At 73.0% G+C, this 57,671-nt stretch carries 51 protein-coding genes and 1 tRNA gene (1 of these 52 running past the window's edge); 41 read left to right on the top strand and 11 right to left on the bottom strand.

Features of this window, described 5'->3' with window-relative positions:
• Positions 1–287, bottom strand: partial view of a DUF6314 family protein gene (locus ACIG47_RS08245; RefSeq protein WP_397430390.1) — the 5' portion only. The gene continues 187 nt to the left of window position 1, outside the view; 287 of the gene's 474 nt are visible here — the first part of the coding sequence; its start codon is at positions 285–287; its stop codon lies beyond the left edge, outside the window.
• A 75-nt stretch (positions 288–362) separates the two neighbouring features.
• Between ACIG47_RS08245 and ACIG47_RS08240 the strand changes: the two genes are divergently transcribed.
• Both ACIG47_RS08240 and ACIG47_RS08235 read left to right on the top strand, forming a co-directional pair.
• The gene (locus ACIG47_RS08240) at positions 363–2,459 is read left to right on the top strand and encodes a M3 family metallopeptidase (protein ID WP_397430388.1); all 2,097 of its coding nucleotides are present in this window, start codon (positions 363–365) and stop codon (positions 2,457–2,459) included.
• A gap of 96 nt (positions 2,460–2,555) precedes the next feature.
• A complete protein-coding gene (locus ACIG47_RS08235; protein ID WP_397417241.1) occupies positions 2,556–3,893 on the top strand; it encodes a M20/M25/M40 family metallo-hydrolase in 1,338 nt (445 codons plus the stop codon).
• A gap of 18 nt (positions 3,894–3,911) precedes the next feature.
• On the opposite strand, the gene ACIG47_RS08230 is transcribed toward ACIG47_RS08235, so the two are convergent.
• Positions 3,912–4,127, bottom strand: coding sequence for a DUF5703 family protein (locus tag ACIG47_RS08230; RefSeq protein WP_397417243.1), 216 nt, complete (start codon positions 4,125–4,127; stop codon positions 3,912–3,914).
• A 117-nt stretch (positions 4,128–4,244) separates the two neighbouring features.
• On the opposite strand from ACIG47_RS08230, the gene ACIG47_RS08225 reads away from it, so the two are divergent.
• Positions 4,245–4,568, top strand: coding sequence for a primosomal protein (locus ACIG47_RS08225; protein ID WP_397417245.1), 324 nt, complete (start codon positions 4,245–4,247; stop codon positions 4,566–4,568).
• Between the two features lie 22 nt (positions 4,569–4,590).
• On the opposite strand, the gene ACIG47_RS08220 is transcribed toward ACIG47_RS08225, so the two are convergent.
• The gene (locus tag ACIG47_RS08220) at positions 4,591–5,562 is read right to left on the bottom strand and encodes an aldo/keto reductase (RefSeq protein ID WP_397430387.1); all 972 of its coding nucleotides are present in this window, start codon (positions 5,560–5,562) and stop codon (positions 4,591–4,593) included.
• Between the two features lie 68 nt (positions 5,563–5,630).
• On the opposite strand from ACIG47_RS08220, the gene ACIG47_RS08215 reads away from it, so the two are divergent.
• From ACIG47_RS08215 to ACIG47_RS08205, 3 genes are all read left to right on the top strand, one after another.
• Positions 5,631–6,551, top strand: a complete 921-nt coding sequence (locus ACIG47_RS08215; protein WP_397430386.1) for an undecaprenyl-diphosphate phosphatase — start codon at positions 5,631–5,633, stop codon at positions 6,549–6,551.
• Between the two features lie 63 nt (positions 6,552–6,614).
• Complete coding sequence (gene mshC, locus ACIG47_RS08210) at positions 6,615–7,934, top strand: cysteine--1-D-myo-inosityl 2-amino-2-deoxy-alpha-D-glucopyranoside ligase (RefSeq protein WP_397430385.1); 1,320 nt, start codon at positions 6,615–6,617, stop codon at positions 7,932–7,934.
• A 111-nt stretch (positions 7,935–8,045) separates the two neighbouring features.
• Positions 8,046–8,261: a hypothetical protein gene (locus tag ACIG47_RS08205; RefSeq protein ID WP_119144627.1), complete on the top strand. Its 216-nt coding sequence runs from the start codon at positions 8,046–8,048 to the stop codon at positions 8,259–8,261.
• A gap of 66 nt (positions 8,262–8,327) precedes the next feature.
• Here the strand turns inward: ACIG47_RS08205 and ACIG47_RS08200 are convergent, their stop codons facing one another.
• Positions 8,328–9,218, bottom strand: coding sequence for a PAC2 family protein (locus ACIG47_RS08200; protein WP_397417253.1), 891 nt, complete (start codon positions 9,216–9,218; stop codon positions 8,328–8,330).
• A 218-nt stretch (positions 9,219–9,436) separates the two neighbouring features.
• Positions 9,437–9,724, bottom strand: a complete 288-nt coding sequence (locus ACIG47_RS08195; RefSeq protein WP_397417255.1) for a hypothetical protein — start codon at positions 9,722–9,724, stop codon at positions 9,437–9,439.
• 139 nt (positions 9,725–9,863) lie between these two features.
• On the opposite strand from ACIG47_RS08195, the gene ACIG47_RS08190 reads away from it, so the two are divergent.
• Positions 9,864–10,625: a helix-turn-helix domain-containing protein gene (locus ACIG47_RS08190; RefSeq protein ID WP_397417257.1), complete on the top strand. Its 762-nt coding sequence runs from the start codon at positions 9,864–9,866 to the stop codon at positions 10,623–10,625.
• A complete protein-coding gene (locus tag ACIG47_RS08185; protein ID WP_397430384.1) occupies positions 10,625–11,098 on the top strand; it encodes an NUDIX domain-containing protein in 474 nt (157 codons plus the stop codon). The genes ACIG47_RS08190 and ACIG47_RS08185 overlap by 1 nt, the downstream gene beginning before the upstream one ends.
• Before the next feature lie 39 nt (positions 11,099–11,137).
• Here the strand turns inward: ACIG47_RS08185 and ACIG47_RS08180 are convergent, their stop codons facing one another.
• Both ACIG47_RS08180 and ACIG47_RS08175 read right to left on the bottom strand, forming a co-directional pair.
• The gene (locus tag ACIG47_RS08180) at positions 11,138–11,758 is read right to left on the bottom strand and encodes an HDIG domain-containing metalloprotein (RefSeq protein ID WP_397430382.1); all 621 of its coding nucleotides are present in this window, start codon (positions 11,756–11,758) and stop codon (positions 11,138–11,140) included.
• A 43-nt stretch (positions 11,759–11,801) separates the two neighbouring features.
• Complete coding sequence (locus ACIG47_RS08175; protein WP_397417263.1) at positions 11,802–12,206, bottom strand: hypothetical protein; 405 nt, start codon at positions 12,204–12,206, stop codon at positions 11,802–11,804.
• Positions 12,207–12,434: 228 nt separating this feature from the next.
• Here ACIG47_RS08175 and ACIG47_RS08170 point away from each other — a divergent pair, with 228 nt between their 5' ends.
• The 3 genes from ACIG47_RS08170 (at position 12,435) to ACIG47_RS08160 (ending at position 16,155) form a co-directional block, all read left to right on the top strand.
• Positions 12,435–14,693, top strand: a complete 2,259-nt coding sequence (locus ACIG47_RS08170) for a hypothetical protein (RefSeq protein ID WP_397430381.1) — start codon at positions 12,435–12,437, stop codon at positions 14,691–14,693.
• Positions 14,694–14,767: 74 nt separating this feature from the next.
• On the top strand, positions 14,768–15,310 hold the full coding sequence (locus ACIG47_RS08165) for a hypothetical protein (RefSeq protein ID WP_397417267.1): 543 nt from the start codon (positions 14,768–14,770) through the stop codon (positions 15,308–15,310).
• Positions 15,311–15,333: 23 nt separating this feature from the next.
• Complete coding sequence (locus tag ACIG47_RS08160; protein WP_397430380.1) at positions 15,334–16,155, top strand: HAD family hydrolase; 822 nt, start codon at positions 15,334–15,336, stop codon at positions 16,153–16,155.
• 52 nt (positions 16,156–16,207) lie between these two features.
• On the opposite strand, the gene ACIG47_RS08155 is transcribed toward ACIG47_RS08160, so the two are convergent.
• Positions 16,208–17,116: a RecB family exonuclease gene (locus ACIG47_RS08155; RefSeq protein WP_397430379.1), complete on the bottom strand. Its 909-nt coding sequence runs from the start codon at positions 17,114–17,116 to the stop codon at positions 16,208–16,210.
• 92 nt (positions 17,117–17,208) lie between these two features.
• Between ACIG47_RS08155 and ACIG47_RS08150 the strand changes: the two genes are divergently transcribed.
• From ACIG47_RS08150 to ACIG47_RS08025, 26 genes are all read left to right on the top strand, one after another.
• On the top strand, positions 17,209–18,378 hold the full coding sequence (locus tag ACIG47_RS08150) for a site-2 protease family protein (RefSeq protein WP_397430378.1): 1,170 nt from the start codon (positions 17,209–17,211) through the stop codon (positions 18,376–18,378).
• Between the two features lie 91 nt (positions 18,379–18,469).
• Positions 18,470–19,483 carry a tRNA (adenine-N1)-methyltransferase gene (locus ACIG47_RS08145; protein ID WP_397430377.1) on the top strand — a complete coding sequence of 338 codons (1,014 nt, stop codon included), beginning with the start codon at positions 18,470–18,472 and terminating at the stop codon, positions 19,481–19,483.
• 141 nt (positions 19,484–19,624) lie between these two features.
• Positions 19,625–21,286, top strand: coding sequence for a proteasome ATPase (gene arc, locus ACIG47_RS08140; RefSeq protein WP_397417277.1), 1,662 nt, complete (start codon positions 19,625–19,627; stop codon positions 21,284–21,286).
• Positions 21,287–21,392: 106 nt separating this feature from the next.
• The gene (gene dop / locus ACIG47_RS08135) at positions 21,393–23,054 is read left to right on the top strand and encodes a depupylase/deamidase Dop (RefSeq protein ID WP_397430663.1); all 1,662 of its coding nucleotides are present in this window, start codon (positions 21,393–21,395) and stop codon (positions 23,052–23,054) included.
• 109 nt (positions 23,055–23,163) lie between these two features.
• Positions 23,164–23,361, top strand: coding sequence for a ubiquitin-like protein Pup (locus ACIG47_RS08130; protein ID WP_397417279.1), 198 nt, complete (start codon positions 23,164–23,166; stop codon positions 23,359–23,361).
• Positions 23,358–24,197, top strand: a complete 840-nt coding sequence (gene prcB, locus ACIG47_RS08125; protein WP_397430376.1) for a proteasome subunit beta — start codon at positions 23,358–23,360, stop codon at positions 24,195–24,197. Before ACIG47_RS08130 ends, prcB begins: the two co-directional genes overlap by 4 nt.
• The gene (gene prcA / locus ACIG47_RS08120; protein ID WP_397430375.1) at positions 24,194–25,090 is read left to right on the top strand and encodes a proteasome subunit alpha; all 897 of its coding nucleotides are present in this window, start codon (positions 24,194–24,196) and stop codon (positions 25,088–25,090) included. Before prcB ends, prcA begins: the two co-directional genes overlap by 4 nt.
• A 32-nt stretch (positions 25,091–25,122) precedes the next feature.
• A complete protein-coding gene (gene pafA / locus ACIG47_RS08115; protein WP_397417285.1) occupies positions 25,123–26,484 on the top strand; it encodes a Pup--protein ligase in 1,362 nt (453 codons plus the stop codon).
• Positions 26,485–26,557: 73 nt separating this feature from the next.
• Positions 26,558–27,517, top strand: coding sequence for an FKBP-type peptidyl-prolyl cis-trans isomerase (locus tag ACIG47_RS08110; protein ID WP_397430374.1), 960 nt, complete (start codon positions 26,558–26,560; stop codon positions 27,515–27,517).
• Positions 27,517–28,287 (top strand): imidazole glycerol phosphate synthase subunit HisF, encoded by a 771-nt coding sequence (gene hisF, locus ACIG47_RS08105; protein WP_397417289.1) that lies wholly within the window; start codon positions 27,517–27,519, stop codon positions 28,285–28,287. Before ACIG47_RS08110 ends, hisF begins: the two co-directional genes overlap by 1 nt.
• Before the next feature lie 175 nt (positions 28,288–28,462).
• Positions 28,463–30,403 carry an ABC transporter ATP-binding protein gene (locus tag ACIG47_RS08100; protein WP_397430662.1) on the top strand — a complete coding sequence of 647 codons (1,941 nt, stop codon included), beginning with the start codon at positions 28,463–28,465 and terminating at the stop codon, positions 30,401–30,403.
• Positions 30,400–32,250 (top strand): ABC transporter ATP-binding protein, encoded by a 1,851-nt coding sequence (locus ACIG47_RS08095; RefSeq protein WP_397417291.1) that lies wholly within the window; start codon positions 30,400–30,402, stop codon positions 32,248–32,250. Before ACIG47_RS08100 ends, ACIG47_RS08095 begins: the two co-directional genes overlap by 4 nt.
• Positions 32,251–32,303: 53 nt before the next feature.
• Positions 32,304–32,690, top strand: a complete 387-nt coding sequence (hisI, locus tag ACIG47_RS08090; RefSeq protein WP_397417293.1) for a phosphoribosyl-AMP cyclohydrolase — start codon at positions 32,304–32,306, stop codon at positions 32,688–32,690.
• Entirely contained in the window at positions 32,687–34,288 is a 1,602-nt protein-coding gene (locus ACIG47_RS08085) for an anthranilate synthase component I (RefSeq protein ID WP_397430373.1), read from the top strand. Before hisI ends, ACIG47_RS08085 begins: the two co-directional genes overlap by 4 nt.
• A complete protein-coding gene (locus ACIG47_RS08080) occupies positions 34,285–34,938 on the top strand; it encodes a Trp biosynthesis-associated membrane protein (protein WP_397430372.1) in 654 nt (217 codons plus the stop codon). Before ACIG47_RS08085 ends, ACIG47_RS08080 begins: the two co-directional genes overlap by 4 nt.
• A 75-nt stretch (positions 34,939–35,013) precedes the next feature.
• On the top strand, positions 35,014–35,274 hold the full coding sequence (locus ACIG47_RS08075; protein ID WP_397417299.1) for an HGxxPAAW family protein: 261 nt from the start codon (positions 35,014–35,016) through the stop codon (positions 35,272–35,274).
• A gap of 7 nt (positions 35,275–35,281) precedes the next feature.
• The gene (locus ACIG47_RS08070; RefSeq protein WP_397430371.1) at positions 35,282–35,572 is read left to right on the top strand and encodes a DUF4190 domain-containing protein; all 291 of its coding nucleotides are present in this window, start codon (positions 35,282–35,284) and stop codon (positions 35,570–35,572) included.
• Entirely contained in the window at positions 35,556–36,029 is a 474-nt protein-coding gene (locus ACIG47_RS08065) for a DUF2752 domain-containing protein (protein ID WP_397430370.1), read from the top strand. The genes ACIG47_RS08070 and ACIG47_RS08065 overlap by 17 nt, the downstream gene beginning before the upstream one ends.
• 229 nt (positions 36,030–36,258) lie before the next feature.
• Positions 36,259–37,074 carry an indole-3-glycerol phosphate synthase TrpC gene (gene trpC, locus ACIG47_RS08060; RefSeq protein ID WP_397417305.1) on the top strand — a complete coding sequence of 272 codons (816 nt, stop codon included), beginning with the start codon at positions 36,259–36,261 and terminating at the stop codon, positions 37,072–37,074.
• 22 nt (positions 37,075–37,096) lie between these two features.
• Positions 37,097–38,371 carry a tryptophan synthase subunit beta gene (gene trpB, locus ACIG47_RS08055; RefSeq protein WP_397430369.1) on the top strand — a complete coding sequence of 425 codons (1,275 nt, stop codon included), beginning with the start codon at positions 37,097–37,099 and terminating at the stop codon, positions 38,369–38,371.
• Positions 38,368–39,276, top strand: coding sequence for a tryptophan synthase subunit alpha (trpA, locus tag ACIG47_RS08050; RefSeq protein WP_397430368.1), 909 nt, complete (start codon positions 38,368–38,370; stop codon positions 39,274–39,276). Before trpB ends, trpA begins: the two co-directional genes overlap by 4 nt.
• On the top strand, positions 39,273–40,355 hold the full coding sequence (lgt, locus tag ACIG47_RS08045; protein ID WP_397430367.1) for a prolipoprotein diacylglyceryl transferase: 1,083 nt from the start codon (positions 39,273–39,275) through the stop codon (positions 40,353–40,355). The genes trpA and lgt overlap by 4 nt, the downstream gene beginning before the upstream one ends.
• Before the next feature lie 111 nt (positions 40,356–40,466).
• Positions 40,467–45,050 carry a glutamate synthase large subunit gene (gene gltB / locus ACIG47_RS08040; protein ID WP_397430366.1) on the top strand — a complete coding sequence of 1,528 codons (4,584 nt, stop codon included), beginning with the start codon at positions 40,467–40,469 and terminating at the stop codon, positions 45,048–45,050.
• Entirely contained in the window at positions 45,043–46,521 is a 1,479-nt protein-coding gene (locus tag ACIG47_RS08035) for a glutamate synthase subunit beta (RefSeq protein WP_397430365.1), read from the top strand. The genes gltB and ACIG47_RS08035 overlap by 8 nt, the downstream gene beginning before the upstream one ends.
• Before the next feature lie 71 nt (positions 46,522–46,592).
• Positions 46,593–48,029, top strand: coding sequence for a pyruvate kinase (gene pyk, locus ACIG47_RS08030; RefSeq protein WP_397417317.1), 1,437 nt, complete (start codon positions 46,593–46,595; stop codon positions 48,027–48,029).
• Between the two features lie 113 nt (positions 48,030–48,142).
• Positions 48,143–49,819 (top strand): RyR domain-containing protein, encoded by a 1,677-nt coding sequence (locus tag ACIG47_RS08025; RefSeq protein ID WP_397430364.1) that lies wholly within the window; start codon positions 48,143–48,145, stop codon positions 49,817–49,819.
• A 70-nt stretch (positions 49,820–49,889) separates the two neighbouring features.
• Here ACIG47_RS08025 and ACIG47_RS08020 read toward each other — a convergent pair.
• Positions 49,890–49,973, bottom strand: a tRNA-Leu gene (locus tag ACIG47_RS08020).
• Positions 49,974–50,041: 68 nt separating this feature from the next.
• Here ACIG47_RS08020 and ACIG47_RS08015 point away from each other — a divergent pair.
• Positions 50,042–50,695 (top strand): ANTAR domain-containing response regulator, encoded by a 654-nt coding sequence (locus ACIG47_RS08015; RefSeq protein ID WP_253838962.1) that lies wholly within the window; start codon positions 50,042–50,044, stop codon positions 50,693–50,695.
• A 147-nt stretch (positions 50,696–50,842) separates the two neighbouring features.
• Positions 50,843–51,493 carry a GNAT family N-acetyltransferase gene (locus tag ACIG47_RS08010; protein ID WP_397417322.1) on the top strand — a complete coding sequence of 217 codons (651 nt, stop codon included), beginning with the start codon at positions 50,843–50,845 and terminating at the stop codon, positions 51,491–51,493.
• A 34-nt stretch (positions 51,494–51,527) separates the two neighbouring features.
• On the opposite strand, the gene ACIG47_RS08005 is transcribed toward ACIG47_RS08010, so the two are convergent.
• Complete coding sequence (locus ACIG47_RS08005; RefSeq protein WP_397417336.1) at positions 51,528–51,908, bottom strand: PaaI family thioesterase; 381 nt, start codon at positions 51,906–51,908, stop codon at positions 51,528–51,530.
• A gap of 67 nt (positions 51,909–51,975) precedes the next feature.
• Here ACIG47_RS08005 and polA point away from each other — a divergent pair, with 67 nt between their 5' ends.
• Positions 51,976–54,714: a DNA polymerase I gene (polA, locus tag ACIG47_RS08000; RefSeq protein WP_397430363.1), complete on the top strand. Its 2,739-nt coding sequence runs from the start codon at positions 51,976–51,978 to the stop codon at positions 54,712–54,714.
• 78 nt (positions 54,715–54,792) lie between these two features.
• On the opposite strand, the gene ACIG47_RS07995 is transcribed toward polA, so the two are convergent.
• Complete coding sequence (locus tag ACIG47_RS07995) at positions 54,793–55,596, bottom strand: class I SAM-dependent methyltransferase (RefSeq protein WP_397430362.1); 804 nt, start codon at positions 55,594–55,596, stop codon at positions 54,793–54,795.
• Positions 55,597–55,813: 217 nt separating this feature from the next.
• Here ACIG47_RS07995 and ACIG47_RS07990 point away from each other — a divergent pair, with 217 nt between their 5' ends.
• Positions 55,814–57,466, top strand: a complete 1,653-nt coding sequence (locus ACIG47_RS07990) for an ABC transporter substrate-binding protein (protein WP_397417328.1) — start codon at positions 55,814–55,816, stop codon at positions 57,464–57,466.
• The last annotated feature ends 205 nt before the right edge of the window (positions 57,467–57,671 follow it).

Raw genomic sequence — 57,671 nt, 5'->3', positions numbered from 1 at the left:
GTCACGCGCCACGGCGGCTCGCGGTCGCCGGCCGGGTCCCCGGACGGCGCGTCGTCGTCCGACCTGCCCGACGGCGCCTGCCCGCGCCGGTCACGCACGATGAACAGCGTCCGCGTCACCGGCGTGCTGCCTGCCGCCCAGCGCAGCGTGCCGTGCTCGGCCCAGCACACCCGGCCGTCGTCCTGGAGCGAGAACCGGGCCTCGCCGTCGGCGGTGTACTCCGCGCCGTCCGCGTGCCGGATCTCCCGCCGGAAGTCCCAGGTGCCGACGAGCTGCAGAGGATCCACGCCCCGACCCTAACCGCTCCCGCCCGCCCGGAAAGCGTGCGCCCACGGCCCCGCCGATGGGTGAGGATGTTCCCCATGACCTCGACGCATGAGACCACCACGCCCACGGAGCTGGACCCGGCCAACCCGTTCGCCGCGCCGTCCACCCTCCCGTACGGGCTGCCCGACTTCTCCGCGATCCGCGAGGAGCACTACGAGCCGGCGATCCTGGCCGGCATGGCGGCCCAGCGCGCCGAGGTCGAGGCGATCGCCACCAACCCCGAGCCCGCCACCGTCGAGAACACGCTGGAGGCGCTGGAGCGGTCCGGCCAGCTCCTGGGACGGGCCGCTCGTGCGTACTTCAACCAGCTCCCGTCCGACTCCACGCCCGGCCTGGAGGACATCCAGGAGCGGCTCGCGCCGCTGTTCGCCGCCCACCAGGACGCGATCACCATGGACGCCCGCCTCCATGCGCGGGCCAAGGCCCTGGCCGACGCCGCCGCGGCCGGCGACCTGGAGCTCGAGCCCGACACCGCGTACCTGCTCGAGAAGCTGATGACCCAGTTCAAGCGCTCCGGCATCGAGCTGTCCGAGGCCGACCAGGACACGCTGCGCGATCTCAACGCGCGGATCACGACGCTGGAGGCGAGCTTCGGGCGCAAGCTCCTGGCCGGCGCCAACGAGGCGAGCGTGCTCGTGACCGACGAGGCCGACCTCGCCGGGCTCTCCGCCGACGCCAAGGCCGGCGCGCGCGCCGCCGCCGAGGCGCGGGGCCAGGACGGCTGGCTCCTGGAGATGCAGCTCTTCACGCACCAGAACGTGCTCGCCTCGCTCGAGGTCGCGGCCACGCGCGAGCGCGTGCAGAGCGCCTCCATGGCGCGCGGTGCCACCGGCGGCGAGAACGACACCCGCGAGGTGCTCCTGGAGCTCGCGCTGCTGCGCGCCCGCCGCGCGCAGCTGCTCGGCTACGAGCACCACGCCGCGTACATCGCCGCCGACGCCACGGCCGGCACCACCGCCGCGGTCAACGAGATGCTCGGGCGCCTCGCGCCCGCCGCCGTCGCCAACGCCCGGCGTGAGGCCGCGGAGCTCGCGAAGGTCGGCGGCTCGGCCGACGGCGTGGCCGCCGCCGACTGGTCCTACCTCAACGAGGCCGTGCGCAAGGAGCGCTTCGACCTGGACGACGCCGCCCTGCGCCCCTACCTCGAGCTCGAGCGCGTGCTGCACGACGGCGTCTTCACGGCCGCCGGCCTGCTGTTCGGCCTCTCCTTCGTCGAGCGCCCCGACCTGCCGGGCTACCACCCGGACGTCCGCGTCTTCGAGGTGTTCGACAGCGTCGAGCCGGGGGAGCCGAACACCGGGCTGGGCCTGTTCCTCGGCGACTTCTACACCCGCGAGTCGAAGCGTGGCGGCGCCTGGATGGACAGCCTCGTGGTGCAGAGCGCCCTGCTGGACGAGAAGCCCGTCGTGGTCAACAACCTCAACATCGTCAAGCCGCCGGCCGGCGAGCCCACGCTGCTGGTGTGGGACGAGGTGACCACCCTCTTCCACGAGTTCGGTCACGCGCTGCACGGCCTGCTGAGCGACGTGCGCTACCCGTCGCAGTCCGGTACCTCCGTGCCGCGCGACTTCGTCGAGTACCCCTCCCAGGTCAACGAGATGTGGTCCTGGGAGCCGGAGATCCTGAAGTCCTTCGCGGTGCACCACGCCACCGGCGAGCCCATGCCCGCCCAGTGGGTGGACACCATGCTGGCCTCCCGCGTCTGGGGCGAGGGCTTCTCGACCACGGAGTACCTCGCCGCCGCGCTGCTCGACCAGGCGTGGCACCAGCTCACCCCCGAGCAGGTGCCGACGTCGGTCGACGACGTGCTGCCGTTCGAGGCGGCGGCGCTCGCGGCCGCGGGCGTGGACTTCGCCTCCGTGCCGCCCCGGTACCGCAGCACGTACTTCAACCACATCTTCGGCGGCGGCTACTCGGCGGGGTACTACTCGTACATCTGGTCCGAGGTGCTCGACGCCGACACCGTGCAGTGGTACGCGGAGAACGGCGGGCTCACGCGCGAGAACGGGGAGGCGTTCCGGCGCAAGCTGCTCGCCCGCGGCGGGTCGCAGGACCCGCTGGCCTCGTTCGAGGACCTGCGGGGCCGTGCGGCCGACATCACGCCGCTGCTGGAGCGGCGCGGACTGGCCTGACCTCGCGGAGCGGGCCGCTGACTCGCCGCGCCGTGCAGCGAGTCAGCGGGCCGGTCGGGATTCCGGCAGGTTGCCCGGCCGGTTACCGTGGCCCCTGTGACTGAGACTGTGCCGACTTCCGCGCCCGTGCCCACCGCCGCCGACGAGGTGGTCCGGATCTGTCAGGAGCTGATCCGGTTCGACACCTCGAACTACGGCACCGACGACGGGCCGGGGGAGCGGGCCGCGGCCGAGTACGTCATGGAGCTGCTGCACGAGGTCGGCCTGGAGCCCGAGCTGTTCGAGTCCCGGCCGGGGCGGGCGTCCGTCGTCGTGCGCCTGGAGGGGCAGGACCGGGCGCGGCCCGCGCTGGTGCTGCACGGGCACCTGGACGTGGTGCCGGCCGCGAAGGACGACTGGAGCGTGGACCCGTTCGGCGGCGAGGAGACCGACGGGCTGCTCTGGGGCCGTGGTGCCGTGGACATGAAGGACATGGACGCCATGATCCTGGCGGTCGTCCGGCAGATGGCGCGTGAGGGCCGCAAGCCCGCCCGCGACGTGGTGGTGGCGTTCTTCGCCGACGAGGAGGCCGGCGGGGTGCACGGCGCCCGGTGGGCCGTGGACCACCGGCCCGACCTGTTCGAGGGCGCCACGGAGGCGATCTCGGAGGTCGGCGGCTTCTCCGTGGAGGTGGGCGGCAAGCGCGCCTACCTGCTCCAGACGGCGGAGAAGGGCATCGCCTGGCTGCGGCTGATCGCCGAGGGCCGCGCCGGGCACGGCTCCCAGATCAACGAGGACAACGCGGTGGCCGAGCTCGCCGCGGCCGTGGCCCGGATCGGGCAGCACGCCTGGCCGTACACCATCACGCCCACGGTGGACGCGCTGCTGCGCGGTGTCGGCGACCTCACCGGCCTGCGGGTCGACCTGTCCGACCCGGCCTCCGTGGACGAGCTGGTCGCGGCGCTCGGGCCGGCGGCGAAGTTCGTGGGCGCCACGGTGCGCAACACGTCCAACCCGACGCAGCTCGCGTCCGGGTACAAGGCCAACGTGATCCCCGGCCGGGCCGAGGCGACCGTGGACGTGCGGCTCCTGCCGGGCCAGGAGGAGTCCGGCATGGCGACGCTGCGCGAGCTCGCCGGGCCCCGGGTGCGGATCGAGCCGATCCACCTGGACACGGCCCTGGAGGTGCCGTTCAGCGGGTCCCTGGTCGACGCCATGGTGGCGGCCATCGACGCCGAGGACCCGGGGGCCACGGTGCTCCCGTACACGCTCTCGGGCGGCACGGACAACAAGTCGCTGGACCGGCTGGGCATCACGGGCTACGGGTTCGCGCCGCTGCGGCTGGAGGGCGACCTCGACTTCGCCGGGATGTTCCACGGCGTGGACGAGCGGGTGCCGACCGACGCGCTGCGGTTCGGCACCCGCGTGCTGGACCGGCTGCTGGCGACCTGCTGACGCGGGTGCGCCGCAGGGTCAGAGGGTCGAGCGGACCCGGATGATCTTGCGGCGCAGCCAGACCTTGCGTCTGCCGCCGATGTAGAGAAGAGTCCTCGCCAGCTCCCAGCGGCCGTACTCGGCCTCCTCGGTGAGCACCTTGCGGGCGTCCGGCACGGTGGTGCCCGGTTCGAACGTCACGACGCGGTACTCGTACTGACTGTGCTTGTGCAACAAGGATCCTTCTCTCGCCATCTGATGCACCGTCCTCGGGTCGCGGGTGAGGTCAGTTTATGCCGGTTTCGTTGCAGTGCGATGACAGCCACGGATTTCGTCTGCCCATTGTGGCCCACGGGGCGCTACCTTCAAGGCATGACCGTTGAACCGCGTGCCGCGCTCGATCGCCTCATTGCCGCACTCGAGGCCCACCATCACGCGGTCGCCACTCGCCGGAGTGACGACGACCCCGCCGTCGACGACGCCTACGACGTGCTCGCCGACGCCTACGAGGTGTACGAGGAGTCCCTGGCGACGGTGTTCGGCGAGGTGACGCCCTTCTACCTGGCCGACGAGGTCGACGACGACGAGGACGAGGACGACGACGAGGACCTCGACGACCTCGACTTCGACGACGACCTCGACGACGCGGACGAGAGCGCCCAGGAGGACGAGCCCCAGCCCGCACGGCAGGGCTGAGCCGGGTCCGGCACGGGTACGGTCACCAGCGCTCCGGGTAGCCGAGGTCGGGGGCGGACACGTCGTCGAGCGCGGCGTGCACCTCGTACGGCAGCTCCAGGGTCGCGGCCTGGAGCGACGAGCGCAGCTGGGCCGGCGTGCGCGCGCCCAGGATCGCCGACGCGAGGCCGTCGCGCTCCAGCAGCCACGCCACGGCGACCTCCCCGGGCGTGCGGCCCAGGCCCTCGGCGGCCGTCGCCACGGCCTCGACGACGGCGGACGCCGAACCCTCCAGGTACGGCTGGACGAACCCCGCGAGCGCCCCGGCGGCCCGGGAGTCCGCCGGGATGGCGCGCCGGTACTTGCCGGTGAGCACGCCGCGCCCGAGCGGCGACCAGGCGAGCAGGCCCACGCCCAGGGCGTCGGCGGCGGGCAGCACGTCGCGCTCCGCGCCGCGCTGCAGCAGCGAGTACTCCAGCTCGACGGCGGCCAGGCCGACGTCGGGCTCCAGCAGCGTCGCGGCGCGGGCCGTGGCCCAGCCGGGGTGGTTGCTCAGCCCGACGTACCGGGCGCGCCCGCTGGTGACGGCGATGCGCAGCGCACCCGCCGTCTCCTCCAGGGACGTGTTCGGGTCGGGGCACGCCACGAGGAACAGGTCCACGTGGTCGGTGCCCATCCGGGCCAGCGACTCGTCGAGGCTGTCGAGCAGGCCGCCGCGGGAGGCGTCCACGACGCGACCGGGGCCGTCGGGCCGGGCCTCGGACCGGATGCCCGCCTTGGTGGCCAGGACGAGCTCGCGGCGCGCGACCTTGCCCGACAGCAGGGTGCCGATGACCCGCTCCGCGTCGCCGTCGGCGTAGCTGGCTGCGGTGTCGAGCAGGGTGCCGCCGGCGTCGAGGAAGTCCCGCACCTGCTCCGCCGCGTCGATCTCGTCGGTGTCGCGGCCCCATGTCATGGTCCCGAGCCCCAGCTCGGAGACCCGTAGGCCGGAGGTGCCCACGCGCCGTCGTTCCATGTATGGAAGGCTACCCGCGGCCGTCGCGGGTGCGTCCGGAGGCGCGCCGTGGGGTAGTGTCACGGCCCGTGACTGCGTGGGAAGCGATCCTTCTGGGCCTGGTGCAGGGTCTGACCGAGTTCCTCCCGATCTCGTCGTCGGCGCACCTGCGGATCGTCGGTGAGCTGCTCGGCTCGGGCGACCCCGGCGCGGCCTTCACGGCGATCACGCAGATCGGTACCGAGGCGGCCGTGATCATCTACTACCGCCAGAAGATCGGGGCCATCCTCGTCGCCTGGTTCCGGGCGCTCTCCGGCCGCAACGGCACGGGCTGGCGCGCCCGCACGGGCCTGGGCCCGCGTCCCGGCTCCGTCGACGTGCGGCACGGCCGGCCGGGCGTCGTCGCCGACCACGACGCCGCGATGGGCTGGTACATCATCCTCGGCTCGATCCCGATCGTGGTGCTGGGTCTGCTGTTCGAGGACTACATCGAGAACACGTTCCGCAACCTGTGGATCACCGTCTTCATGCTGGCGTTCTTCGGTCTGCTGCTGCTCCTGGCCGACGTCTTCGGCCGCCAGGAGCGCGAGCTCACCTCGCTCACGGGACGCAGCGCCATCGGCTTCGGGCTGGCGCAGGCGCTCGCGCTCGTACCCGGGGTGTCCCGCTCGGGCGGCACCATCACCGCCGGCCTGACCATGGGCTTCACGCGCAAGGCGGCTGCGGACTACTCCTTCCTGCTCGCGCTGCCCGCGGTGCTCGGCTCCGGCTTCTACCAGCTCGTCAAGACCCTGGGCGAGCCGCTGCCCGCCGGTGCGCCCGGGTGGGGTGCCACGATCATCGCGACGATCGTCGCGTTCGGCGTCGGGTACGCCGTGATCATCGGGTTCCTCAAGATCATCGGGAACTACTCGTACAAGCCGTTCGTGTTCTACCGGTTCGCGCTCGCGGGCCTCGTGGTGTGGCTCCTGGTGTCGGGCACGATCGACGCGCAGGGCGGGGTCGCGTAGACCACACCCCGGGAGGCCCTGACGTGGTCCGGAGGTGTCACAGGCGGCGGTTATCGTTGTCGCGTGCACGCCTGGCCCACACCCCAAGTCCCCGAGCTTCCCGGCTTCCCCGCCCCCGGACCGGTGCGGGTCCACGACTCGTCCACGGGTGAGCTCGTCGAGGCCGCGCCGGGGCCGCAGGCCCGGCTGTACGCCTGCGGCATCACCCCGTACGACGCCACGCACATCGGGCACGCCAACACCTACGTCGCGTTCGACCTGCTGGTGCGGGCATGGCTGGACGCCGGCAAGGACGTCGTCTACACCTCGAACGTCACGGACGTGGACGACCCGCTGCTGGAGCGTGCCGAGGCGACCGGCGTGGACTGGCGGGACCTGGCCGCGTCCCAGATCGCGCTGTTCCGCGAGGACATGACGGCGCTCGGCGTCGTCCCGCCGCGCACCTGGACGGGGGCCGTGGAGTCGGTGCCCGACGTCGCGCGGGCCGTGGCCGACCTGCTGGAGTCCGGCGCGGCCTACCGCGTGCCGCTGGAGCCGGGCGCCGGTGGCACGACGCCGGAGCTGGGTGACGTCTACGCCGACCTCACCGCGGACCCGCGCTTCGGGACCGTCGCCCACCTCGACCGCGAGCAGGCCCTGGCCACGTTCGCCGAGCGCGGCGGCGACCCGGGCCGCGAGGGCAAGAAGGACGCGCTGGACCCGCTGCTGTGGCGCCGGGAGCGCGCGGGAGAGCCCGCGTGGGACGGCGGTCCGCTCGGCACGGGTCGCCCGGGCTGGCACATCGAGTGCGCCGTGATCGCGCGCGACGGCCTCGGCCTGGCGGGAGGCGAACGGTTCGACGTGCAGGGCGGCGGCTGCGACCTGCTGTTCCCGCACCACGAGATGTCGACGTCGCACCTGCGGCTGCTGTGTCCGACGTCCGAGGCCGAGGCCGAGGCCGAGCCGGCCGCGGCGCGCACCCACGTGCACGCGGGGCTGGTCGCCTACCAGGGCGAGAAGATGAGCAAGTCGCTCGGCAACCTCGTGCTGGTCTCCCGTCTGCGCGAGGACGGCCACGACCCGATGGCGGTCCGCCTGGCTCTCCTGGCGCACCACTACCGCACCGAGTGGGAGTGGGACGAGACCTCGCTGCCGGCCGCCGAGGCCCGGCTGGCCCGGTGGCGAGACGCGGTCTCGGGCAACGGCGGCCCGTCGGCGGGCGAGACCCTCGTGGCGGTCCGTGCGGCCCTCGCCGAGGACCTGGATGCACCCGCCGCGCTGGCCGCGGTCGACGCCTGGGCCGAGGTGGCGCTGGACCCCGCCCGGGACACCTCGGCGGACGAGGAAGGTGCGCCCGGGATCATCTCCCGGATGGTGAACGCCCTGCTCGGAGTGCGTATCTGAGGCTCCGGCGGGGGCGTCCGGGCCAGGTAGGCCAGAGCCACGGCATGCGCTTGCCAGGTTAGTTTTGACCCCTGCTTCCGTTTGCATTTAACCCGGTGCAGGATGGGGAGCATGACGGAGTACGAGGAAGACTTCACGGGTGAGACCCGGGTTACCGTCACCACGACGCCCCGGTGCAGCACGCGGTATCGCGTCGTACGCAACGGACCGGGGTTCGCACCGGTCTACGACCGCGTCGAGGACGCCGCACGGTGTCTGGAGACCTGGGTCGGTTACCACGGTCCGGACGCAGGAGTACGGATCGAGCCGATCTCGAGCAGCGTGTGACCCACGCCGAAGGACGAGTCAAGGCCTGAGCCCCCTGCGGGGCTCAGGCCTTCGTCCGTCCGCGGCTCAGAGCTTCTCCGGACCCGGGTCCTTGCCGCCGTCCTTGCCGCCGATGTCGCGCCGGCGCAGGTAGCGCTCGAACTCCCGCGCGATGGCGTCGCCCGACGCCTCCGGCAGCTCCGCGGTGTCCTTGGCCTCCTCGAGCTGGGCCACGTACTCGGAGATCTCCGAGTCCTCCGACGCCAGCTCGTCCACACCGTGCTGCCAGGCCGCCGCGTCGTCGGGCAGCTCGCCCATCGGCACGGACTCGCCGAGGATCTCCTCCACGCGCGTCAGGATCGCGAGCGTCGCCTTGGGGGACGGCGGGTTGGCCACGTAGTGCGGCACGGCCGCCCACAGGCTGACGGACTGCAGGCCCCGCTCCGCGGCCTCGTGCTGCAGCACCCCCACGATGCCTGTCGGGCCCTGGTAGGTGTTGGCCTCGATGTCGAGCACGGACTGCAGGCCCACGCTGTCGGACGTCGCGGTCATCGGGATCGGGCGCGTGTGCGGCACGTCGGCCAGCAGCGCGCCGAGCGTGATGACGGTGCGGACGTCCAGCTCCTCCGCGACCTTCAGCAGCTCCTCGCAGTACTTGCGCCAGCGCATCGACGGTTCGACGCCGTGCACCAGCACGACCTTGCGTGTCCCCACCTGGGCCACCGAGACGGACGTCGTCGGCCAGGTGATGGAGCGCTTGCCGTCGTCGTCCAGCGAGATGTAGGGCCGGTTGACCTGGAAGTCGTGGAACTCCTCGGGATCGAGCTCGGTCACCTTCTCGGCGCCCCACACCTCGGCCAGGTGCGTGAGGGCCGTCGTGGCGGCGCTCCCCGCGTCGTTCCACCCTTCGAAGGCAGCCAGGAGCACGGTCTGGCGAGGCGAGGCCTGCTCCGGCTGCTCGTGATGCGCGTCGGTCATCCCCCCAGCCTAGGGCGTGGGACGCTCGGCGTGACCGGGGGCGCGTGCACGTTCGCGGACGGGCGAATCGGCGTGTCGTGCCCGTGGTGCCGCCTGACCCGGAACTGGCTTGGAACTGCGCGGACCTGGCCTGGAACTGGCTCGGACCTGGCGTAGAGCTGGCGCAGAACTGGCCCGGGACTGGCCCGGGACTGGCCCGGAACTGGCGCAGAGACGGCTCAGAGAACCGGCATGCCGGCGCGCAGCGCGCCGCGGACCTGCACCTCGACGCCCCGCCAGGTCCCGGTCCACAGCGTGTACCCGGGGTCCATCATGCGCTGGTCGATGGCGTGGTCGAGGCCGAGCGCGCGGGCGATGCTCTCGCCGTCGTCCAGGTGCCAGGGCTGCAGGCACACCCGCTCGGGCGTGACGGTCAGCACCTCGATCCAGTCGGCACGCACGTGCCGCAGCAGATCGATGACATCGCCGAGACGTTCGGTGACCGACTGCGACGCAATGGGGTTCACGGGACTCTCCGGGACGGGGCGGACAGGGTCGGCTGGCTCATTTCCACGGTGCGACTCCACTGTGCGCCGGGCACACGGGACGTGCCATCGGCAGCGCGCGGGACGTTTCGGTGATAGATACGTCCCTGGGGGTGAGCGCATGAGGAACCAACGACTGGTCGCCGCGATGGCTCAGGCGGGTCTGAGCCAGGTGCGGCTGGCCGCCGCGGTGGGCGTGGACCCGAAGACCGTGGAGCGCTGGGTGGCCCAGGGGCGCACGCCGCACCCGCGGCACCGGGTCGCGGTGTCCGACGCGCTGGGCTGCGACGTCGCGGCGCTGTGGGGCGACGTGGACCGGGCCGAGGCCGCGGCGCAGGAGATCGTCGGGGTGTACCCGGCGCGCCGCGCCGTGCCCTCCGGGACGTGGCAGGCCTTTCTCGCGGGCGTCGAGCAGCGGTTCGAGCTGCACGCCTTCGCGGCGACGTTCCTGCCCGACCAGACGCTCGACCTGACCACCGAGATCGTCACCATGGCGGCCCGCGGCGTGCGGGTACGGCTGCTCCTGGGCGACCCGGACGGCGCGGCCGTGGCGGTCCGCACGCAGGAGGAGGGCGGTACGGGCCTGGCGGGCCGGATCGCGCTGGTGCTCGCCTACCTGGCGCCCGCGCTCGGGACGCCCGGGGTGGAGGTGCGGCTGCACGACAGCACCCTGTACGCGACCACGTTCCGGTTCGACGACGACCTGCTGGTCAACACGCACGTCTGGGGCGCGCCCGCGGGCGCGAACCCCCTGCTGCACCTCAAGGACGGCCCGGAGGCGTCGATGGCGCCGGCTTACCAGGCCGGTTTCGAGCGGGTCTGGAGCACCGCGAAACCACTTGAAGCATGGCCCCGGACGGAGGACTCGGACAGGGTGGCGTGATGGCGCGGTTCGACTACTTCGACGACCCGTCCGCGCCGCCCGTCAACTCGGTGGTCCCGTCGGTCACGGTGGCGGTGCGGGACGACGTCGGCCGGCTCCTGCTCATCCACCGCACCGACAACGGTCTCTGGGCGCTGCCCGGCGGCGGCATCGACCCCGGTGAGACCGTGCGCCAGGCGGGCGTGCGCGAGACGGAGGAGGAGACGGGCTACCGCGTGCGGATCACGGGGCTCGTGGGCATCTACACCGACCCGCGGCACGTCATCGTGTACTCAGACGGCGAGGTCCGCGCCCAGTTCTCGATCTGCATGCGCGGCTCGGTCACGGGCGGGGCCGCGCGGACGTCGGGGGAGTCCAGCGAGGTGGTCTGGCAGCAGGTCGACCGCCTGGGCGACCTGGACATCCACCCTTCGATGCGCCTGCGCATCGAGCACGCGGTGGACCCGACGCGGACCGAGCCCTACCTGACCTGAGCCGACCCGGGCGGGCGTTCGCCCGCCCGGGTCCGTCGCCTACCGGGCCGGCCGGTCGAGCTGCCGCTCGATGCGGGACACCATCTGGCGCAGCCCGGGCTCGGCGTGCTGCATGCTGCGCGACACCAGGTGGCCGGGCGGGTAGCGGTCGTAGATGTGCTCGAACCGCTCGTCGACCGTCACGGTCTCGCCCCGGGCCGACGTGGTGATGTCGCAGTAGGTGAGCAGGTCCAGCAGCTCGCCCGACGGCGCGGGGAACTCCCGCCGCAGCGTCACGTCCAGCCCCCGCTCGGCGGCCTCGACCGTCGCGGACGTGTGGTGCGCCACCAGGCCGGTCAGCTCGGCCGAGGCGCCGAGGGACCGCAGGTAGCGCGCGCCGTCGAGCTGGTGCAGGCCCGTGTCCCGTGCGGCCGCGGCGTACCCGACGTCGTGCAGGTAGGCGGCGGTGACCAGGAGCGACGGCCGGCCCAGGACCCGCGCCACGTGCTCGGCGCGCCGACCCACGCCGAGCGAGTGCGCGAGCCGGTCGGCCCCGGGGTCGAAGAGCTCCGAGAGGAGCGCCTGGGCTCCCGCGGGGTCGATCTCCCGCGGGGTGGTTCCTTGCATCGGTTCACCGTAGAGCGCCGCGTCGTCGACGGCGCGCCGGGTGAAGAGGGACATGGTCCTGGTACGCGTGCCGCTCCGCATCGCTGGCCCCCCGCCGTCAGAGCTCCGGTCGTCCGTTCACCATCCAGTCGCGGACCATCGCCGTCGCGCGGTGGTGGCCCGCCAGTGCTGCCTCGCGTGTCGCGTGCAGCTCCGCGTACTGCTCGGTGCAGTCGAGCTTGTCGTCCGGGGCGAGCACGCCGTCGGGGTCGAGCCGCTCGACGAAGACCATGGTCTCGTAGATCAACGGCGTGTGACCGCCCTCGCCGGGATCGGGCGAGGCCGCCGAGTCGACGCCGGTCCAGACCGTGGACACGTGGTAGAACCCGACCTGGTCGCGCGCGACGTGGCCGCTGCCCGCCCCCAGGCGCAGCACCGACCACTGGTCCTGCGTGATCGGGTTGCCGTCGAGGTCGTAGTACGTCCGCTGCGAGAGGCGCTCGAAGAAGTCGGGTCCGAACACGGTGTGCTTCCCTTCGGTCGATACCGGGACTCGCCGGCCGGAGCCGTCGATCGAGGGTCAGCATCGCCCACGAAGCCGTGGTGCGCGCGGCGGGGGTGTGGAACGCCGGGTCGGCGGAGCCGTGGCCCGGTGGCCTCCCGGCTCGGTGTGTTCTCCCTGCGTACGGGGCCGAGGCTCCGTTATCGTCGCACCTCGTGGCCGCCGGGACGGTGGGGGACGGGGGACGGGATGAGGGCGACGCTCGAGCACCTCGCCGGCGTGGTGCGTGAGCTCACCGGGCGGGCCGCGCCCGGCGTCCGGCCCGAGATCCTCGACGGCTGGCGCGTCGGGGACTGGCAGGCCGTGCTCCGGGACGTCCCGATCGACGAGCGTGCCTACGCGGACCGGTTCCAGGCCTCCCGGCAGCAGGAGATCGAGCTGCTGTGGGCCTGGTGGTCCGGTCCCGCCGGAGCCCGGGTACGCCCGCGCACCGCGGGATTCCTCGGGTTCTACCTGCTCACCCTCGTCGCGATGCACAGCTCGGACCGGATGCGGTTCCACGGCGACGCCCCCTGGGAGGTGACGGTCGCCGGCCGGGCGGCGGCGGACCTCAGCGCCGACCTGGTCGCGGACCCCGACGTGCAACGCGCCCTCGCCGCGCTCCACGAACCCGGTGCCGGTTCCGCGCAGGCGCGGGCGGAGTGGGCGGCCCTGGACCTCACCAGCCTCGAGTTCTACCGGCACGGCACGACGTCGATCATCCTCACCGGGCGGGTCGCGGCACCGTCCCGCGGGCGCACCGCGACCTTCGCCCTCAAGTGCGTGCTCCACCCCTACCTGACCATCCCGGCCGTCGTGGACGCCACCCGCGGCTACCACGCCCTGCACGGGCGGCCGGACGCCGAGGAGTCCCCGGCCGTGCCGGTCTGGGCCAGCCACGACAGCTGGATCCTCATGGACCTGGTGCGCGGCCCGACGCTCGCCGAGCACCTCGCGCGGCGCGCCGCCGAGCAGCCCGCCCCGCCCGCACGGGAGATCCTGCGGCCGCTGGACACCCCGGCCCTGCGCGACCTGGGCGGCGCCCTGCTCGCGGCGCTCGCGGAGCTGGAACGGGAGGGCCGGCGCCACGACGACCTCGCACCGTCCAACATCATCGTCCGGGACGAGGGCCCGGGGCGGGTCCGGCTGCGGTTCGTCGACCTCGGGGTCAACCACCTCCATGCCCGCACCATCACGGGCCAGGGGCAGGGCGAGAGCGTGTACGCGGCGCCCGAGGTGCGGCGCGACGGCGCCGGGCACCCGCGGGCCGACCTCTACTCGCTGGGCGCGCTGCTGATCACCGTCGCCGGGATCCCGCAGACCCCGGACGGCACCGTGCCCGACCAGTTCTACGTGACATCGGTGGGGCTGGCCCGGCTCCTGGAGGACCTCACCGACGCCGACCCCGACCGCCGGCTCCTGGTGACGCCGACCGACCCGTCGGCGCCCAGGTTCGCGCAGATCGGCCGGGTCTTCGCGGACGAGGTGGCGATCCTCGAGCAGGACGGCCGCGAACGCCCGCGCGGCACGCTGCAACGGCTCCGGGACCTCTCGCCGGGCGCGGGCACCGTGGCGCGGGAGCGCCGCAAGGTGCAGGCCCGCACCCGCCAGGTACGGGACGCCACCGGAGCGGCGCACCTGCGGCAGGCACGGCGGCTCCAGCGGTGGGCGTGGCTCTCCGCGGCGCTGCTGTGGTGCGCCACCGCGCTGGTCGTGACCTGGTGGTCGCGCGACCTCGGGTTGTCCTGGCAGGCACGGTGGTTCGACATGGCGGACGAGGTCTCCGGCCGCTCGGGGCTGGGACTGATGTTCCTCGACGACGTCCGGGCACCCGACTACCCCGTGCCGGACCCGTGGGGGAACCTGCCGGTGCGGCTGGTGACGTTCACGTTCGCGCTGGTCTCCGCGCGGCTGTACCTGAACGTCTTCGCCGAGCTCAGCACCGTCTGGGCGTTGCCCCGCGGCCGGCGGGCCCGCGCCCGGGCCGTGGCCGCGGAGGTCGGGCTGCGCTCGCTGGCGGTCCTGCCGGCGCTCTACGTCGTGCTGCCCACGCTCGTGCAGCGCGACTGGTGGCCGCAGGGCACGCTCGTCGGCCACGTCACCTTCGCCGTCGTGGTCCAGGCGTGCCTCTGGTTCGCCTGGGACACCAACGCCCGCGCCCGTGCCGCCGGGCTCTCGTCCGTGCCCCAGGGCGAGATCGCGACGCTCGGCCGCCTCGCGGCGTGGCAGCCCACCGTCGCGGTGTACCTCGTGCCGATCGTCGCCATCGGCACGCTGCTGTCCTTGGGGCTCGTGCAGGACGAGCTGGTCTACGCGTGCTTCGTCAGCCTGATCAACCTGGGCATCTTCTACCCCAAGAGCGCCGGGACGGACGCGCCCTACATCCGCGCGGGGATGAACCGGGCCGCGCTCGCGGCCGAGCGGCTGGAACACCTGGAGCGCACGCGAACCGTGTCTGCTATGCCCTGAAATGACTGATTGCTCCGCCACGGATCACACCGATCGACGCGCGGACCACCCCGGATCCGGGCGAGTATGAACTAATGCTCAACCTGCGAAATCACCGAGCGCTGCTGTCGACGGTCGGCGCGTTCCTCGTCGCCAGCACCGGGAGCGGCATCGCCTGGTCGGAGGCCGGCGGCCACCGGGAGCCCGCGGACCTGCTGCTCGACGCCGTGGAGCACAGCGAGTCGACCATGCGCGAGTACATCGACGAGGTGAGCGAGCGGTTCGACCAGATCGAGTCCGCGTCCGACGCCGCCCGGCAGGAGCGCCTGGCCACCGCCCTCATGGCGGACGTGCCCGGTCTCGCGAAGGACGCCCGGGAAGGCGTCCTGGCCGCCCGGTCGCAGGCCCAGGCCGTGCCGCTGGCCGACGGCGGCGAGCTCGACCGCGCGCGGGACGCCTACGTGGCGCACATGGACGCCTGGATCGCGGAGTACGACGAGGCGATGACTGCCCCGGCCGGCGTCGTCGACATCGAGCCCGAGGTGAACCGGACGTTCGACGAGGCGGTCGTGGCGTTCGAGCGGACCGGGCTGGAGGGTGCCCGGGAGGACCGGATGGAGACGCTCCTCGCGGACTGAACGGCCGCCTGATCAGTGCCGGAATGCCGGGAACTGTGCCCGCGCATGGGACGCTGTGCCCTGCGGGCCGTCGCGCGCCAGCGCCGGACCGCGCACGTGCGCACGACGAGCCAGAGGAGAGCATCCTGAGTACCGCGCTTCCGCCCGAGTCCGACGTCCCCGTCCCGGCAGGTCCCGGCCCCCGCGCCGTCCTGTTCGACATGGACGGCACCCTCGTCGACTCCGAGCCCTACTGGATGCTCGCCGAGCGCGAGATCGTCGCCGAGCACGGCGCGACGTGGACCCACGAGGACGCGCTCGGCGCCGTCGGGCAGGCCCTGACGACCACCGGTGCCATGCTGCGCGACGCCGGCGTGCCGCTCGAACCGGACGAGATCGTCGCGTGGCTGGTGGCCCGCGTGAACGAACAGCTGCGCGAGCGCGTGCCGTGGCGTCCCGGGGTGCTGGAGCTGCTCGGCGACCTGCGTGCCGCGGGAGTCCCGTGCGCGATCGTCACCATGTCCTACCGCAGCCAGGCCGAGGTCGTGGCCGGCGGAGCCCCCGAGGGCACCTTCACCCACCTCGTCACCGGCGACGAGGTGACCCACGGCAAGCCCCACCCGGAGCCGTACCTCGTGGCTGCCGGGCTGCTCGGCGTGCGGCCCGAGGACTGCGTGGCCATCGAGGACTCGGGGCCCGGCATCACGTCCGCGCTCGCGTCGGGCGCCCGCACGCTCGGTGTGCCGGCCGAGGTGCCCGTGCCGGCGCGCCCGGGCCTCAGCCGCGCCGCGTCGCTCAAGCAGGTTGACCTGGAGGTGCTGGGCCGGATCGCCGCGGGCGAGGTCGTCGACCTGCTCGGCGACTGAGCCACCGGCCCGGTCCCGGCCCCGGCTCGGCCCGTGGCGGGCCGGGCCGGGCTCAGCCCGTGATCCCCAGCCGCAGCGCGACCGCGCCCTCGGGAACCTCCGGCGGCGTGCCGCCGAACTCCGGGCACAGCGCCTGGTGCGCGCACCATCCGCAGAGCTTGGACCGGCGGGGCTTCCACTCGCCGCTGCGGGCCGACTCCTCGATCGCCGACCAGACCGCGCGGATCTTCTGCTCCGTGTGCTCCAGGTGGGCGGTCGTCGGCTCGCCCCGCAGCACCTGGCCGTCGCCCAGGTAGACGAGCTGGAGCATCTTGGGCAGCACGCCTCGCTCGCGCCACAGCACCAGGCCGTAGAACCGCATCTGGAACACGGCCGACGACTCGTAGCCCGGACGCGGCGACCGGCCCGTCTTGTAGTCCACGACCCGCACGGCGCCGTCCGGCGCGACGTCCAGGCGGTCCACGATGCCGCGCAGCAGCGGCCCGCCGTCGAGCTGGGACTCGACCAGCAGCTCGCGCTCGGCCGGCTCCAGCCGGTTCGGGTCCTCCAGCGTGAAGTACGTGCCCAGGAGCGAACCCGCACCCGCGAGCCAGCCCGCGCGGTCCTGCCCGTCCGGGCCCACCCCGTCCGTGAACAGCGACGCGTACCGCTCGTCCGCCTCCAGCAGCCGGTCCCACTCGCCCGGCAGCAGGTCGTGCGCGGCCGCCAGCGTGCGCTCACCGAGCGGCGCGTCGTACAACCGCTCCAGCACGGCATGCACCAGCGTGCCCCGCGCGGCCGCGGCCGACGGCGGCTCCGGCAGCCGGTCCACGGTGCGGAACCGGCACAGCAGCGGGCACTGCATGAAGTCGTTGGCGCGCGACGGCGAGAGAGCGGGCGGCCGCGAGGGAGCCGTCACGACCGCCGCCGCGCCCGTCTCGGTCGCCACGTCCGGCCCCGGGGTTACCTCCGTCGTCGTCATGCCCCCACCCTAGGGGCGGCCACCGACATCCTCCGGGAGCTGTCCACAGCGTGCCGTCTCCACCCGGGCGGACGGCCGGATAGGTTGGACCGGTGACCACCTCGGAGCCCGCCTCCACTCCCGCACCGCCCGCCCCGCAGCGCTCGAAGGGGTTCGTCGTCGGCCGCGTCGCCGGCGCGCCCGTGATCATCACCCGGTCCTGGTTCCTCGCTGCCCTCATCCTGACCGTCCTGTTCGTGCCCAACGTCCAGGCGATCGCCCCCGGGCTCGGCGCCGGCGCCTACCTGGTGGCCTTCGTCTTCGTCCTGCTCCTGTTCGCGTCCGTGTTCCTGCACGAGACCGCGCACGCGCTCGTGGCCCGGGCGCGCGGCCAGAACGTGACCGAGCTGGCCGTCACGCTCTGGGGCGGCCACACCGCCTACACCGGCGGCCTGGGCCGACCGCTCGACGGCTTCCTCGTCGCCGTGGTCGGGCCGCTGACGAACCTGGCGCTCGCGGCCGGCTTCTGGCTCGCCTACCAGGCCTCGCCGGTGCTGAACGTGCCGACGCTCCTGCTGTACGCGGGAGCCGTCTCCAACGCGTTCGTCGGCGTGTTCAACCTGCTGCCGGGCCTGCCGCTGGACGGCGGGCAGATCCTCGAGTCCTTCGTCTGGGCGGTCACGGGCAGGCGCACCACGGGCACGATCGTCGCCGGCTGGGTGGGCCGCCTCGTCGCCGTCGGCGTGCTGCTGTGGGCGCTGGTCCTGCCGCTCGTGCAGGGCACCAGCCCCAACCTCACCACCGTGCTCTGGTCGGCGCTGATCGGCGCCTTCCTCTGGGCGGGGGCCGGTGCGGCGATCGCCAACGGCCGGCGGCGCGAGGCCGTCGACGCGCTGTCCGCGCGGTCCCTCGCCGCCCCCGCGCTCGTGGTGCCGCTCGGCTCGACCGTCACAGAGGCGCTGGCGGCGCGCGCCGCCGCGGGGGCCGGTGCGGCAGCGCACCGCATCGTCGTCGTCGGCCACGGCGACCTCCCGCTCGCGGTGGTGGACGACGCCGCCGTCGCCGCCGTGCCCGCCCAGGCCCGGGACCTGACCCAGGTCGACGCCGTGGCGGTGCCCTTCGTCCACGGGTCCCAGGTGGACCCCGAGCTGGCCGGCACGCGCCTCCTGGAGCACCTCGCGCGCAGCTCCGGCGGGGCGCGGCTGGTCCCCGTCGTCGAGGCCGGCCGCGTCACCGGGGTGCTCGACCTCGCCGACGTGGCGCGCGCGATCCGCGGGACCTGAGCCGGCCGGGTGCACCGTCGCCCGCGGCGCTCCGCCGCGGCGGCCCGCCGGCGGACGCGGGGGCCCGGCCCAGCGCCTAGGATTGTCCGTCGTGACCACACCCACCGATATCCCGACCGCCACCGGCGCCGAGCTGCGCCGCGGCCCGTTCCGCGTGGGCGACAAGGTCCAGCTCACCGACCCCAAGGGCCGCCTGCACACCATCACGCTGCAGCCCGGCGGGACGTTCCACACGCACAAGGGCTACTTCAAGCACGAGCAGATCATCGGGCAGCCCGAGGGCACCGTGGTGGTCAACACCGCGGAGATCGAGTACCTGGCGCTGCGCCCGCTGCTCGCCGACTACGTCCTGTCGATGCCGCGCGGTGCCGCCGTCGTCTACCCCAAGGACGCCGCCCAGATCGTCGCGATGGCGGACATCTACCCGGGCGCGCGCGTGGTCGAGGCCGGGGTGGGCTCCGGTGCGCTGACCATGTCGCTGCTGCGTGCCGTGGGCGACGCGGGCCACGTGCACTCCATCGAGCGGCGCGAGGACTTCGCGGCCATCGCCCAGGGCAACGTCGAGACGTTCTTCGGCGGGCCGCACCCGGCGTGGCAGCTCTCGGTCGGCGACCTGGCCGACGTGCTGCCCGAGGTCGCCGAGCCCGGCTCGGTCGACCGGGTGGTGCTGGACATGCTCGCACCCTGGGAGAACGTGGACGCCGTCGCCGCGGCGCTCGCCCCCGGAGGCGTGCTCGTCTGCTATGTGGCCACCACGACCCAGCTTTCGCGCACAGCAGAAGACCTGCGTGCCGACGGCCGGTTCGCCGAGCCGGCGGCCTTCGAGACGATGGTCCGCGGGTGGCACCTGGAGGGTCTGGCCGTGCGACCCGAGCACCGGATGATCGGCCACACCGGCTTCCTGATCACCGCCCGCCGGCTGGCTGACGGCGTGGTGCCGCCCGAGCGGAAACGGCGTCCTGCCAAGGGTGCGTACCCCACGGCGCCCGAGGCGGAGTGGACGGCGGAGGACCTGGGGGAGCGGGCCGTGTCCGACAAGAAGGTCCGCAAGGTTCGTCGTGACCTGGGCGTTGCGCCGCAGGACGGAAGCATCCCGTCCGCGTGAACGGCCTGTAACGATCGAGTACCTCGGACGTCTCAAACGGGTGTTCTTACTCCCGGTGTGTCGGTGACTGTGCTTAGAGTGCTGTTCTCGGAGGCGTTTGCGTCATATGGTCGCCTCCCGGGCCCTACGAGAGGGGATGTCATGACCGAGAACACGTCAGGATACAACCATCCCGAGAACGAGTCTTTGCCGAGCCGCGACTACGAGCGCCAGATCGCCCTCCTCTCAGCCAAGAACGAGCGCCTCGCGGAAGCCCTCCGCGCGGCGCGCGACCAGATAGTCGAGCTGAAGAAACAGCTCGACGACCTTGCCAAGCCGCCGGGGACGTACGCCGTCTTCCTGGGGGCCCACCCCGACGGGTCGGTGGACATCTCCTCGGCCGGCCGCAAGATGCACGTGTCCGCCAGCCCCAGCCTGGACGTGACCCGCCTGAGCCCGGGCCAGGAGGTGAAGCTCAACGAGGCGATGACGGTCGTCGGCGCCGGCGACTACGAGCGCACGGGCGAGCTGGTCACCGTGAAGGAGATGCTGGGCGGCGACCGCGTCCTCGTGGTCGGCCGCGCGGACGAGGAGCGCGTGGTGCGCCTCGCCGGCTCCGTGATGGACGTGCCCCTGCGCGTGGGTGACTCGCTCACCGTCGACACGCGCAGCGGCTTCGTGTTCGAGGTCGTGCCGAAGTCCGAGGTCGAGGAGCTCGTGCTCGAAGAGGTCCCGGACATCGAGTACGAGGACATCGGTGGCCTCGGCCCGCAGATCGAGGCCATCCGTGACGCGGTCGAGCTGCCGTTCGCGCACCCGGACCTGTTCCGGGAGCACGGGCTGCGCCCGCCCAAGGGCGTCCTGCTGTACGGCCCGCCCGGCTGCGGCAAGACGCTGATCGCCAAGGCGGTGGCGCACTCCCTGGCAGGGATGGTCGCCCGCGCCAACGGGGGCAACCCCGAGGTGAAGAGCTACTTCCTCAACGTCAAGGGCCCGGAGCTCCTGAACAAGTACGTCGGCGAGACCGAGCGGCACATCCGCCTGATCTTCGCCCGCGCACGGGAGAAGGCTGGCCAGGGCATGCCCGTCGTGGTCTTCTTCGACGAGATGGAGTCGCTGTTCCGTACCCGCGGTACCGGCCTCTCCTCCGACGTCGAGACGACGATCGTCCCGCAGCTGCTCGCCGAGATCGACGGCGTGGAGCGGCTCGACAACGTCATCGTGATCGGCGCGTCCAACCGCGAGGACATGATCGACCCCGCGATCCTGCGCCCCGGACGCCTCGACGTGAAGATCAAGATCGAGCGGCCGGACGCCGAGGGCGCCAAGGAGATCTTCGGCAAGTACCTCACCAAGGAGCTGCCCGTCCACGCGGAGGACCTGGCGGAGTACGGCAACAACGTCTCCGAGGCGCTGGACGGCATGATCACCTCGGTCGTGGAGCGCATGTACTCCGAGGACGAGGAGAACCAGTTCCTGGAGGTCACCTACGCCTCCGGTGACAAGGAGACCCTCTTCTTCAAGGACTTCAACTCCGGTGCCATGATCCAGAACGTCGTGGACCGGGCCAAGAAGAACGCGATCAAGGACTTCCTGGCCACGGGGCAGAAGGGCATCCGCGTCGAGCACCTGCTCACCGCCTGCGTCGACGAGTTCAAGGAGAACGAGGACCTCCCGAACACGACCAACCCGGACGACTGGGCCCGCATCAGCGGCAAGAAGGGCGAGCGCATCGTCTTCATCCGCACCATCGTCCAGAAGAAGGGCGAGGGCGCCACGCCCCGCACCATCGACACCGTCCAGAACACCGGCCAGTACCTCTGACAGCCATCGGGACAGGGTCCGTGTCCGCCGCCCGGCGGACGCGGACCCTGCCTCACCAACGGGACTACTCCGGCATAGGGTGGTGGACGTGAGCGTGCGTCGAGTGATGGGCATCGAGACCGAGTACGGAGTGCTGCAGCCGGGTCGTCCCCTGGCCAACCCCATGCTGCTGTCCAGCCAGGTGGTGACGACCTACCGGGCCATCTCCACGCGGACCGAGGGCACGGGGGGCCGGGCCCGCTGGGACTACGACGACGAGGACCCGCTGCAGGACGCGCGCGGGTTCCACCTCGACCGTGCCTCGGCGCAGCCGTCGATGCTGACCGACGACCCGGCGCGGCCGGCGCCGTCGGGCCCCGTGACCGGGCAGGTGCCCGTCGTGGAGCCCGGGCTGCCGGGCCGCGGGCGGCGCCGGTCGGGCTCCACGCAGGAGGTCGAGCGGCCGGCCACGGAGGAGTACGACGACCCCAGTGCCGCCAACGTGATCCTCACCAACGGCGCGCGCCTCTACGTGGACCATGCGCACCCCGAGTACTCCTCGCCGGAGGTCATGACCCCCGAGGACCTGGTGCGCTGGGACGTCGCCGGCGAGCGCGTGATGCTGTCCGCGCTGCGGGAGCTGGCCGGCTTCCCGGGCAGCGAGGTGGTGCTCTACAAGAACAACGTGGACGGCAAGGGAGCCAGCTACGGCACGCACGAGAACTACCTCGTGAACCGGTCGCTGCCGTTCACGACGCTCGCCGAGCTGATCACGCCGTTCCTCGTCACGCGGCAGGTGTTCACGGGTTCGGGCCGTGTGGGGCTGGGGGCGACCAGCGGCACCGCCGGCTACCAGATCTCGCAGCGCGCCGACTACATCGAGGCCGAGATCGGTCTGGAGACCACGCTGCGCCGGCCGATCGTGAACACGCGCGACGAACCGCACGCCGACCGGCAGCGCTGGCGGCGCCTGCACCTCATCCTCGGCGACGCCAACCTGATGGAGGTGCCCACCTATCTCAAGGCGGGTGCGACGTCGCTGGTGCTGTGGGTGCTGGAGCACCTCGACGAGCTGGCCGAGGCGGGCGTCGACGCCCGCGGTGAGCTCGGCGCGCTGCGGCTGGCCGCCCCGGTGAGCGACGTGCAGAAGGTCTCGCGCGACCTGACCCTGTCCGTCCCGCTCGACCTGGCCGACGGGCGCACGATGACGGCGCTGGAGATCCAGGGCGAGGTCGCGGACGTCGTGCGGCGCTCGCTCAAGGTGCTCGGCACCGACGCGGAGTCGGACGCCGTGCTGGACCGCTGGGCGTCGGTCGTGGAGCGTCTGGGCACCGACCCGGCCTCCTGCGCGCGCGAGGTCGAGTGGGTCGCCAAGCTGCGGCTCCTGGACCGGCTGCGCTCGCGCGACAACCTGGAGTGGGACCACCCGCGGCTGCACGCCATGGACCTGCAGTGGTCCGACGTGCGGCCCGAGCGCGGCATCTACCACCGCCTGCTCGCCAAGGGCGCGGTGGACCGGATCGTCGACGAGGAGAGCGTCGCGCGGGCGGTGCTCCACCCGCCGGTCGACACCCGCGCGTACTTCCGCGGCGAGGTGATGGCCCGCTACGGCGGCCAGGTCTCGGCGGCGAGCTGGGACTCGGTGATCTTCGACGTGGACGGGTCCCAGGCGCTCCAGCGCGTGCCGATGCTCGACCCGACCCGCGGGACCAGGCATCACATCGGGGCGCTGCTCGACGCGAGCCCGGACGCGGGGGCGCTGCTCGACGGACTCTCCGGGCGGAGGTGACCTTCGATGTCAGTGGTACCGCCTAGGGTCGGCCACTAGGGTCAAGCTCCAGGGTCAGGGCCTAGGCTTCAGGACCAGCGTTACGTCAGAGAATCACCAGGAGGCGATCATGGCCGGTCAGGAAAGAATCAACCCGTCACACGAGGACCGCACTCCGGACGACGACGCCGAGACCCCGGCGCCCGCCGCCGCGGCACCGCAGAAGGACGACGACGAGGTCGACGCCCTGCTCGAGGAGATCGACGAGGTGCTCGAGACGAACGCCGAGTCGTTCGTGCGCGGATTCGTCCAGAAGGGTGGGCAGTGAACCTGAACGCAGACCGCACCGCAGGCCGACTCCCGGACGCCTTCCTGCGTCCGGGATCGTCGTCCTTCGTGGACTTCCTGGCCGAGCACGCCCCCGACCGGCTGCCCGGGAACCGCGTCATGCCCGCGGGCGTGACCGACCCGGCGACCCTGTCCCCGCACGCCACCACGATCGTGGCCCTGACCTTCGACGGCGGCGTCCTGCTGGCAGGTGACCGCCGTGCCACCGCAGGGCCCATGATCGCCAGCCGCAGCATCGAGAAGGTGTTCCCGGCCGACGAGTACTCGGCGGTCGGCATCGCCGGCTCGGCCGGCATCGGGCTGGAGCTGGTGCGCCTGTTCCAGCTCGAGCTGGAGCACTACGAGAAGATCGAGGGCTCGCTGCTGTCCCTCACGGGCAAGGCGAACCGGCTGGCCACCATGCTGCGCGGCAACCTCGCGATGGCGATGCAGGGTCTGGCCGTGGTGCCGCTGTTCGCGGGCTACGACCTGGACAAGGGCATCGGCCGGATCTTCAGCTACGACGCCACCGGCGGCCGGTACGAGGAGCACGAGCACCACGGCGTGGGCTCGGGATCGCTCTTCGCGCGGGGTGCCCTGAAGAAGCTGTGGCGGCACGGGATGGACGCCGACGAGGCGGTCCGGGTCGCGGTGGAGTCGTTGTACGACGCCGCGGACGACGACTCGGCGACGGGCGGACCGGACACCGTGCGCGGCATCTTCCCGGTGGTCGCGGTCGTGTCCGCGGACGGGTACGAGCGCGTCGAGGACGCAGAGGTCTCCCGCGTGGCGGAGCAGATCGTGGCGCAGCGCCGAGACAGGGGGTACCTCGCATGAACATGCCGTTCTACGTCTCGCCCGAGCAGCTGATGAAGGACCGGGCGGACTTCGCCCGCAAGGGCATCGCCCGGGGCCGGTCCGTGGTGGTGCTCGCCTACGAGGGCGGTATCGCCTTCGCGACGGAGAACCCGTCGCGGGCCCTGCACAAGATCTCGGAGATCTACGACCGCATCGCGTTCGCGGCCGTGGGCAAGTACAACGAGTTCGAGAATCTGCGGGTGGCCGGCGTGCGGTACGCCGACATGCGCGGGTACTCCTACGACCGGTCCGACGTGACGGCGCGCGGCCTCGCCAACGCGTACGCGCAGACGCTGGGCACGGTGTTCATCACCGAGTCCAAGCCGCTCGAGGTCGAGATCGTCGTGGCCGAGGTGGGCGCCCAGGCCGCGGACGACCAGATCTACCGGCTCACCTACGACGGCACGGTGGCCGACGAGCACGGCTTCGTGGTCATGGGCGGCCAGGCGGAGCAGCTCGGCCGGCGCGTCAAGGAGGGGTGGCGGGCGGACCTGTCGCTCGGGGAGGCGCTCCGGCTGGCCGTGGCGGCTCTCGGCTCGGGCGAGGGTTCGACGCCGCGCACCATCGAGGCGGCCCAGCTCGAGGTGGCGGTGCTGGAGCGCGACCGCCCGCGCCGGGCGTTCCGCCGGCTGAACCGGCAGGTCCTGGCGGACCTGCTGGCGCAGGGCGACGACGCTCCGCCGACCGACGCGAAGCCGGTCCCGGAGGGTGGCCCGCCTGAGCCGGGCACGCCGGAGCAGCCCACCGGCGAGCAGCCGACCGAGAAGCAGCCGACCGAGGAAGAGCCCACCGAGCCCACCGAGAAGCCGACCGGGAACAAGCCCGACGACGGGCCGGAGGCGTCCGGCACCTCGTCCGGGACCGACCACTAGCAGCGCGTTCCGCGAACGGGGAGGGGAAGTCCATGGACCGTAGGATCTTCGGTCTCGAGACCGAGTACGGCGTGACGTGTGCCGCTGACGACGGGCGTGGTCTGTCCGCCGACGAGGTGGCCCGCTACCTGTTCCGGAAGGTGGTGGCGTGGGGCCGTTCCTCGAACGTGTTCCTGAGGAACGGCTCCCGCCTCTACCTCGACGTGGGTTCGCACCCGGAGTACGCGACGGCCGAGTGCGACGACGTGCGCCAGCTCGTCGCCTACGACCGCGGCGGTGAGCGCATCCTGGAGGGCCTGGTCGCGGACGCCCAGCAGCGCCTGGAGCACGAGGACCTGCCGGGCAAGATCCACCTGTTCAAGAACAACACCGACTCGGCGGGCAACTCGTACGGGTGCCACGAGAACTACCTGGTGCGCCGGTCGGGGGACTTCTCGCGGCTGTCCGACGTGCTGGTGCCGTTCCTCATCACCCGGCAGATCCTGGTGGGGGCGGGCAAGGTGCTCTCGACGCCCCGGGGTGCGGTGTTCTGCCTGTCGCAGCGGGCCGACCACATCTGGGAGGCGGTCTCCAGCGCCACGACGCGCTCGCGGCCCATCATCAACACCCGCGACGAGCCGCACGCGGACGCCGAGCTGTACCGGCGCCTGCACGTGATCGTCGGCGACTCGTCGATGGCCGAGCCCACCACGATGCTCAAGGTGGGCACCACGGACCTGGTGCTGCGGCTGGTCGAGGCCGGTGTGCCGATGCGGGACCTCACCCTGGAGAACCCGATCCGGGCGATCCGGGAGATCAGCCACGACCGCACCGGCAAGCACGCCGTGACGCTGGCCAACGGCCGCACCATGACGGCCGTCGAGATCCAGTCGGAGTACTACGAGCGGGCGCGGGAGCTGGTGGAGGCCAACCTGGAGGTCACGCCGGTGGTCAAGCAGGTGCTCGACCTGTGGGAGCGTGGCCTGCGCGCGCTGCAGACCGAGGACCTGACGCTCGTGGACCGGGAGCTGGACTGGGCCATCAAGCTCAAGCTGATCCGCCGCTATCAGGAGAAGCACGGCATGGGCCTGGACGACCCGCGCATCGCCCGGCTCGACCTGGCCTACCACGACATCTCGCGCACGGAGGGGCTGTACAACCTGCTCGCGGCCCGGGGCATGGTGGAGCGGGTCACCACGGACCTGGAGGTCTTCGAGTCCACGGCGGTGCCGCCGCAGACCACGCGGGCCAAGCTGCGCGGCGACTTCGTCCGGGCCGCCCAGGAGGCGCGCCGGGACTACACGGTGGACTGGGTGCACCTCAAGCTGAACGACCAGGCCCAGCGCACGGTGCTGTGCAAGGACCCGTTCAAGAGCGTGGACGACCGGGTGGAGCGCCTCATCGAGAGCATGTGACCGAACGCGTGCCCCGGGCGCTCGTCGTGGACGGGTCCCGGGGCACGCCCGTGTCCGTGGGAGACTTGCGCGAGTGAGCTCCTGGGTCCGTGTCGTCGCCGGTGCACTGGCCGCGGCGGTCATGACCGGGACCGCCGCGTGCGCCCCCGCCTCCCTGCCGGTCGAGGTGGGCCCGGCGCCGTCGTCGTCGGTGTCGCAGGAGCCCGTGCAGGTGACCGGGGCGAACGGCGCACCGCCCACGCTGGAGTACGACAAGCCGTTCGACGTGGTCCGGTCCGGTTCGCGCACGGTCTGGCCGGGCACCGGCGACATGCTCGAACGGGACGACCCCGTGCTGCTGAACCTGTACGCCGAGGACGGTCGCGACGGCACGGAGCTGCAGAACACGTTCCGCACGGCGCCCGCGGCGTACACGATGACCGAGTCGTCGCTCGGCAACGACCTCTTCGAGGCGCTGGAGGGTCAGCGGGTCGGCGCCCGGCTGTCGCTCCTGGACGAGCAGGACGGCGTGCCGGTGCTGGTCGTGGTCGACGTGCTGCCCGCGCGGGCGTCCGGCACCGCGGGCGAGCCGCCCGGCAAGGGGCTGCCGCAGGTCCGGCTGGACGACCTCGGTGCGCCCACGGTGCGGGTCCCGGACGCCGAACCGCCGTCGGACCTGGTGGTGCACCCGCTGATCCGCGGGGCCGGGCCTCAGGTCCGGGCGGGGCAGATCGTGACGGTCGAGTTCACGGCCGTGCGCTGGAGCGACGGGAGCGTGGTCGACACGACGTGGACCGAGGGCACCCCGCCGCAGTCCGCGGAGATCGGCATCGGCAAGCTGGTCGAGGGCTGGGACCAGGGGCTCCTGGAACAGACCGTGGGCTCCCAGGTCATGCTGGTGGTGCCGCCGGACAGCGGCTACGCCGACACCACGAGCCGGCTCGCCGGCGAGACGATGGTGTACGTCGTCGACATCCTCGACACGCACCAGGCGGTCGCAGAGGACGAACCCCGGCAGGCCGGGGACGAGAAGACACAGGAAGAGGAGGGCTGATGTCCGTCGCGATCCGTGTGATCCCGTGCCTGGACGTCGACGCGGGCCGGGTGGTCAAGGGCGTCAACTTCGCGGACCTGCGTGACGCCGGGGACCCGGTCGAGCTCGCGGGCCGGTACGACGCCGAGGGCGCCGACGAGCTGACGTTCCTCGACGTGTCCGCCTCGTCGGGCGACCGCGCGACCATGGTCGACGTGGTGCGGCGCACCGCCGAGCAGGTGTTCGTGCCGCTCACCGTGGGCGGCGGCGTGCGCTCGACCGACGACGTGGACCGGCTGCTGCGCGCCGGCGCCGACAAGGTCGGCGTGAACACCGCCGCCATCGCACGGCCGGAGCTCATCGCCGAGATCGCGCAGCGCTTCGGCTCGCAGGTGCTCACCCTGAGCGTCGACGCGCGCCGCGTCACCGGCGACGTCACCACGCCGTCGGGCTACGAGGTCACCACGCACGGCGGGCGCCGGGGCACGGGGATCGATGCCGTCGAGTGGGCCGAGCGGGCGGCGAAGCTGGGCGCGGGGGAGATCCTGCTCAACTCGATGGACGCCGACGGCACCACCGCCGGGTTCGACCTGGAGATGCTCCGCGCGGTGCGCGAGCGGGTGCACGTGCCGCTCGTCGCGTCCGGCGGGGCCGGCACGCCGGAGCACTTCGTCGAGGCGGCACGCGCCGGGGCGGACGCCGTGCTGGCCGCGTCGGTGTTCCACTTCGGCGCGCTCACCGTGGGGCAGGTCAAGGACGCGATGCGGGCCGCCGGCCTGGAGGTTCGCTGACACCGGACGGGCCGCGCCCGGACGGGCGGTTGACCTCAACATAGGTTCAGGTCGTAGCGTCGTCGACGCCCAGGGCGAAATACCGTCGAATCGATTCCCGGGCCGTGAGAAAATCAGAGCACCCCCCGAGAAGCGAGGTCTTGCCGTGCCCCCAGACGCCCCGCGCACCGCACCGATGGCCCTCACCGGCTCTCGTGTCCGGCGCTCGCTCGCCCTCATGTGGCGCGGCATGCGCGCCCACCCCGGCCTCTACGTCCTGGCCGTGGGCGCGTCGGGCCTCTTCGGGGCCCTGACGGTGGCCGTCAGCCGGGCGGTCGGCTGGGCCACCGACACGGTGGTGGTCCCCGCGATCGCAGGCGACGAGTCCGCCCGCGACCGGATCTGGCTCGCCGGGTTCGTGCTCGCCGCCGTCGCGCTGTCGCTCGCCCTGGCCGTGGCCGGGCGGCGCATCTGGGCCGGGTACGGCGTGGTCGCCATCCAGGCCGACCACCGCACCGCCCTGACCCGGCAGTACCTGCGCCTGCCCGGGTCCTGGCACCGCGCCCACCCGGCCGGCCAGCTCCTGAACCACACCACCTCGGACACCGAGGCCGCCACCGGCGTCTTCAACCCGCTGCCGTTCGCGCTCGGCGTCGTGGTCATGATCGGCGTCGCCGTGGGCATGCTCCTGGCCGTCGACCCCTGGCTGGCCCTCGCGGCGCTCGCCGTCATCCCGATCACCGTCGCCGTCAACGCCGTCTACCAGCGGCACATGTCGCCCGCGGTCACCCGGGCGCAGCGGCTGCGCGGCGACGTCGCCGACGTCGCGCACGAGAGCTTCGAGGCGGCCCTCCTGGTCAAGGCCCTCGGTACCGAGGGGCGCGAGGAGAGCCGGTTCGACGCCCGCACGCAGGAGCTGCGCGCCGCGAACGTCCGCGTCGGCATCGTCCGCTCGCTGTTCGACCCCGTCATCCAGACCCTCCCGGCGGTCGGCACCCTGCTGGTGCTCGGCATCGGCACCTGGCGCGTCGCGACCGGGGACATCGTGGCGGGCGACGTCGTCACCGCCGCCTACCTGCTCACGATGATGACCGTGCCGGTCCAGGCCTTCGGCTGGGTGCTCGGTGAGCTGCCCCGCGCCCTGGTCGGCTACGAGCGCATCGCGCAGGTCGTCGACTCCACCGGCGCGCTCGCGTACGGCGACGCCCGGCTGCCCGCCCGTCGCGGCGGGCTGGCCGTCCGGCTGGAGGGCGTCGGCGTCGACGTCCCTGCCACCGGTGGCGCGCTCGGCCGGACCATCACGCTGCTCGACGGTGTGGACGTGGCCGTCGAGCCAGGTGCCACCGTGGCCGTCGTGGGCAGCACCGGGGCCGGCAAGACCACGCTCGTGAGCCTCCTGGCCCGGCTGTCGGACCCGACGCGCGGTCGCGTGCTCCTGGACGACGTCGACGCGCGGACCCTCGCCGACGGCGAGATCCCCGCCCATGTCGCCCTCGTCACGCAGACCACGTTCGTCTTCGAGGACACCGTGCGCGGCAACGTCACGCTCGCCGACCCGGGCGCCCCCGGCTCGCCGTCCGACGACGAGGTGTGGCACGCCCTGGAGCTCGCCCGCCTCGCCGACACCGTGCGCGGGCTGCCGGGCGGCCTCGACGCCCCGCTCGGCGAGCGCGGTGCCAACCTCTCCGGCGGTCAGCGTCAGCGGCTCGCCATCGCGCGCGCCCTGGTGCGTGCGCCGCGCCTGCTCGTGCTCGACGACGCGACCAGCGCCGTCGACCCGCGGGTCGAACAAGAGATCCTGCGCGGCCTCGCCGACGACACGGCGGGCGCCGGACCCGGCCGCGGCACGACGGTGATCATGGTCGCCTACCGGATGTCGTCGGTGGCGCTCGCGGACCGTGTGGTCCACGTCGACGGCGGGCGGGTCGTCGACACCGGAACGCACGCCGAGCTGATGGCGCGCGACGCCGGCTACCGCGAGCTCGCCACCGCCTACGAGGCGGAGACGGAGCGCCGCGAGCAGGAGCGGGCCGACGCTGCCGCGGCGGGCGGCGACGTGGGCGGCGACGTGGGCGACGGCGTGGGCCGCGACCTGGGCGACGCGCTGGACGACGAGCTGGAAGAGGTGTCCCGATGACCGCGACGACCGACGCACCCGAGGCGGACGGCACGGACGTCCCCGAGGACCTGCTCGACGCCGACGGCGCCCGCATCGAGTCCGCCAGCCGCCTCGGCGTGCTGGCGACGCTGCGGCGGGGCATCGAGCTCAGCCCCGAGATCACCCGCGGGCTGTGGCTCACCCTCGGCCTGGCGGCTCTGGCGGCGGCCGGCCGCGTGGTGGTGCCGCTCGCGGTGCAGCAGACCATCGACGTCGGCATCCTGGCCGACGGCGGGCCCGACGCGGGGCGGGTGGCGCTCCTGGCGCTGCTCGCCACGGGTGCGCTCGTGCTGGCCGGGCTGTGCGCGGCGCTGGTGAACGTGCGCCTGTTCCGCTCGGCCGAGGCCGGGCTCGCGACGTTGCGCACCACGGCGTTCCGGCACGTGCACGACCTGTCGACCCTCACGCAGAACACCGAGCGCCGCGGCGCGCTGGTCTCGCGCGTGACCAACGACGTGGACACGGTGTCGCTGTTCGTGCAGTGGGGCGGCATCATGCTGCTCGTCAACGTGCTGCAGGTGATCGTGGCGACCGCTCTGATGCTGGTCTACTCGCCGATCCTGACCGCAGTGGTGTGGGTCGCCTTCGTGCCGATGTTCCTCGTGATCCGGTACGGGCAGAAGTACGTGAACCGTGCCTACACGCTGGTGCGCGAGCGCGTCGGCGCGATGCTCGGCGCCGTCTCGGAGTCGGTGGTGGGTGCAGAGACGGTGCGCGCGTACGGCGCCGCCGAGCGCACGGGCCGCCGCATCGGCGACGCCGTCGAGGCCACCCGCAGCGCCCAGGCCCGGTCGCAGGTGCTGGTCGCGGCCACGTTCTCCTCGGGCGTGCTGATCTCCAACCTGGTGCTGGCGATCGTGGTGGTCGTGGGCACGCTGCTCGGCGTGGGCGGCGGGCTGACGGCGGGCCAGCTCGTCGCGTTCCTGTTCCTCGTGCAGCTGTTCACGGGACCGGTGCAGATGGCCACGGAGATCCTCAACGAGCTGCAGAACGCCGTGGCCGGCTGGCGGCGCGTGATCGCCGTCATCGAGACGCCGGTGCAGGTGGCCGAGAAGCCGGGCGCCGTCGCGCAGGAGCGGGGGCCTGCCCACGTGACGCTGCGGGACGTGCGGTTCGCCTACCCGGGCGGACCCGAGGTGCTGCACGGCGTGACGCTGGACCTGCCGCCGCGCACCAAGGTCGCCGTGGTGGGCCAGACCGGTTCCGGCAAGACCACCATCGCCAAGCTGGTCACGCGGCTCATGGACCCGACCTCGGGTGCCGTGGAGCTCGACGGCACCGACCTGCGCGACCTCTCGTTCGCCTCCCTGCGTGAGCGCGTGGTGCTGGTGCCGCAGGAGGGCTTCCTGTTCGACGGCACCGTGCTCGACAACGCGGCCTACGGGCTGCGCGCGCCGGACGCCGACCCGCGGGCCGCCGTGGAGCGGGCCTTCGCCGAGCTCGGGCTCCTCGACTGGGTGGCCGACCTGCCCGACGGGCTGGACACCGCGGTGGGCCAGCGCGGCGAGGCGCTCTCGGCGGGGGAGCGGCAGCTCGTCGCGATCGCGCGCGCCTACCTCGCGCAGCCGGACCTGCTCGTGCTCGACGAGGCGACCTCCGCGGTGGACCCGGCGACCGAGGTGCGGATCGCGCGGGCCCTGGACTCGCTGACGGCGGGCCGTTCCACCATCACGATCGCGCACCGGCTCTCGACCGCCGAGGCGTCCGACCTCGTGGTCGTGGTGGACCAGGGGCACGTCGCCGAGGTGGGCCCGCACGAGGAGCTGGCGGCGGCGGACGGCATCTACGCCCGCATGCACGCGAGCTGGGTCTCCCAGACCCGCTGACCAGATCTCGGGCCCGGTGGGGGCGGGGGTCGCGGACGTGGCAGGATTCTCTGGTGCCCGAAGTTCTAGATCCCACGATCGCAGCCCGGCTCAAGCGGGACGACGCCGGCCTGGTGGCCGCCGTCGTCCAGCAGCACGACACGGGCGAGGTGCTCATGGTCGGCTGGATGGACGACGAGGCGTTGCGCCGCACCCTCACCGAGGGCCGGGTGACGTTCTGGTCGCGCAGCCGCCAGGAGTACTGGCGCAAGGGGGACACGTCCGGGCACGCCCAGTACGTCAAGGCCGCGAGCATCGACTGCGACGGCGACGCCCTGCTGGTCCGCGTGGACCAGGTGGGAGCCGCCTGCCACACGGGCACCCGCACGTGCTTCGACGCCGGCGGTGACCTGGGCGCGGTGGTGGGCGAACGCGACCAGCAGGACGAGGAGACCCGGTGACCCAGCTCGACAGCCAGCCAGCCACCCACGAGGCGAGCCCGGCGACCGCGCCGGCCGACCTGCCGTGGGGCCGCACCTGGCCGAGCCTGCCGGAGTTCCGCGCGATGGCCGCCGACCGCCGGGTGATCCCGGTGGTCCGCCCGCTGCTGGCCGACGACGCGACGCCCGTCGGCCTCTACCGCACGCTCGCCGGGAGCCGGCCCGGCAGCTTCATCCTGGAGTCCGCCGAGTCCGGGGTGTGGGCGCGGTGGTCGTTCGTCGGCGTCGCATCCCGCGCGACGCTGACCAGCGACCGGGGACGGGCCGTCTGGACCGGTGACGTGCCGGTCGGCATCCCGACGCAGGGCGACGTCGTCGACGTGCTGGAGGCCGCCCTCGACGCGCTGCGCACGCCCGGCGTGGCCAACCTGCCGCCGCTCACCGGCGGTCTGGCGGGCGTGCTCGGGTGGGACGTCGTGCGGCACTGGGAGCCCACGCTGCCGGCCACCGCGCCGGACGAGGTGGGTGCGCCGGAGCTCGCCCTGTGCCTCGCGACCGACCTGGCCGTGGTCGACCACCGCGAGGGCACGGTCTGGCTCGTCGCCAACGCGATCAACGCCGACGCCACCGACGACCGTGTCGACGAGGCCCACGCGGACGCCGTGGCCCGGCTGGACGCCATGGAGGCCCGGCTCGCCGCCGCCGGACCGCGTGTCACGTCGGTCGTGGCCGAGGTCCCGGAGCCGGAGCTGGAGTTCCGCTCGACCCGCCAGGAGTTCGAGGACGCGGTGCTCGCCGGCAAGGAGGCGATCCGCGACGGCGAGGTGTTCCAGGTGGTGCTCTCCCAGCGCCTCGACCTGGACTGCCCGGCCGACCCGCTGGACGTGTACCGCGCGCTGCGGACCATCAACCCCAGCCCGTACATGTACTACTTCCACCTGGCCAAGCCGGACGGCACCGAGTTCTCCGTCGTGGGCTCGAGCCCGGAGACGCTGGTCAAGGTCGACGACGGCCACGTCACCACCTACCCGATCGCCGGTTCGCGGCCGCGCGGCGCGCACCCGGAGGAGGACGCCGAGCTCGGCGAGGAGCTCCTGGCCGACCCCAAGGAGCGGGCCGAGCACATCATGCTCGTCGACCTGTCCCGCAACGACCTGGTCAAGGTCTGCGAGCCGACCAGCGTCGAGGTGGTCGAGTTCATGAAGGTGCGGCGGTTCAGCCACATCATGCACATCTGCTCCACCGTCGTGGGCCGGCTCCGTGCCGGCCGCAGCGCCCTGGACGCGCTGCGGGCGACGTTCCCGGCCGGCACCCTGTCGGGTGCGCCCAAGCCCCGGGCCATCGCCCTGATCGACGAGCTGGAGCCCGCCTCCCGCGGCATCTACGGCGGCGTGTGCGGCTACTTCGACTTCGGCGGCAACATGGACATGGCCATCGCCATCCGCACCGCGTACATCTCCGGCGGCCGCGCCAGCGTCCAGGCGGGCGGCGGCATCGTGGCCGACTCGGTGCCCGCCCTGGAGTACGCCGAGTCGCGGAACAAGGCCGCCGCGGCGGTGCGCGCCGTGCAGCTCGCCTCCCGGCTGGCGCCGCTGCGGACCTCCGGAGGTGCCGAGTGACCCGGACCCGCACCGTCCTGGCGCTGCTCGTCCTGGGCGCGCTCACCTTCGGCACGGGGTCGCCCACCTGGGTGACCACCACCGTCGCCACGGCGCTGGAGCCCGAGGTGGCCGTCGCCGCCGCGGGGACCTCGGCGGCCCCCGGCGTCGGCGCCGGGGCGCTCGTGCTGCTCGCCGCTGGGATCGCGTGCGCCCTCACGGGGCGGGTGGCCCGGTACGTGGCCCTCGTCGTCGCTGCCGCGGCCGGCGTCCTGGTGGTGGTCAGCACGCTCGCCGTCGTCGCCGACCCGACCCCGGCGGCCACCGCTGCCGCGTCCGCCTCCAGCGGTGTCACGGATCTCACGTCGCCCGTCGTGCTGACGGCGTGGCCGTGGGCCGCCGTGGCCACCGGTGTGCTGGCCGTCGTCGTCGCCGTCTGGGGCGGCGTGGCGGCCCGCGGCTGGGCGGCGACGTCCGGGCGGCACGAGCGCGCGGGCGCGCCCGCTGCGGGCGGCCAGGCCGCCCCGGGCACCCAGCCCGCCGCCGGCGCCGGCACGACGGAGCCCGGCGCCGGGCCCCACCCCGGGCCCGGCGGCGAGCCCGACGGCGAGATCGACCCCCACGACGCCTGGGACGCCCTGTCCCGCGGCGACGACCCGACCGGGCGCTGACCCCCGGGCCGCTCACCTGCCGGTGAGCGGTTAGGCTGAGCGCGTACCGCACGACACGAAAGGCACCCACCTGCGATGACCGAGAACAAGCCCGAGATCGCCTACCTGCCGCCGGCGGTCCCGCCGCACAACCACGGCCACACGGTCGCTGCGTGGGTGACGATGGTCGGTATCACGCTGGGCGTGCTGATCTCCTCGTGGGGTGTCATCGTGGCGCAGACCTCGTCCTCCTGGGGCGTCGTGTTCGTGCTCGGCTTCGTCGTGATCGGTGTCTCGCTGATCGCCGGCCTGGTGCTGCGCAACCTGGGGCTCGGTCAGAAGAAGGTCCAGCGGTAGGTCCGCCATGACCGAGCTCGCGATGGCCGCAGCGCCCCGCTCCCACCCCCGCAACAGCCTGGGGGTGTGGTCGCTGGTGCTGGGCATCGCGTCGGTCGTGCTGGCGCTCGGCGCCCTCACGGGCGTGCCCGCCATCATCCTCGGCAACCAGGGCCGGCGCGCCGTGCGGGCCGGCGAGGCCGACAACGAGGGCATGGCGCTGACCGGCGTCGTGCTCGGCTGGATCTCGCTGGCCATCCTGGCGGGCGTCATCGTGCTGGTGGTCGCCCGCTTCCTGGCGGGTGGGACCCATTCTTGAGCAGGCCGGGAAGCAGGCCGGGAAGCCCGCCGCCCCGGCGGCTGCCGGGAACGGCGGCCTCCCGCGGGCGCTCCGGGCGCCGCTGCTGACCGGTGCCTCCGTCGCGGCGGCCACGCTCCTGCTGGCCGTCCGCGACCCGCACGTGCGCGGTTCCTACGGGTTCTGCCCGCTGCTGGAGCTGACCGGCCTGGCCTGCCCGCTGTGCGGGGGCCTGCGGGCCACGCACGACCTGGCGCACCTCGACCTCGCGGGCGCGTGGTCGGCCAACGCCCTGTGGACCGTCGCCGCCCCCGTGGTGGTGGCCCTCTGGGTGGCCTGGCTGGTGTCCGCTGCCCGCGGGCGGCCGGTCCGGGGGCTGTCGAGCACCGCGGGCTGGGTCACCCTGGGCGTCGCGCTCGCGTTCTTCGTGGCCCGCAACCTCCCCGCGCTGCAGCCGTACCTGACCCCCTGGCTCTGATCCCGGCGCGACCAGAGCGGGATCCGACCGGGATCTGACGAGGCGTCGTCTCACGGTCCGGGAGTGGTCAGGACCACACCCCGGCTCCGCCTACGATGGCGGTGGGGGCGGACGTCCGCGGCGGGCACGCACACCGGCGTGCCGGGCGGCGAGCAGCCGAGCAAGCAGATCAGTCAAGCGTTCGAGGCGTATGACGAGAACAGAGCAAGGCCACGGGGAGGCTCATCACATGTCGGTCCTGGAGGACATCGTCGCGGGGGTTCGTGAGGACCTCGCGGAGCGTGAGGCGAGGGTGTCTCTCGACGCGCTCAAGGAGCGCGCCGCCGCGGTGCCCGGAGCCCTCGAGTGCGTCGGCCGGCTCAAGCAGGCGGACGCCGTCTCGGTGATCGCCGAGGTGAAGCGGTCGAGCCCCAGCAAGGGCTCGCTGGCGCCGATCGCCGACCCGGCGGCACTCGCCGTCGAGTACGAGACCGGCGGCGCGTCCGTGATCTCGGTGCTCACGGAGCAGCGCCGGTTCAACGGTTCGCTGGCCGACCTGGACGCGGTGCGCGGCCGGGTGGACATCCCGGTGCTGCGCAAGGACTTCGTGGTCACGCCCTACCAGGTGTGGGAGGCGCGCGCGCACGGCGCCGACCTCGTGCTGCTCATCGTGGCGGCGCTGGAGCAGACCGTCCTGGAGTCGCTCGTCGAGCGGGTGCACTCCCTCGGCATGACCGCCCTGGTGGAGACGCACAGCCTCGAGGAGGTCCGCCGGGCGGTCGACGCCGGGGCCCGCGTGATCGGCGTCAACCACCGCAACCTCAAGACCCTCGAGCTCGACCGGGGCCTGTTCAGCAGCCTCGCCGAGTACATCCCGGACGACGTGGTCAAGATCGCGGAGTCCGGCATCCGCGGCCCGCACGACGTGATGGACATGGCGCGTGCCGGGGCGGACGCCGTCCTGGTGGGCGAGGCGCTCGTGACCGACGGCGCCCCGCGTGCCTCGGTGGCCGACCTGGTCGCGGCGGGCTCGCACCCGTCGCTGAAGTCCGTCCGCCCGTCCTGACCCCGCTGCGAAAGGAACCCAGGTGACCGACGTGAAGCTTGCTGACGTCTCCGGCCCGTACTTCGGGCAGTACGGCGGACGGTTCGTGCCCGAGGCGCTCATCGCCGCGCTCGACGAGCTGGACACCGAGTTCCGCAAGGCGGCCGGCGACCCGGCGTTCGCGGCGGAGCTGCAGCGCCTGCACCGTGAGTACACGGGCCGGCCGAGCCCGTTGACCGAGGTGCCGCGGTTCGCCGCGCACGCGGGCAACGCGCGGGTGTTCCTCAAGCGGGAGGACCTCAACCACACCGGCTCGCACAAGATCAACAACGTGCTGGGCCAGGCCCTGCTGGTCAAGCGGATGGGCAAGAAGCGGCTCATCGCGGAGACGGGGGCGGGCCAGCACGGCGTCGCCACCGCCACCGCGGCCGCCCTGATGGACCTCGAGTGCGTGGTCTACATGGGCGAGGAGGACACGCGCCGCCAGGCCCTGAACGTGGCCCGCATGCGCCTGCTGGGCGCCGAGGTGGTGCCGGTCAAGATCGGGTCGCGCACGCTCAAGGACGCGATCAACGAGGCCCTGCGCGACTGGGTCGCCAACGTCGAGACGACGCACTACCTGCTGGGCACCGTCACGGGCCCGCACCCGTTCCCGGAGATGGTGCGCCAGTTCCACCGGATCATCGGCGAGGAGGCGCGCGAGCAGATCCTCGAGCGCGCCGGGCGCCTGCCCGACGTGGTGGCGGCGTGCGTGGGCGGCGGGTCCAACGCGCTGGGCATCTTCAACGCGTTCCTCGACGACGAGGGCGTGGACCTGTACGGGTTCGAGGCCGGCGGCGAGGGCATCGGCTCCGGCCTGCACGCCGCCCGGTTCAGCGGCGGCGCGCCGGGCGTGCTGCACGGTGCCCGCTCCTACCTGCTCCAGGACGACGACGGGCAGACCCTGCCCAGCCACTCGGTGTCCGCCGGCCTGGACTACCCGAGCGTCGGCCCGGCCCACGCCTGGCTGCACGACCTGGGTCGCGCCACGTACGAGCCCGTGACCGACGACGAGGCCATGGAGGCGTTCCGCCTGCTGTGCCGCACGGAGGGCATCATCCCGGCCATCGAGTCGGCGCACGCCCTGGCGGGCGCCCTGCGGGTGGGCCGGGCCGCGGCGGACGAGGGGCGCACGGGGCCGGACGGCGAGCCGCTGCTGGTCCTGGTGAACCTCTCCGGGCGCGGCGACAAGGACGTGGCCACGGCGGCCAGGTGGTTCGGGCTGCTGGAGGGCGGCGCGGCGGCCGAGGAGCTGGAACGACAGGAGGGCCGGGGATGAGCACCGTGACCGAGGCGGCGGGTACGCCGCGCACGACGTCGCCGACGGCCGAGCTGATCGACCGGCTGCGCACGCAGGAGGACCGGCCCGCGCTGGTGGGCTACCTCCCCGTGGGCTACCCGACCGTGGAGCGGTCGATCGAGGCCCTCAGGACGATCATCGACCACGGCGTGGACGTCATCGAGCTCGGCATCCCGTACACCGACCCCGTCCTGGACGGCCCGGTGATCCAGGCCGCGGCGCAGGGCGCGCTCGACGCCGGTGCGCGGGTCCGCGACGTCTTCCGGGTGGTGCGGGCGCTGACCGACTACGCGCCGCACGTCCCCGTGCTCGTCATGACCTACTGGAACCCGGTGCTCAAGTACGGGGCGGACGCGTTCGCGCGCGATCTCGCGGCCGCGGGTGGCGCCGGGCTGATCACGCCGGACCTGATCCCGGACGAGGGCGCCGACTGGCTGGCGGCCAGCGAGGCGCACGGGCTGGACCGCGTGTTCCTGGTGGCCCCGAGCACCACCGCGGAGCGGCTGCGGCTGACGGTCGACGCGTCGCGCGGCTTCGTCTACGCCGCCTCGCTCATGGGGGTGACCGGCGAGCGTGCCCAGGTGGGCTCGCGTGCGGAGCAGCTCGTCGCGGACACGCGTGCCGCGGGCGCGGCGAACGTCTGCGTCGGCCTGGGCGTCTCCAGCGGGGCACAGGCCGCCGAGGTGGGCCGCTTCGCGGACGGTGTCATCGTGGGCTCGGCCCTGGTGCGGCCGCTGCTGGCCGAGGGCCCGCTGGACGACGCCGCATGGGCGGCCCGTCTCACGAATCTGGCCGAGGTGACGGAGGACCTCGCCGCCGGGGTACGGTCGGCTCGCGCCACCGCACCCGCCGGCGCGACCGCCGTCCCCGGAGAGGTACCGTGACGCTGCTGACCGCACTGCCGGCCGCCCTGGTGGCCGACCTGGCCGCCGAGGCGTCCGCAGTGCTGCCCGCAGCGAGCGAGGTGGCCGCCGGGATACCCAGTCCCGCCGAGCACACCTGGTACCTGGGCATCTTCCCGCTGCGGGCCTACGCGCTGTCGATCCTCGCCGGCATCGTGCTCGCGGTGTGGCTGACGGCCCGGCGGTGGAGGGCCCGCGGCGGCAACCCCGAGGACGTGCTGGAGATCGCGTTCTGGGCGGTGCCGTTCGGCATCGTCGGCGGGCGTCTCTACCATGTGCTGTCCTCGCCCGACCGGTACTTCGGCGAGAACTTCTCCGGCGGGGGCGACCCTGTCGCGGCGCTCTACGTCTGGGAGGGCGGCCTGGGCATCTGGGGCGCCGTCGCGCTCGGCGCCGTCGGCGCGTGGCTCGGCTGCCGCAGGCAGGGGGTGCGGTTCTCGTCGTTCGCCGACGCCGTGGCGCCCGGCCTGCTCGTGGCGCAGGCCGTGGGCCGGCTCGGCAACTGGTTCAACCAGGAGCTGTACGGGCGGCCCACCGAGCTGCCCTGGGGTCTGCACATCGACACCGGATACCTGGTGACCAACCCGGCCACGGGCGTGCCGTACCCGGAGGGCACCCTGTTCCACCCGACGTTCCTGTACGAGCTCCTGTGGAATCTCGTGATGGCCGGAGCCCTGCTGTTTCTCGACCGTCGGTTCAAGTTGGGTCATGGGCGGGTATTCTGGGCGTACGTCCTGCTCTACACTCTCGGACGGGTCTGGATCGAGATGCTCCGCATCGACGATGCGGAGGTGGTGCTGGGGCTCCGCCTCAACGTCTGGACCTCGATCCTGCTGGGCCTGGCAGCCCTGGTGGTCTCGATCGTGCTGGCTCGGAGGTTCCCCACCAGGGAAGAGTCGGTACGGCTGCGGCCGCAGGACGACGAACCGCCGCTCGGCCCGCGTGCCGAGCCGGCACCTGACCCAGCAGTTGCAGGGACCGGTGAGGCCGAGGCCGAGCCGGAGGAAGGCAAGACAGCAGCAGTGGAGGAGTCCGACGCGGACGCCTCCGCGCGCACCTGAGGGGCGCGGCCGCCGGGACCACCGGACGACGAGCCCCCTGACCGACCGGGCCGCCGTCGTCCCGGACCACCGCAAGACTGCGCCCGGCGTGCCGGGCGCCTGTGAGGACCCATGACCAAGCCGTTGCTTGCACAGAAGGTTGGGCTGCCCGCGCAGAGGACGGACGGCGGCCTGTACGACCCGGCGGCCGAGCACGACGCGTGCGGCGTCGCCTTCGTGGCGACCCTGCGTGGCACGCCCGGGCGTGACATCGTCGACGCCGGGCTGACCGCCCTGCTGAACCTCGACCACCGCGGTGCGGTGGGCGCCGAGGAGGACAGCGGCGACGGCGCCGGGATCCTGACCCAGATCCCGGACGCGTTCGTCCGCGACGTGGTGGGCGTCGACCTGCCGCCCGCCGGCATGTACGCCATCGGCACGGCGTTCCTGCCGACCGACGACGCCGAGCGTGACGCCGTGGTGCGCCGCGTGGAGGCGCTGGCCGCCGAGGAGAAGCTCGACGTGCTGGCCTGGCGCGACGTGCCGGTGGACGCCGGGATCGTCGGCCCGACGGCGCGCGCGTCCATGCCCGTGTTCCGCCAGATCGTGGTGGCCGACCCCTCGCGGAGCCTGTCCGGCATCGACCTGGACCGCCGCTGCTACCGCCTGCGCAAGCGCGCCGAGAACGAGGTGGGCCTGTACTTCGCGTCCCTCAGCGCCCGCACCCTGACGTACAAGGGCATGCTGACGACGGCGCAGCTCGAGCCGTTCTTCCCCGACCTGTCGGACCCGCGGTACGCCACCGAGCTCGCGCTGGTCCACTCGCGGTTCTCCACCAACACGTTCCCGTCGTGGCCGCTGGCCCAGCCGTTCCGGCTGCTGGCCCACAACGGCGAGATCAACACCGTGCGCGGCAACCGCAACTGGGTCGCGGCGCGCGAGGGCACCATGGAGTCCGACCTGCTGGGCGACCTGAAGCCGCTGCAGCCGGTGTGCTCGCCGGGTGCGAGCGACTCCGCCAGCTTCGACGAGGTGCTGGAGCTGCTGCACCTGTCGGGCCGCTCCCTGCCGCACTCGGTGCTGATGATGGTGCCGGAGGCCTGGGAGAACAACACCGGGATGGACCCCGCGCTGCGGGCCTTCTACCAGTACAACGCGAACCTCATCGAGCCGTGGGACGGCCCCGCCTCCCTCACGTTCACCGACGGCACCCTGATCGGCGCCGTGCTGGACCGCAACGGCCTGCGCCCCGGGCGCTGGTGGGTCACCGAGGACGGTCTGGTCGTGCTGGCCTCCGAGGCCGGCGTGCTCGACATCGACCCCGCCACGGTGGTCCGCAAGGGCCGCCTGGAGCCCGGCAAGATGTTCCTCGTCGACACCGGCTCCGGCCGCATCGTCGAGGACGAGGAGGTCAAGTCCGGCCTCGCCGCCCGCCACCCCTACGGGGACTGGATCCGCGAGCACTCCGTCCACCTCGACGAGCTGCCCGAGCGTGAGCACGTGGCGCACAGCCCGGCGTCGGTGCGCCGCCGTCAGCGGGCCTTCGGGTACACCGAGGAGGAGCTGAAGGTCATCCTGTCGCCGATGGCGACCACCGGCGGCGAACCGCTCGGTGCCATGGGCTCCGACACCCCGGTCGCGGTGCTGTCGCAGCGCCCGCGCCTGCTGTTCGACTACTTCACGCAGATGTTCGCGCAGGTGACCAACCCGCCGCTGGACGCGATCCGCGAGGAGCTGGTCACGGCCATCGGCAGCGCCATCGGCCCGGAGCCGAACCTGCTGGCCGACCTGCCGGAGCACGCCCGCAAGCTCGTGCTCGGCTTCCCCGTGCTGGACAACGACCAGCTCGCCAAGGTGGTGCACGTCGAGCGCGACCGGGAGCTGGAGGGCCTGTTCCACGCCGAGACCATCCCGGGCCTGTACGACGTGTCGGGCGGCGGCGCCGCGCTGCTGTCCCGCCTGGAGCAGATCTTCGCCGACGTCGACCGGTACGTGGAGGAGGGCGCGAGCTTCCTCGTGCTCTCGGACCGTGACGCCACCTCCGAGCTGGCGCCGATCCCGTCGCTGCTCCTGACCAGCGCCGTGCACCACCACCTGGTGCGCAAGCACACCCGTAACCGGGTCTCGCTGGTGGTGGAGGCCGGTGACGTGCGCGAGGTGCACCACGTCGCGCTGCTCATCGGCTACGGGGCGGCCGCCGTCAACCCGTACCTCGCGATGGAGACCGTCGAGGACCTGGCCCGCCGCGGCTACCTGGACGTCACGCCCGAGAAGGCCGTGGCCAACCTCATCAAGGCGCTCGGCAAGGGCGTGCTCAAGGTGATGTCCAAGATGGGTATCTCCACGATCATGTCCTACCGGGGCGCGCAGATCTTCGAGGCGATCGGCCTCTCGCAGGACCTGGTCGACGACTACTTCACCGGCACCACCTCGCGCCTGGGCGGCATCGGCCTGGACGTCATCGCGGCCGAGGTCGCGGCGCGGCACGCCGAGGCGTACCCGCCGTCCGGCAACAAGAAGCCGGGCGAGCGCCTGACCACGGGCGGCGAGTACCAGTGGCGGCGCGACGGCGAGGACCACCTGTTCGACCCCGAGACGGTGTTCCGCCTGCAGCACGCCACGCGCTCGGGCCGGATGGACATCTTCCGGCAGTACACGCGGCGCGTGGACGAGCAGTCGAACCGCCTGATGACGCTGCGCGGCCTGCTGCGCTTCAGCCCGGACCGCGAGCCCGTGCCGATCGACGAGGTCCAGCCGGTCAGCGAGATCGTCAAGCTGTTCAACACGGGCGCCATGTCCTACGGCTCCATCTCGGCCGAGGCGCACGAGACGCTCGCCATCGCGATGAACCGCCTGGGCGGCCGGTCCAACACGGGCGAGGGCGGCGAGGACCCGGAGCGCCTGTACGACGACGAGCGCCGCTCGCGCGTCAAGCAGATCGCGTCGGGCCGGTTCGGGGTGACCGCGGAGTACCTGACCCAGGCCACGGACATCCAGATCAAGCTCGCCCAGGGCGCCAAGCCCGGCGAGGGCGGTCAGCTGCCCGGGCCCAAGGTGTACCCGTGGGTGGCCAAGACCCGCCACTCGACGCCGGGCGTCGGCCTCATCTCGCCGCCGCCGCACCACGACATCTACTCGATCGAGGACCTGGCCCAGCTCATCCACGACGCGAAGAACGCGAACCCGGACGCGCGCGTGCACGTGAAGCTGGTCAGCGAGTTCGGCGTGGGCACCGTGGCCACGGGCGTGTCCAAGGCGCACGCCGACGTCGTGCTCATCTCGGGGCACGACGGCGGTACGGGCGCCTCGCCGCTCACGTCGCTCAAGCACGCCGGCACGCCCTGGGAGATCGGCCTGGCCGAGACCCAGCAGACGCTGGTGCTCAACGACCTGCGTGACCGCATCGTGGTGCAGGTCGACGGCCAGATGAAGACGGGTCGCGACGTGATCGTCGCGGCGCTGCTCGGCGCCGAGGAGTTCGGTTTCGCGACCGCGCCCATGGTGGTCTCGGGCTGCGTCATGATGCGCGTCTGTCACCTGGACACCTGCCCCGTGGGCGTGGCCACGCAGAACCCCGAGCTGCGCAGCCGGTTCACCGGCAAGCCGGAGTTCGTCGTGAACTTCTTCGAGTTCATCGCCCAGGAGGTGCGCGAGCACCTGGCGGCGCTGGGCTTCCGCAGCCTCCAGGAGGCCGTGGGCCAGGTGCAGGTGCTCGACACCCGCAAGGCCGTGGACCACTGGAAGGCCCAGGGCCTGGATCTGGCGCCCGTGCTCGCGCGGCCGCAGCTCAAGGAGGGCTCGTCCCTGCGCCACACCACGGCGCAGGACCACGGCCTGGCGCGGGCGCTGGACAACCAGCTCGTCGCGGCAGCGGCCCCGGCCCTGGAGCGCGGGGAGCGCGTGCGGATCGACCTGCCCGTGCGCAACGTGAACCGGACGGTCGGCACCATGCTCGGCCACGAGGTGACCAAGCGGTACCGCGGCGAGGGCCTGCCCGACGACACGATCGAGGTGGTCCTGACCGGGTCGGCCGGCCAGTCGCTGGGCGCGTTCCTGCCCCGGGGCATCACCCTGCGCCTGTTCGGTGACGCCAACGACTACGTCGGCAAGGGCCTGTCGGGCGGCCGCATCGCGGTGCGCCCGGACAAGGCGGCCGTCCTCGGCGGCGCCGACGTCATCGCGGGCAACGTGATCGGCTACGGCGCGACGTCCGGCGAGGTCTACCTGCGCGGGCGCGTGGGGGAGCGGTTCGGTGTGCGCAACTCCGGCGCCACCCTGGTCGCGGAGGGCGTGGGCGACCACGCCTGCGAGTACATGACGGGCGGCACCGTGCTGGTGCTCGGCCCCACGGGCCGCAACGTCGGCGCCGGCATGTCGGGTGGCACCGCGTACTTCCTGGACCTGCGGGTCTCCCGGGTCAACCAGGCGGCGCTGGAGGCGGGCGAGCTCGCCGTCGCCGTCCTGGACGACGCCGACTGGGAGACCGTGCGCGGCCTGCTGGAGCGGCACCACGCCGAGACCGGCTCGGCCGTCGCGGCGGAGCTCCTGGCCGACCCCGAGACGGCACGCGGGCGGTTCAGCCGCCTGCTGCCCCCGGGCTGGGCGCGCGTGCGCCTCGCCCTCGCCGAGGCGGAGGCCGCCGGCACCGACATCTCGGGCACGTCCCAGTGGGACCCGTCCGTGTGGAACCAGATCATGGAGGTGGCACGTGGCTGACCCCCGAGGATTTCTGAAGGTCCGGGAGCGGGAGCTCCCGCCGAACCGGCCCGTCGAGGTGCGCCTGCGGGACTGGAAGGACACGCACGCCCACCGGGCGGAGGGCCAGCCCTTCCTCAAGGAGCAGGCGGGCCGCTGCATGGACTGCGGCGTGCCGTTCTGCCACCAGGGCTGCCCGCTGGGCAACCTCATCCCGGACTGGAACGACCTGGTCTGGCGCGGACAGTGGGCCGACGCGATCGACCGGCTGCACGCGACCAACAACTTCCCGGAGTTCACGGGCCGCGTGTGCCCGGCGCCGTGCGAGTCGTCCTGCGTGCTGAGCATCAACCAGCCCGCGGTGACCATCAAGAACGTCGAGGTCTCGATCATCGACGAGGCGTTCGCCCGCGGCCTGGTCACCCCGCACGTGCCGGAGCGCCTCACGGGGTCGACGGTCGCCGTCGTCGGCTCCGGCCCGGCCGGGCTGGCCGCGGCGCAGCAGCTCACGCGCGCCGGCCACACCGTGGTCGTCTACGAGCGCGACCCCGCCATCGGGGGCCTGCTGCGCTACGGCATCCCGGACTTCAAGCTGGAGAAGTCGCACATCGACCGTCGCCTCGCCCAGATGGAGGCCGAGGGCACCCGCTTCCGCCCGGGCGTCACCATCGGCGAGGACATCAGCTGGGACGCGCTGCGCCGCCGGTTCGACGCCGTCGTGGTCGCCACGGGTGCCACCGTGCCCCGTGACCTGCCCCTGCCGGGGCGGGACCTGGCCGGCATCCACTTCGCCATGGACTACCTGACCCCCGCGAACCACGCGGTGGCCGCGGGCACGCCGGACGTGCTGCCCGAGGGCGCCCCGTCGGCGGCCGGCAAGCACGTGATCATCATCGGCGGCGGCGACACCGGCTCGGACTGCCTCGGCACCGCGCTCCGTCAGGGCGCCGCGAGCGTCACCACCCTGGCCATCGGCAAGAAGCCGCCGCTGGAGCGTCCCGCGCACCAGCCGTGGCCGACCGACCCCATCCTGTTCGAGGTCTCGACCTCGCACGAGGAGGGCGGCGAGCGCACCTACCTGGCCTCGACGGTCGAGTTCCTGCCGGACGCCGACGGCAACGTCCGCGCCCTCAAGGTCGCCGAGACGCAGTACCTCCCCGACGGCCGCCGCGTGCCGGCGCCCGGCACAGAGCACGAGATCCCAGCGGACCTGGTGCTCGTGGCCATGGGCTTCACCGGTCCCGAGACCGGCGTCCTGGAGGAGCAGACCGGCGCGGAGATCACGGATCGTGGCCTCGTGGCGCGCGGCGACGACTACGCCGCTAGCCTGCCGGGTGTGTTCGTGGCCGGCGACGCGGGCCGGGGACAGTCCCTCATCGTGTGGGCGATCGCGGAGGGCCGCGCCGCGGCCGCAGCCGTCGACACCTACCTGCAGGGCAGCACCGAGCTGCCCGCCCCGGTGCGCCCGCGCACGCTCGCTCTGCGGTCGTGACCCGAGAACCGTTCCGGGAGTTGTACACCACCACAGGGCGCTGCGGCGCCCACCATGCCTAGGCTGGAGACATGCGCAGAGCCAAGATCGTGTGCACCATCGGACCCGCCACGGAGAGCCCGGAGAAGCTCCGGGAACTCGTAGACGCCGGCATGAACGTGGCGCGGATCAACCGCAGCCACGGCGAGCAGGAGGCGCACGCGGCGGTCTACCGACACGTGCGAGAGGCCGCGAAGGCCGCAGGGAAGTCGGTCGCCGTCCTGGTCGACCTGCAGGGACCCAAGATCCGGCTCGGCCGGTTCGCGGGAGACGAAAAGCATTTCTTGAACAAGGGCGACACGTTCACCATCACGACCGAGGACATCCTCGGCAACCGTGAGATCGTCTCGACCACCCACAAGGGCCTGGCCCAGGACGCCCAGGTGGGCGACCCGCTGCTGATCGACGACGGCAAGGTGCGCGTGCGCGTCACCGCCGTCGAGGGCCCGCGCGTCATCACCGAGGTCGAGGTCCCCGGGCCCGTCTCGAACAACAAGGGCATCAACCTGCCCGGCGTCGCGGTGTCGGTGCCGGCCCTGTCCGACAAGGACGAGTCCGACCTGCGCTGGGCCCTGCAGCTCGGCGCCGACTTCATCGCGCTGTCGTTCGTGCGGTCCGCCAAGGACTACGAGGACGTCCGCCGCGTGATGGAGGAGGAGGGCCGCACGGTCCCCGTCATCGCCAAGATCGAGAAGCCGCAGGCCGTGGAGAACCTCGCCGAGGTCATCGCCGCGTTCGACGGCGTCATGGTGGCGCGCGGTGACCTGGCGGTCGAGATGCCGCTGGAGCAGGTGCCGCTGGTGCAGAAGCGGATCGTCGAGATGGCGCGCCGCAACGCCAAGCCGGTCATCGTGGCCACGCAGGTGCTGGAGTCGATGACCACGTCGCCGACGCCGACCCGCGCCGAGGCCTCGGACTGCGCCAACGCGGTGCTCGACGGCGCCGACGCGGTCATGCTGTCCGGCGAGACGTCGGTCGGCGACTACCCGATCGTCACCGTGCAGACCATGGCCCGCATCATCGAGGCCACGGAGGAGGCCGGCCGGGAGCGCATCGCGCCGCTCGGCTCGACGCCGCACACCCGCGGTGGCGCCATCACGCGGGCCGCCGCCGAGATCGGCGAGACGCTCGGGGTGAAGTACCTCGTGACGTTCACGCAGTCCGGTGACTCCGCCCGGCGCATGTCCCGCCTGCGCTCGTCCATCCCGCTGCTCGCCTTCACGCCCGAGCAGCACGTGGCCAACACGCTCGCGCTGACGTGGGGCACCAGCGAGTACCTGGTGCCCAAGGTCGACACGGTGGACGCCATGGTGGCCCAGGTGGACCTGACCCTGCAGGAGCAGGGCCTGGCCGAGAAGGGCGACACGGTCGTGGTGGTCTCGGGCGCGCCGGTCGGCGTCCCGGGCACGACCAACTCGATCCTGGTGCACCGCATCGGCTCGCACACGGAAGGCCGCACCCTGGTCTGACCGGCGCCACCCGCCGAACGGTGGCCGGACGCAGACCAGCGTCCGGCCACCGGTCTGTCTCGCCAGGGTTCTACCTCGGCGACCGGGTGTGAGATGTCGCTATTGTTCCGAACGTGAAGCGCACCTTTCCCTGGACCCGCGTCGGCTTCGCCGCCCTGGTGCTCGTCTCCCTCGGACTCGGCTCGTGGGGCCTCGCGCTCGACACCGACCACCAGCCCGGCCGCACGTGGTACGACGTCGTCTACCAGGGTCTGCAGCTCTTCGTCATGGGCGCCGACCCCGCCAGCGGTGGCGGTGAGCTCTCCTGGCAGCTTCAGGTCGCCCGCTTCCTCGCCCCCGGCACCGCGGTGTACGCCCTGTTCGAGGCGGCCCGCGTCCTGTTCACCGGGGAGCTGCGCCGGATGCGGGACCGGCGCGCGCGGGGACATGCCGTCGTCGTCGGGCAGACCGATGCCGCGGACACCGTGACCGCCGCGCTCGAGGCGGCCGGGCACCGCGTGCTGCGCGCCGCCGACGCCTCGGGCCTGCTCGACGCCGGGCTGCCGGGCGCGACCGTCCTGTACGCGTGCGGCGACGACAGCACCGACGCGACCGCCAACGTGCTCACCGTGGCCGAGGCGGAGGAGGCCGTCCGCCGGGCCGGCAGCGGCCCTGCCCGGCTGTACGCCCACGTCAGCGACCCGGATCTCGGCGTCGCGCTCCAGGCGCGGCACCTGAGCTGCGCCGAGCCGGGCGTGGACTTCTTCACGCTCGACGTCATCGCCGCCCAGGCGCTCGCCGCGCGCGAGGTACGTCACCTCCTGGACGCGCCCGGCGGGCCCGACCCGCTGACCCGGGTCGCGGTGGTCGGCTCGGGCGAGTTCGCCAAGGCCTTGGTGGTGGGCCTGGCCCGCGAGTGGGAGCTGGCGGGCGACGGCGTGCGCCTGGCGGTCGACCTCATGGCCGACGACGCCGTGGCGGTGGTCGAGTCGCTGCGGGCCCGCTGGTCGCCCGTGGCCGAGAAGATCGAGCTGCGCGCCGCGCCCGGGCTCGGCCGCGGCAGCCACGGGCGGCCCGACCTGGTCTACGTGTGCGACGCCGACGAGGGCACGTCGCTGCGTGTCGCCCTCACCGTGACGAACCTGTGGCACGGCGGACCCGGCTCCCTCGTGCTCCTGCTGGACGGCCTCGCGGGGCTCACGCGCGCGTTCGGCACGGAGGCCTCGCGCGTGCTCGACGACCTGGACGGCCGGCTGCGCACCGTGACCATGCGCGACCTGCTCGCCGACGTCGAGCGCGAGGAGGCGCGCGCCCACGCGGACATGTACGAGCGGATCGCGCGGTCGGTGCACCACGTGTACCTGCGCAACCAGCGCGAGCGCGGCGTCGGCTGGGGCGAGGTGCCCGCCATGGTGCGCTGGGAGGACCTGCCGGAGGACCTGCGGGCCTCCAACCGGGGGTGGGTGGTCGGTCTGCCGGCGCGCCTGGCGCGCATGGGCGCGACCATCGCCCCGCGCGACGGCGCCCCCGAGGTGGTGTTCGAGGGGGAGGAGCTGGACCGCCTGGCCGAGGCCGAGCACGAGCTGTGGGAGTCGGTCCGGGTCGCCCAGGGCTGGCGTACCGGGCCCGTGCGGGACGACGCCGCCAAGGTGCACCCGATGATCGGCGTGCCGTGGTCGCAGCTGCCCCCGGAGAACCAGGAGAAGGACCGCGACGTGGTGCGCCTGCTCCCGGAGATCCTCGCCGAGTTCGGCCTGGAGGTGGTGCGCTACGAGCGGAATCCGGTGCCGGAGCTCGCGGTGGAGGTCTGAGCGGTCCGAGCGGTGCCGGCGCCGGGGCCGAGGCCGCCGCCGGCGGCCTCGGACGCCGTGACTGCGGGAGTGCCGGGTGTGGGACTCGAACCCACACGCCCTCGCGGGCAGCGCTTTTTGAGAGCGCCGCGTCTGCCTGTTCCGCCAACCCGGCTCGGCGCTTATCGAACCACACCCCAGGACCGGGCCCCAAGCCCAGGTGCGGGAAGTAGGATGTTCCCCGTGACCGACGAGAACACCGAGAAGCTTCCCCTGGATCTGCCCCCGATGATCGACGCCGAGCCGGAGGCTGCTCCTGCCACCCCCTCGCGCCGTGCCGTCGTGGCGGAGGACGAGGCGCTCATCCGCATGGACGTGGTGGAGACCCTGCGCGAGGCCGGGTTCGACGTGGTGGGGGAGGCCGGCGACGGCGAGACCGCCGTGAACCTCGCCATCGAGCTCAAGCCCGACGTCGTGGTGATGGACGTCAAGATGCCCGAGCTGGACGGCATCTCCGCCGCCGAGCGCATCGGCAAGGCCCACGCCGCCCCCGTGGTGCTGCTCACGGCGTTCTCGCAGACCGAGCTCGTGGAGCGCGCCCGTGACGCCGGCGCCATGGCGTACGTGGTCAAGCCGTTCACCCCGGCCGACCTGCTGCCCGCCGTCGAGATCGCGATCTCGCGCTACTCGCAGATCGGCGCGCTCGAGGCCGAGGTCGCGGACCTGACCGAGCGTTTCGAGACCCGCAAGCGCGTGGACCGGGCCAAGGGCCTGCTCATGACCAAGATGGGCCTGTCGGAGCCGGAGTCGTTCCGCTGGATCCAGAAGACCTCGATGGACCGCCGCCTCACCATGCGCGAGGTCGCCGACGCCGTCATCGAGCAGGTCGGGGCCTGAGTCGTCCGTGCGGGTGCGCCGTCGGCCCGGACGCCTAGAGCGGGTGAAATCGGGGTTCGCATGTTTTCCGCCACCCGACCGAGGACTAGTGTCTGCGCGGGGCCGGCCGTGAGGCCCGGCCCCGCAGACCGCCGGGAGGAGAGAGACGTGCTCGAGATCCGTTCCGCGCGCGAGGACGACCTGCGCGCCGTCGCCGCGCTGGCCGCCGACGCCCGGGACGACTCGCCCGAGGGCGCCCAGCTCGGGGCCCAGGACACCGACCGCCTGCTGGAGCACCTCAGCGTGCTGCTCGCGGCGGGCGGGCACGTGCTGGTGGCGGACCTCGACGGCCGGGTCGTCGGCGTCGTGCTCGGCCGGGTCGTGGGTGCCTACCTGTTCGCGCGTCGCCCGAGCCTCTACCTCGACATGCTGTTCGTCGCGCCGCGGGCGCGGCGGCACGGCGTCGGGCACGCGCTCCTGCGGGCGGCCGCCGACGTCGCGGCCGAGCACGAGTGCGTCGACGTCTACTCGGCACCCGTCCCCGGCAACCGGGCGGTGCAGCGCTTCCTGGCCCGGCTCGGGTTCGCCCCCGCGGCAGGCCACCGCGTCGCGTCCGTCGCCGCCCTGCAGCGCCGCCTCGCGGCCGACGCCACGCCCCGGGACGCCGCGCACGCCGCCCGGCGGTTCGGTCGCGGGGGTATCGAGGACCTCATCGCCCGCCGGCGCCGCACCCGGTCCGTGACGGAGTCCGGCCCCATCGACATGCGCCGGGTCGGGGGCGGTGCGCCGTCGGGCCGCCGTCCCGCGCGCGCGGGCTGAGGCCCCTGCCGCGTGCTGAGCCCTCGGGCCCGGCTCAGCCGAGGATCATGCACGTCAGGCGCGAGGTGCAGATCCGCTTGCCCGCGTCGTCGGTGATCACGATCTCGTAGGACGCCGTCGTGCGGCCCAGGTGGAGCGCCGTCGCCGTACCCGTGACGTAGCCGTCCCGCGCCCCCCGGTGGTGGGTGGCGCTGACCTCGATGCCCACCGCGTTCCGGCCCGGCCCCGCGTGCGCCTGCGCCGCCAGCGAGCCGAGGGTCTCCGCGAGCACCACCGACGCGCCGCCGTGCAGCAGGCCCGCGGGCTGCGTGTTGCCCTTCACCGGGATGCGCCCCACCGCCCGGTCCGGCGCGAGCTCCAGCAGCTCCATCTCCATGCGCTCGAACAGCGTGCCCGCGGTGCCGGTGGCGTACATCGCCTTCCAGTCGATCTCGGTGCCGGTGCCGGGCTCGGACGGCGTCGCGGAAGCGCTCGTGTCAGTCATGCGGGCTATGTTGTCAGGCGTGACCTCCACAGCGCCAAGCCGCACTCCTGGAACGCCCGCGCCGGGCCGCCCTCGCCTCCTGCTGATCGACGGCCATTCCATGGCCTACCGGGCGTTCTACGCACTGCCGGACACGCTCGCGACGAGCTCGGGACAGATCACCAACGCCGTCTACGGGTTCACGTCGATGCTGACGAACCTGCTGCGCGACGAGCAGCCGACGCACCTGGCCGTCGCGTTCGACGCGGGCCGCGTGACGTTCCGTACGGAACGGTTCCCCGAGTACAAGGGCACGCGCGACGCCACGCCGGACGCGTTCAAGGGCCAGGTGCCGCTCATCAAGGAGGTGCTCGACGCGCTGCGCGTCCCCTTCGTGCAGCTCGAGGGCATCGAGGCGGACGACATCCTGGCGACCCTGGCCACCCAGGCCCGCGCGGCGGACATGGAGGTGCTGATCTGCTCGGGCGACCGCGACGCCCTGCAGCTCGTCAACGGCCACGTCACGGTCCTGTACCCGAAGAAGGGCGTGTCCGAGCTGGCCCGCATGGACCCCGAGGCGGTCGAGGCCAAGTACGGCGTGCCGCCCGAGCGCTACCCGGACCTCGCCGCGCTCGTCGGCGAGACCAGCGACAACCTGCCGGGGGTGCCCGGCGTCGGGCCCAAGACCGCGGCCAAGTGGATCACCGCGCACGGCGGTCTCGCCGCCCTGCTCGACGCGGCCGACGAGGTCAAGGGCAAAGCAGGGGAGAGCCTGCGCGCGCACCTGGACCAGGTGCGGGTGAACCGTGAGCTGAACGCGCTGCTGACCGATGTCGAGCTGCCGCTCGGCGTCGGCGACCTCGCCTTGGCGGGCTTCGACCGCGAGGCCGTGCACCTCGTGTCGGACACGCTCCAGTTCGGGCAGCTCCGCGACCGGCTGCTCGCCGTGGACCCGGCGGGCGGCACCGCCGAGGAGACGCCCGCGGGCGTCGCCGTCGAGATCGACCTGGCCGACGTCGCACCCGGGGCGCTCGGCGACTGGCTCGCCGCCCGCGGCGGCGCCGTGGGCGTGGAGGTGGCGGGCAAGGCCGTCCCCGGCGGCGGGGACGCCTGGGCCGTGGCCGTCGCGGAGCCCGGTGGCGAGGCGGTCTACGTCGACCTCACCCAGGTGGGACCCGAGGACGAGAAGGCGCTCGCGGCCTGGTTCGCGGACCCGGGGGCGGCCAAGATCCTGCACGGGGCCAAGGCGGCCTCCCACATGCTCGCGGCCCGGGGCATGGAGCTCGCGGGCGTCACGTTCGACACCGAGCTCGCGGCATACCTCTGCTACCCGGACCAGCGCGGCTACGACCTGGGCGACCTCGCGGTGCGGCACATCGGGCGCGAGCTGAAGGTCGCGGAGCCCGAGGGCGCGCAGGGTGCGCTGGACCTCTCGCTCGAGGGCGACACGGAGGGGCAGGCCGAGGCGGTGCGCGCCCACGGCGTGGCCGAGCTGGCGGAGGCACTGTCCGGCGAGCTGGCCGACCGGGACGCGACCGGCCTGCTGACCGACGTGGAGCTGCCGCTGTCGGGCGTGCTGGCGCGGATGGAACGCATCGGCATCGCCGCCGACACCGACTACCTGACCGGCCTGGAGAAGCAGTTCGCCCAGGGTGTGGCGGACGCGGCGGCGCAGGCGTACGACGTGATCGGGCGGGAGGTGAACCTGGGCAGCCCCAAGCAGCTCCAGGAGGTCCTGTTCGACCAGCTCGGCATGCCGAAGACGAAGAAGATCAAGACCGGCTACACCACGGACGCCGCGAGCCTGCAGGACCTGTTCGTCAAGACCGAGCACCCGTTCCTGGCGCACCTGCTCGCCCACCGTGACGTGTCGCGCCTGCGGGTCACGGTGGAGGGGCTGCTGAAGTCGGTGGCGTCCGACGGCCGCATCCACACCACGTTCCAGCAGACCATCGCCGCGACCGGCCGGCTGAGCTCGACCGACCCCAACCTGCAGAACATCCCCATCCGCACGGAGGCGGGCCGGCAGATCCGGCGGGCGTTCCGCGTGGGCGAGGGGTACGAGTCGCTGCTCACCGCCGACTACAGCCAGATCGAGATGCGGATCATGGCGCACCTGTCGGGCGACGAAGGCCTGATCGCGGCATTCAACTCGGGTGAGGACCTGCACCGCTACGTGGGTTCGCGGGTGTTCGAGGTGGCGCCCGCGGACGTCACGGCGGACATGCGCTCCAAGATCAAGGCCATGTCCTACGGCCTGGCCTACGGTCTGAGCGCGTTCGGCCTGTCGCAGCAGCTGAACATCGCCACGAGCGAGGCGCAGACCCTGATGGACGACTACTTCGAGCGGTTCGGCGGTGTGCGCGACTACCTGGCGGGCGTCGTCGAGGAGGCGCGGGCCACCGGGTACACGGCCACCATCCTGGGCCGGCGCCGGTACCTGCCCGACCTGACGAGCGACAACCGGCAGCGCCGCCAGATGGCCGAGCGCATGGCGCTGAACGCCCCCATCCAGGGCAGCGCGGCCGACATCATCAAGCTCGCCATGCTGCGCGTGCAGCGTGAGCTGGACGCCCGCGGGCTGACGTCGCGGCTGCTGCTCCAGGTGCACGACGAGCTCGTGCTCGAGGTGGCGCCGGGGGAGCGGGCCGCGGCCGAGGACCTGCTGCGCACCGAGATGGGCGCGGCGTTCGAGCTCACCGTGCCCCTGGACGTCTCGGTGGGCACGGGCGCCACCTGGCACGAGGCCGGCCACTGACCGCACCCGCGACGTAGAACCCTGGCGAGACGGAACCACAGCGGTTCCATCTCGCCAGGGTTCTACGTCGCCGGCGTTCTACGCCGGGGTGCGGGTGCTGAAGATCGCCGTGCCCGGGAGGTAGCGGCCGCGTTCAGGGCCCCAGCCGCCCCACACCTGGGTGTTCCAGTCGGGCCACTCCGGCTCGACCAGGTCGGTCAGGACCAGGCCCGCGGCGGCCACGTCGCGCACGTGGTCACCGATCGTGCGGTGGTACTCCGCGTACACGACGCGGTCCGCGGCGTCGGTCTCGACGTAGGGGCGGCGGTCGAAGTAGGAGCGGGTCGCCGTGAGGCCGCGCCGAGTCGGGTCGTCGGGGAACGCCCACCGCAGCGGGTGGGTCACGGAGAACACCCACCGGCCGCCCGGACGGAGCACGCGCGCGGCCTCGCGGTGCACGCGCTCCGCATCGGGCACGAAGGGCAGGGCGCCGAACGACGTGAACACCACGTCGAACGACCCGTCCGCGAACGGCAGCGCCCGCGCGTCCGCCTGGAGCCGCGGGACGGTGACGCCGGTGGCGGTGTCCAGCGCCGCGGCACCGGCCAGCATGCCTGCCGAGTAGTCGGTGGCGACCGCCCGGGCGCCCCGCGAGACCAGCCAGCGCGAGCAGTGCGCCGCACCCGCCCCGACCTCCAGCACGTCCCGCCCGGCCACGTCGCCGAGCAGGCCGGCCTCCGCCTCCGTCAGGCCCTCTGGCCCCCAGCGGAACCCGGCGTCGCCGAGGAAGTCGCGGTGCTCGTCCAGGTACTCGCCGGCGTTGGCGTCCCACCAGCTCCGGGCCGCGCCGCCGTCGTCGGGCACGTCGCGGTAGCCGAAGGACACGGGTTCGTCGTCGCTCACGGCACCATCATCCCCGGCCGCGACGGCCGCGCACGCCTTCCTGAACCGGCGGCCAACTAGCACATACACCGCGGTAACAAAAGGGTCACGATTGGATTGCGAGTCCTGGGGAGAAATACGGAAGCAACGAAAGGGCTCCTAAGGTCAGGCGCAAACGTCTGCGCGCCGTCGTGCCCGAACCCGGGTCCGGCCGGTGCGCTCGAGGAAGGAGAGTGCCATGCGTCGACGCGCTACGCGCCTTGCGGGCGGCGTCACCCTGGTGACTGCGCTCGCAGTGGCTCTGAGCGGTTGTGTCGCGAGCGAGCGGGACGCCGACGGCGGCGAGGGCGGGGGCAGTGACGGCACGTTCGTCTTCGCCGGATCGGCGGAGCCGAGCTCGCTCGACCCCGCGTTCGCCAGCGACGGCGAGACGTTCCGGGTCGCCCGTCAGATCTTCGAGGGTCTGGTCGGCGTCGAGCCGGGTACCGCCGACCCCGCCCCGCTGCTCGCCGAGAGCTGGGACATCAGCGAGGACGGCCTGACGTACACGTTCCACCTCAAGGAGGGCGTGACGTTCCACGATGACACGGACTTCGACGCCGAGGCCGTGTGCGCCAACTTCGACCGCTGGCACGACTGGACCGGCCTGGCCGCCCACGAGAACCTCTCGTACTACTACAAGGCCGTCTTCGGCGGCACGGGCGAGGACAGCCTGTACGACTCGTGCGAGGCGTCCGACGCCGCGACCGCCGTCGTCACGCTGAACACGCCGATCCCCGAGCTGATCCCGGCGCTGTCGCTGCCGTCGTTCTCCATGCAGTCGCCCACGGCGCTGGAGGAGTTCGGGGCCGACGACGTCCAGGGCACGGCCGACGCGCCGCAGCTCACCGAGTACGGCCGGGAGCACCCGACCGGCACGGGCCCGTACACGTTCCAGGAGTGGAAGAGCGGCGAGAGCGTCACGCTGGCCGCCAACGAGAACTACTGGGGCGAGGTCGGCGACGTCAAGACCATCGTCTTCACGGTGATCTCCGACGGCACTGCCCGGCGCCAGGCCCTCGAGGCCGGTGACATCGACGGCTACGACCTGGTCGCGCCCGCCGACGTCGACGCGCTCAAGGAGGCCGGCTACACCATCCTCGACCGCGACGCGTTCAACATCCTGTACCTGGGCATGAACCAGGCCGCCAAGCCGCTGGACGACATCCGCGTGCGTCAGGCGATCGCCCACGCGATCGACAAGGACGCCCTGGTCCAGGCCGCGCTGCCGGAGGGCACCACGCCCGCCACGCAGTTCGTGCCGGAGATCGTGACGGGCTACAGCGACGACGTCACGACCTACGACTACGACCCGGAGAAGGCCAAGGAGCTGCTCGCCGAGGCCGGCCAGGAGAACCTCGAGCTCGAGTTCAACTACCCGACCGAGGTCTCGCGTCCGTACATGCCGGACCCCGCCGCGATCTACGAGGCCGTCTCCGCGGACCTCGAGGAGGTCGGCATCACGGTGACGGCCACGCCGGAGCCGTGGAGCCCGACGTACATCGACACCATCCAGGGTGGCGAGAACCACGGTCTGCACCTGCTGGGCTGGACGGGTGACTACAACGACACCTACAACTTCATCGGCACGTTCTTCGGGGCGAAGTCGCTGGAGTGGGGCTTCGACGACCAGGACGTCTTCGACGCGATCAAGGACGCCCGCAACGCTCCGCTCGAGGAGCAGGAGGACGCCTACAAGAACGCCAACGAGGTGATCATGGACGCCCTGCCCGGTGTCCCGCTGGCCAGCCCGGTGCCGTCGCTCGTCGTGGCCCCCGGGGTCGAGGGCTACCCGATCTCCCCGGTGCAGGACGAGGTCTACAACGTCATCAGCCTCGGCGGTGGCGAGTAAGGGGTGACAGGTCGGCGGGGGTAAGGTTCCCTCCCGAACTACCTGGGGCGCCCACGCCTTAGGGTGAAACACCTCAGGTCGGGGGGGGGGGGGGGGGGGGGCCCCCCCCCCGCCCCGCGGGGGGGGGGGGGGCGGCCCCCCCCCCCCCCCGCCCGGGCCCCCCCCCCCCCCCGGGGACCCCCGCAAAAGCGAAAGATAAAAAGGA

Source organism: Promicromonospora sp. NPDC052451 (genome assembly GCF_044547525.1).
Classification (GTDB): Bacteria; Actinomycetota; Actinomycetes; order Actinomycetales; family Cellulomonadaceae; genus Promicromonospora.
This window is presented reverse-complemented; position numbering and strand designations above follow the sequence as displayed.

Bases quoted from the DNA above. Each gene is read 5' to 3' on its own strand.
- polA (WP_397430363.1), top strand. From the start codon at position 51,976: ATGCGGGCTATGTTGTCAGGCGTGACCTCCACAGCGCCAAGCCGCACT.
- ACIG47_RS08130 (WP_397417279.1), top strand. From the start codon at position 23,164: ATGGCCGGTCAGGAAAGAATCAACCCGTCACACGAGGACCGCACTCCG.
- ACIG47_RS07990 (WP_397417328.1), top strand. From the start codon at position 55,814: ATGCGTCGACGCGCTACGCGCCTTGCGGGCGGCGTCACCCTGGTGACT.
- ACIG47_RS08240 (WP_397430388.1), top strand. From the start codon at position 363: ATGACCTCGACGCATGAGACCACCACGCCCACGGAGCTGGACCCGGCC.
- ACIG47_RS08100 (WP_397430662.1), top strand. From the start codon at position 28,463: ATGGCCCTCACCGGCTCTCGTGTCCGGCGCTCGCTCGCCCTCATGTGG.
- prcA (WP_397430375.1), top strand. From the start codon at position 24,194: ATGAACATGCCGTTCTACGTCTCGCCCGAGCAGCTGATGAAGGACCGG.
- ACIG47_RS08095 (WP_397417291.1), top strand. From the start codon at position 30,400: ATGACCGCGACGACCGACGCACCCGAGGCGGACGGCACGGACGTCCCC.
- gltB (WP_397430366.1), top strand. From the start codon at position 40,467: ATGACCAAGCCGTTGCTTGCACAGAAGGTTGGGCTGCCCGCGCAGAGG.
- ACIG47_RS08220 (WP_397430387.1), bottom strand. From the start codon at position 5,562: ATGGAACGACGGCGCGTGGGCACCTCCGGCCTACGGGTCTCCGAGCTG.
- pafA (WP_397417285.1), top strand. From the start codon at position 25,123: ATGGACCGTAGGATCTTCGGTCTCGAGACCGAGTACGGCGTGACGTGT.
- ACIG47_RS08225 (WP_397417245.1), top strand. From the start codon at position 4,245: ATGACCGTTGAACCGCGTGCCGCGCTCGATCGCCTCATTGCCGCACTC.
- trpA (WP_397430368.1), top strand. From the start codon at position 38,368: ATGAGCACCGTGACCGAGGCGGCGGGTACGCCGCGCACGACGTCGCCG.
- ACIG47_RS08200 (WP_397417253.1), bottom strand. From the start codon at position 9,218: ATGACCGACGCGCATCACGAGCAGCCGGAGCAGGCCTCGCCTCGCCAG.
- ACIG47_RS08230 (WP_397417243.1), bottom strand. From the start codon at position 4,127: ATGGCGAGAGAAGGATCCTTGTTGCACAAGCACAGTCAGTACGAGTAC.
- hisF (WP_397417289.1), top strand. From the start codon at position 27,517: ATGTCCGTCGCGATCCGTGTGATCCCGTGCCTGGACGTCGACGCGGGC.
- ACIG47_RS08190 (WP_397417257.1), top strand. From the start codon at position 9,864: ATGAGGAACCAACGACTGGTCGCCGCGATGGCTCAGGCGGGTCTGAGC.
- ACIG47_RS08205 (WP_119144627.1), top strand. From the start codon at position 8,046: ATGACGGAGTACGAGGAAGACTTCACGGGTGAGACCCGGGTTACCGTC.
- ACIG47_RS08160 (WP_397430380.1), top strand. From the start codon at position 15,334: ATGCCGGGAACTGTGCCCGCGCATGGGACGCTGTGCCCTGCGGGCCGT.
- ACIG47_RS08165 (WP_397417267.1), top strand. From the start codon at position 14,768: ATGCTCAACCTGCGAAATCACCGAGCGCTGCTGTCGACGGTCGGCGCG.
- ACIG47_RS08170 (WP_397430381.1), top strand. From the start codon at position 12,435: ATGAGGGCGACGCTCGAGCACCTCGCCGGCGTGGTGCGTGAGCTCACC.
- trpC (WP_397417305.1), top strand. From the start codon at position 36,259: ATGTCGGTCCTGGAGGACATCGTCGCGGGGGTTCGTGAGGACCTCGCG.
- ACIG47_RS08180 (WP_397430382.1), bottom strand. From the start codon at position 11,758: ATGTCCCTCTTCACCCGGCGCGCCGTCGACGACGCGGCGCTCTACGGT.
- ACIG47_RS08070 (WP_397430371.1), top strand. From the start codon at position 35,282: ATGACCGAGCTCGCGATGGCCGCAGCGCCCCGCTCCCACCCCCGCAAC.
- ACIG47_RS08185 (WP_397430384.1), top strand. From the start codon at position 10,625: ATGGCGCGGTTCGACTACTTCGACGACCCGTCCGCGCCGCCCGTCAAC.
- ACIG47_RS08005 (WP_397417336.1), bottom strand. From the start codon at position 51,908: ATGTACGCCACCGGCACCGCGGGCACGCTGTTCGAGCGCATGGAGATG.
- ACIG47_RS08075 (WP_397417299.1), top strand. From the start codon at position 35,014: ATGACCGAGAACAAGCCCGAGATCGCCTACCTGCCGCCGGCGGTCCCG.
- ACIG47_RS08155 (WP_397430379.1), bottom strand. From the start codon at position 17,116: ATGACGACGACGGAGGTAACCCCGGGGCCGGACGTGGCGACCGAGACG.
- arc (WP_397417277.1), top strand. From the start codon at position 19,625: ATGACCGAGAACACGTCAGGATACAACCATCCCGAGAACGAGTCTTTG.
- pyk (WP_397417317.1), top strand. From the start codon at position 46,593: ATGCGCAGAGCCAAGATCGTGTGCACCATCGGACCCGCCACGGAGAGC.
- dop (WP_397430663.1), top strand. From the start codon at position 21,393: ATGGGCATCGAGACCGAGTACGGAGTGCTGCAGCCGGGTCGTCCCCTG.